Origin of the sequence: Streptomyces sp. NPDC088747 (genome assembly GCF_044751025.1) — a bacterium.
Classification (GTDB): Bacteria; Actinomycetota; Actinomycetes; order Streptomycetales; family Streptomycetaceae; genus Streptomyces.
This window is the reverse complement of the sequence record NZ_JBIVKZ010000004.1, coordinates 1-57671: the sequence shown is the minus strand read 5'-3', so window position 1 is coordinate 57671 and position 57671 is coordinate 1. Positions and strand designations below refer to the sequence as shown.

The following is a 57671-nucleotide window of genomic DNA, read 5'->3' as shown; positions in this document are numbered from 1 at the left end:
GGGCAGCTCACCACCCGCGACCCCGACGGCACGGTCACCACGGGGAACATCGGCAGCGGTCTCGGCGACTCCCTGGGCGACCTCGACCTCGCCGACCCCTCCTTCACACCGACGACGAGCAGCAGCGGCCTGGACCTGGACGGTCTGCTGTCGAACTTTTCCACCGGCGGCGGTCTCGGTGACGGTCTCGCGACGAGCGGCGGGTCCTCCCTCCTCGATGGCGACTCCGGCTACGCCGACTACGACGACGCCAGTTCGGCGGAACTGCTGTCCGGCGGTGCGGTGCGCGCGCCTGGGAGCGGCGATCTGTCGGCCGCCGCGTCCGGAACCTCCGGGGACTCGGGTTCGGCTGCCGGCGGGACCGGCAGCCCGCTGTTCCCGGGCATGGGCGGCATGGGCGGAATGGGAGGCATGGGTTCGGGCGGCGGCGGTGGCGGCAACGGCAACAACGGCGAACGCGTCCGCAACGTGCTGACCGACGCGGGACCCGCGGCGTCCGGCCGGGGACGGTCACGGCCCCGCAGGGCCGCGGACGAGGACGAGGACGCGGTGGTGACCACCCGGGGCAGGACCGCGACGACCGGCGCCGCGGCCGGACTCGTCCCGGCGGGCGGAGGCGCCGGCCAGAACGGCCGGTCCACCGAGAGCGGCGACCGGGCCCGCGTCAGCTGGACGGAGGAGGACGAGGACGTGTGGGGAACCGACGAGGGCGGCGCGCCCGCCGTGATCGGCCGATGAGCGCGTCGCGGGAGGCGCACTCGCGGGGGCCGGGATCTCGGGGATCCCGGAAAACAGGATCACTGGAGACGGGATCGCAGGGGACGGGATCGCAGGGGGCGGGATCTCGGAGAACAGGTTCGCGGGAAACGGGAAGGGCGGCACGGGCATGAGCGACATGAAGGAGACCATCGAGCAGCGGCTCGCCCGTGCCATGGCGGACCTGGAGACCACCACGGCGGCGGTCGCGGAGGCGGAGGCGGAACTGAGCCACGCCAGCTGCACGATCCGGTCCCAGGACCGGTCGGTCGAGGTGACCGTCAGCGCGCGGGGCGATCTGACCGACGTGCGTTTCCTGGAGGGCAAGTACCGCACCATGCCCGCCGGACAGCTCGCCGCCAGTGTGCTGGAGGCCTCGCAGGAGGCGCGGGCGGTCATGGCCCGCCGCGTCATGGAGACCTTCGAACCCTTCACCCGGCCCCACGACTCCGTGCCCGAACTGCCGGGCATGAACGTCGACTGGAACAAGATCTTCGGCCCGGGGGTCCTCGACGGCCCCTCGGGCGGGGACAGCCGCGCCTCGTCGCGCCCTCTGCTCGACGAGATCCACGAGGACCAGGAGGACTGATCAGCCATGAGCGAAGGAAACGCGTACTACGCCGAGCCCGACCGGCTGGTGGCCGGTGTGCGCCAGATCGACCAGATCAGCACGCTCGCCCACGAGATGCTCCGCGACTTCACCATGGGCCTGAACAGCACCGTCGGCTGGCCCGGCCACGACGACAGCTTCGCCAAGGAGGTGATCCCGCAGGAGAAGCGCGAACGCACGACGGCCGTGGACACCGGTACCTCGCTGGTCGAGGCGGTCACCGGGGTCGCCGACGGCACCCTGGCCAACCTGGACAACATCCGCACGACCCAGAGCGGGGTGCTCGACTCGATCAACTCGGCCCGCCGCGGAAAGCACTGACACTCCGATGAGCATCATCGTCTCGCCCCAACTCAACAACCTGCTCTTCGTGCTCATCGGCGAGAAGATGCTGCAAGCGGACGAGGACCTGGCGTACCGGAGCCACCAGCCCTACCGGCGGCTCGGCAAGAACGTCCGGGAACTGTCCGACCTGATCGAACAGTCGGTCTTCGGCGTGGGCCAGGCGCTGCCCCCGCAGGTGGGCAGGCAGTACGTCCGGGCCATGCGCCTGTTCGTGGACAACGGCGGGACGAACTACCTGCGTGAGTTCGCAAAGCAGTTGGACGACGTGAGCGACGGCCGGGTCAAGATCTCCATGGACATCATGGAGGCCAAGTGGTCGATCATCGCCGAACTGGTGCGTCTGCTCATCGAGTTGGCCATCATCGCGGCGCTGTCGTTCTTCACCGGCGGCGCCTCGACCAGCCAGACCGCGACCGCCAAGGCCCGCAGCCGGGTGACGATCCTCGCCACCCTGGATCAACTGCTCAAGCGGACACACCTGTTGCCGAGCCTGTCGGAGGCGTTCGACGAGGCGTTCCAGACCTTCGTGGTCCGGCTGGCCATGATGACCCTGGCCCCGCCCGGACGCAGGCCCGACAGCTTCGACTGGAGGCAGATCGTCGAGGACGGTTTCTTCGGCGCCGTGACCGGCATGCTCCACGGCGCCTTCGACTCCCTGACGAAGAACCTCGGCAAGGGCTTCCGCAACAGCCTGGACGGGCCCAACGGGAGCCAGTTCGGGAAGAACAACACCAAGAACATCACGGACGACATCACCTCCAAGATCGACAATCCGCCGCCGACACGGTCGGTCGGCGACCGGTTCGTCCGGGGTACCGGCAGCGGCGCCAACGAGTTCCTGGTGGCGGGCGGTTCGGAGGCCGTGGCCGAGATCGTCGTCAACGGCGTCCTGCACGGCAAGTGGGAGGGCAGCGCGGAGACGTTCATCGGCGCGGGCGTCAGCTCCGTGGTCGGGGCCGCACTGTTCGCGGCGGCCGCGAAGTTCGGGGGCGCGTTCGGGTCCGGGTTCGACTTCAGCAGTGTCAACGTCCTGCCCGTCACGGGCGACGACGACGCCGCGACCGGCAAGCAGAACTCCGGGCGGGGAGAGAGCGACGAGGACGACGCCCGGGAGTCAGTGCCGACGACGTCCTCCGTCGGGCCTTCCCGGAAGGGATCGACGGACCTCTCGGACCCGGCCACCGGTCGTCGCGACCTGGGCACCGACGTCGACGCAGACGCCGACGCCGACCAGGGCGTGCGCACGGATGGGCTCGGCGACCTGGGCGTACTCGGCGGCATCGGTGGGAGCGGCGCCGGGGCCGGTACGGTCCCCACCTCGTCCTCCAACACCGCGCCCCCGGCGTCCGGCAGCGGTACACCGCAGACCGGCGGTGGCGGCCGGCCCGCACCGGCGACCGGCGCCCCTCAGCGGGGCGACGACTCCGACGCCGTACTGGAGGATCCGGCGGCTTCCGGTACGGACGAGGGCGCGGACGAGACCGTGCCGTCGGAAGAACCGACCGGCCAGGAACTCGGCTCCGAATCCGGTTCTGGCTCCGGCTCCGGTTCTGGCTCCGACTCCGGCCAACAGGGCGCGGACACGCGGGAGTCCGTCTCCCCGGGGCCGGACGGGGAGACCTCCGCGGGGAGCGACGGAGCGATACCGACCGTCAGTACGGCCGGTGCCCCGACCCACCTCGCCCCGGCTGCCGGTGCACCCAGCGGCACCGGCTCGGCGCAGGGACAGGGGCCGCAACAGACGAACCCGGCGGGCGGCACGAGTTCGCCGCAGCGCGCGAGCAAGGGCACGCCGGACACGGCCGACACCGGGTCGGGGGCCGGGTCCACACCCGAGTCGTCCGACGACTCGACCGCCAAGGCGGCGGACCGGCCCGCGACGACGTCCACGGCCACGACCTCGTCCCTGCCGAAGAACGGCGGAGCCGACGCGGACGGCGGTACGGACGGCGATACGGACAGCCGCGCGGACGGCGGTACGAATCCCCACACCGGCCTTGGCGCGGAACCCGGCCGGGACACCGAGGCCGGGCCCGTCACCGCTCCGCCGACCACCGGTACGGCGGGCTCGGACGCGACGCGTTCGACCGCGCCCCCGTCGGCGTCGGCGTCGGCGTCGGAACCCTCCCGGACCACGCCGAACCCGGCTTCACCCGGCGTTGGCAGACGCCGCTCCGCTACGGACGGCGACCCCGGCGACGACTCCGTCCCCACGCCCGTGCGCACCCGGTCCGAAACGGCCGCGTCCTCCGAGGAACCGCCTGCCGCCGACACGGTCGACACCTCCTCCACCAAGGGGAGTTCACCGACCAGGGCCATGGACGCCACGGACCCGGACGCCACGGACCCGGACGCCGTGGACCCGGACGCCGTGGCATCCCCGACGCCGGTCGCGACCTCGTCCGCACCCTCGACGTCCGCGCCGGACAAGCCGACGGCAACGCGTTCCGTACTCGCCGAACCCGCTCCGGCGCCCCCCGTACCGGCCAAGTCCTCCGCGCAGAAGCCCGGTTGGGACGACGCCCGGTCCGCCGTACCGGCCGTCACCCGCAGCCACACCTGGACGGACCCGGTCTCCACGCCCACGACGGCCGATGGCCTGCCCACCCGTTACACCGTGGACTCCTCCTTCGACGTCCGCCGCTTCACCCATGACGGTGAGGCGGTCGTGGACCTCACCGTCGAGGTCGCCCTCACCGGCGACGGTGCGATGACCGACGCCGAACGCCTGGCTCTGTGGGACCGGATGGCGGACGGGGTGCGGCAGACGTTCAACGATCCGGGTCACCGCCTTGCCACCGGAGAGCGTCTGCACGTCACCGTCGTGCCAGCGGTCTCGGGCCACCAGCCGCATCTGACCGTGGAGTTGGCCGGATCCGGCTCCGGAGCGCGCACCTCGCACCACACGTGGCGCTCCGACGCCACCGCCCAGGACCTCGCCCACGAGATCGGCCACCAGCTCGGTCTGCGCGACGAGAGCCGGGACGCCACCGCGCCGCAGCGCCCTCGGATCGACGGCAGCCTGATGGGCACCTACCAGCGCCCCATCGCCGAGGACGTCTCGCAGGACATCTCCGAGGAGCAGCGGGGCAGTTACTCGCAGGGCGGTCTGCGGCCCCGCCATCTCTCCCTGCTCGGCGCCCTCGTCGGCGGCCCCGAGGACCCCGTCGGGTCGATGCCCCGGGGCACCCGGTCCGAGGGCGCCGACCCGCTCGCGCCGGTCGCCCCGTCGCCGTACGTCCAGAGCTACGGCAGCCGACGTGACGGCAACGTGGGGCTGGTGCAGGTGGAACCGCTGCCGCCGAGGATCGTGGAGGGACTGCACCAGCATGTCCTGAACCTGCTGGGCATTCCGGCGGAGGCACAGGCGACGCACCCCGTGCGCGAGCAGTTGCGCCGTGAACTCGGCGGTGAGCAACTGGTGCTCAACCTGCCGTATCTGCTCAGCAGCATGGGGCACCGTGTCACCGTGGACGTCGGCGGCCGGCGGCGGACCGTCGACGTACGGCTGTCCCTGCACGATCCGGTTCCCTCGCCCCGCCAGGGGACGCGTGACCCCTCGGACCCTGACGTCCGCGTCGAACGGCGCGGGGTCGGCACCCAGGAGTCGGGCGACACGGAGTCCTCGGGAAACGTCCGGACGCTGTCGGTGCCCTGGTCGGCGTCGCTGCCGATCCCCGCAGCGGGACCGGTGCGCGCGGTGGACTTCGGCCCTTCGCTGGCCCTGACGCACAATCAGCTGTCGCTGTCGACATCGGTCACCCAGACCGTGCAGACGACGACGGCCCAGCGCAGCAACGAGCCGTCACACGCCTTCAGTTACGGATCGAGCTGGCAGGCGCGGGTCGACACCCCCCGTATGGCGCCGACGGACAACTGGGGTACCACGTCCGAACTCGGGCCGGTCACCGTCTGGTTCCCGGAGCACCTGGCCGCGGAGCGGCCGGCCGACGAGGCGCTGGCGGAACCCGCCGGGCTGGACGAACTGCCCCTGTGGGGCGTGGACACCGTCAAGGAGCCGCACCAGCTCCTCGAAATGGTGCACGGCGCCTTCCACGACGATCTCGCCAACCTCTCCGACTCGTCCGCGGAGGCGCTGGAGGCGTTCCTCTCCGAGCCGGTGCTGCGCGGCACGCTGCCCATGCAGCGGTCCGGCGGCATCTTCTCGCCGGTGCTGCTGGACTCGCGCGGGCGCGCCATCGGCATGCTGAAGGTGACCACGGAGGTCACCCCGGGCACCCCCACGCACCAGAGCCAGGACACCAAGATCAACCTGGAGAGTCACCTCGTCAACACCGTCAAGGTGGACGGGCAGGCGAAGGTCACCAACAGCGTGGGCATCGACCTCGGCGTGGGACCGGCCTTCACCGGCAGCCACGCCGCGAAACATCCCGACGCCTCCGGCAAGGTCGCCGGCTCCTTCATGGGCAAGGGCGGAGTGCGCTGGCAGACCAGTGACACCCTCAACAACGGGGGCAGCGCGTCCGTTCTGCACGCCCTGCGCAGCAACCGCAGCCACTTGCTCACGCCCGCGGAAGTGCGGCACACCGTCACTCTCGTGCGCCCCGGCGGCGGGGAGAGCACGCGGGACTTCGGGCCCTGGGACAAGGGCATGCAGCTGCGCCTGCTGGCCAAGCCCGATGCCGCTGGGAAGGTTCCGGAGGGTGACGAACTCCGTTCGCTGCCGCCCGAGTTGGAGCATCTCCAGAGCATCGGGATCACCGCGGCCCCGCTGGCGATGGACGGTCCGCAGCAGCTCTACGCCCACGCCGAGGGCTGGTTGCGCGCCAACGGGTTCCTGCCCGCGTCCACGACCACCACGAGCCGCAACACGGTGCTGCCCGACGAGGCTCTGGTACAGGCCCAGTTGAACAACCTGCGCCGGTTCGAGCAGGCCCGCTCGGACGTCGGGCTGCGGGGCGCCGCGGACGCGATGGTCGACGGCGGTCACGCCCTGTGGATGGACAAGCCCACCCCGACCGGGACCCGTCGTATCCGGCTGAACCTGGGCGCCACCCGTGACACGACGCCGCAGCCGGTTCCCGCGGCCCCCGGCCCGGCACCGGCCGCGGGCCCGCCGCCCGCACAGCACGTGCGCACGCTGCCCGCCGTCCAGCACATCGGCCTGACCTCCTTCGGCATGAGCGGCACGGAGCAGCAGTCCTCCGGCTACGGCTGGACGGCCGGTTTCGGCGGCGGCGTCAGCGGCCCCGTAAACCCCTCCACCGGCGGCTCGGGCACCCTCGGCGGGGCGGCCGACTACACGTACGGCAGTCAGATCTCCCACACCGGCACCATCGGCGCGGGGCTCAACCACGACCAGCTCTTCATCGGTTCGAACCAGGGCAGCGAGGTCTTCGACATCCCGGCGCGGTTCACTCTCGACCTGTACGACGGGCCGGGCGCCGAGCCCGCCGTCCGCTTCGCCGAGCACACCGCCGCCACGTCGTACGTCGCACCGGGTGAGACCCCGGCCCCGCCCGGTCCCCCGCCGAGCGCCGTCACCGGCAGCGTCAGGATCGCCGTACCGCATCACCGGACGCTCGCGGCCGCCCCGGCACCCGCTCCGCGCCCGCAGGACGCACAGATCCGCGAGGTGACCGAGGACGACCGGACGGCGCTGGCCACGACCGGGCCCGACGGCCGCCCGCTGAAGGGGGTCGTCAAGCTGCCCGACGACGCGGTCCTGGACGTGTTCCGCGGCTCGGGCGACCTCCAGGAGGCGATACGGCAGATAGCGGCGGGCACCTATCCCGGACATCCTCAGCCCGGCTGGGCGGCCGGCCTGGGCACCGCGGTCAGCGGGATGAGCCCGGACGTGCTGAAGTCCGCGGCGTCACTGGTGGCGGCTTCCGCGGCGGGCCAGAGTGCCGGCGACCCGACCACGCTCGCCGCCGAGGTACGGCAGGCGGCGCTCTCCCCGGCGAACCTCACGGCGCGCGGGCACCAGATCTTCAAGGGCAGCTATGTGGTCGAGGGAGTCACCCTGCCCGGTCTCGGCGCCGACCAGGAGTACTCCCTGGAGATCAGCGGCGTACTGCGCAACCCCCGTCTGATGCACAGCGCCCAGCAGTATCTGGAGACCGGTGTCTCCTCCTCCGACACCGCCTCCCAGCAGAAGTCCGTCGCCGGTTCCCATCAGGGCGGGGTGGCCGTGACGGGTACCAGGACTCCCGCGGTGGCCAAGAGCGCGGATCCCGCCACCGCGCCGCCGAAACGACCGGACACCTTCGGGCCGTCCGCGAAGTACACCTACACCGCGAAGTCGGAGGACTCGGCGACCCTCTCCACCACGACCGGGGTCAACCGAACCGGCACCGAGGCGCGGGACGAACACCGCGTCGGCGCCGACGCGTTGATCCTGATCACCGTGCGCGGTGGCACGCGCAACGTGGTCGGCAACACCCTCGGCCTGGGCAGCGGAGAACCGGTGACCATCGCCGTGGAGCTGCCGCAGGCCGTGCAGTTCCTGATGACGGACGGGCAACTGGCCCGGCACCAGGAGTGGTTCACCGACGTCGAGGGCCTTCCCCACCCGCAGCAGGCGCCGGACGACCTCCCGCTGCCCGGCCGCTTCGCCCGTACGGGAGAGCCGGGACTGGCCGGCGTGCTGTCCGTCACCCAGCTCGGCGCCCCGCGGAATGCCCCGGACACCGAGCCCGCGACCACGACGCTCCCCTCCGACACCACCACCGGTCCTGGCGACCCCGCACCCGCGGAGTCCGCCGAGGACCTGGCGCCGCCGCAGCCGGTGGAGCGCAGGAACCGGCTGTACGACGAGCTGATCGCGCTGGTCGAGGCGGAGGCCCCCGGTGTCACCCAGCCGGGGCACGCCTCCTACCTTCCCGGCGTGGCGTCCAGGATCGCCGACTACACCTCGCCCACCGGTCTGCGCGCCCTGCCCGGCCGCGGTCCGCGGGGGGTGCAGCGCTTCCACTTCCGGTATCTCGCGAAGGGCGGCGCCCGGCTGGTCGAGGTCACCCTGTCAGCGAACCCGCGCGCGGACGCCGAGGAACGGCGGACCATCCGGGGGCGGAACGCCGGGGCGGGCAGCGGACTGGAGCAGTATCACGCGCACCAGCCGGCGGGAGTCGCCACCGCGACGACGGAGACCGCCCAGCACGGTCTCACCTTCAACCCCACCACGCGGTACCCGCAGCCGGGGAACGACACCCGCACCGACCGCAGCGGCCCGGTGCTGACCGCCGCCACCAACCGCGGCCACGGCACGAAGTCCGCCACCACCGCCGAGGACCGGTTCTGGCTGCGCACCGACAGCGTCGCCGACTTCGATCTGGAGTACGACTATCGGGCCGCCGTCCGTTCCGAGCTGGTCGCGGACTGGCCGCCGAACGTGCTGGGCGGCATGGTGCAGGGCTGGTTCCTGCCGTCGGCCGGCGAGACGGACGCGGAATCCGGGGTCACTGGCTGGATCAGCCGTACGCTCGGCGGCCGGCCCGGCCGCTCGGCCGTCGTACCGGCCCGGGTGACGCTCAGGTTCACCGGCAGCGAGGCCGCCGAGGGCCAGGAGGTGGACCCGCCGCTGCCGCCCGAGGTCTCGGAGACCCCGCCCGTCCTGAAGGGCAACCGGTACGTCCCGACCGGGCCGGCCCCCGTCTTCGACTTCAACGCCTGGCCGGAGCTGACCACCGCGCTGAACACCGTCGCGCCCGGTCAGAACCGCGGCTGGCGGTCTCTGCAGACGTCCACGTCCGCCGAGAGCACCGCTGTCCGGATCGGCGAGCTGATCCAGGCGGGCGAGATCAGCCTGGACCACTCGCGAACCGCGGCCGGGCTGACGGACAGCATGCCGGGCGCCTATCCGTTCGAGTCGGCGCCCGGCACCCCGCCCTCCCTGTCCGTCACGCTGCACAACCCGCGCCGGGTCACCGAGGCGTCCGACGTGACCCTTGACCGGCTCTCCGTCAGCAACAACGTGGGCGGCTCCTCGTCCAACGGCGGGACGACGGGCGGGATCAGCTTCCAGGGCATCTACAGCCACGATGCCGAGACCCAGGCGGCCGGCGGTGCCACGATCCCGGTCCTGGCACGGCAGCCCCAGACGATGGGCAGCACGGCAGGCGCGTCCGGCGGGCGCCGCGAATGGCTGAAGACGGGGGTGACGACGGCCCCCAAGGACGGTTCGCACGGCACGCGTACCTACGAGGCTCTGGTCGACACCCACCTGACCGTCCGGGGGCCGGAGGGAACCCGGCACGTCACCGGCACCGCCACCGTGCGCGTCGCGGAACGGGACGTCCTCGGACACGGCATCACCCCGCCCCGTACCCATCCGCAGGTGTACGACCTGGCGTCCATGGTGCGCGCCGGCGCCGACCGTTCGGTGTCGACCGCCGGGGCCGCCGCGGACCTGAGGGACTGGCGTACGCACCCGCTGGACGCGCTGCCCGATCTGCTGGCGGCCCAGATCGACCCCGCCGACCCTGAGGCCCAGTTGTGGCTGGCGGTCGGCACCGATCCGGCGACCGGGGACGGCACTCCCGCCCGCCCCGATCCGCAGGAGCTGGGCCGGGCGCTGTTCGCCGCGTCGCAGACCGCGGCGACGGCGGGGAAGCCGGTGGAGCTCGCCGTACGGTACGAGGACGGCACGGTCCACTTCTGGAACTTCGACCCCGCCGGACAGCCGTCCGGGCTCGACCCGGACGCGAATGCCGCGTGGCAGCGGTTCCACACGGAGGCGTCGGACCTCGCCAGGGCGGCGCAGGAGGAACAGGACAACCGCCAAAGGGAGTTCGAGCTCCGGGAGGCGTTGGACCAGCAGGCCGTCGTCCTCGCCGCCGCCCTGCGCGAGGTCGATCTCGCCCTCGCGGAGTCGCGGCCGCCCGTGTCCGGTCAGGACGACACCGGGGCCGCCGGACCGTCCACAGCACCCCGGATGCGGCTGGACCGCACCCCCCGCTTCATCGTCCCCTCCCAATTCGACGTACGCCGCTTCCAGCACGAAGGCGACACCGTCACCGACCTCACCGTCACCATCGGCTTTCGCGGCGGCGACAGCTCCGCCGCCCTGGCCAAACTCGCCCAGGGAGTCGAGGAGTACTACAACGCGCCGGGCCACCGACTGCCCAACGGCGACCTCCTCCACATCACCGTGCAGCTCGCCGCACCGGTCGACACTCCCCATCTGACCGTCGAACTCGCCGACTCCACCCGGCCCATGGACCAGCGAACCTGGCACCACGACGCCAACCCCATCGACTACGCGCACGAGTTCGGCCACCAGTTGGGCCTCCGGGACGAATACCAGGACGACACCGTCCCCCACCGCCCCGACATCGAGGGCAGCCTCCTCGGCAACTACCACAAGCCATCACCGGACGCACTCCCCCAAGGGCACCTGCGCGAACGCCACTTGCAACTGCTGGCAGCGGTCATCGGCGACACCCCCGCCGCGCAGACCGGGAGCACGAACTGGCAACAGGCACGCGAGGCCAGCGCTCCGACGACCCGCTCCCACACATGGGTCGACCCCGTCTCCGAACCCCTCGGCCCAGAGAGCGACGACACCGCCCAGCGGGAGAACGACGCAGTGGCGGCCCGCATGTGGCAGATGCCGGCCGGTCGCCGGCAGAACGACTCCGACTCCGACGAGGGGGACTCGGACGACTCCGACTGGAGCGCACCGTCTCCGACACCGGCAGGTCCGTCCACGGCACCGCGCTTCACCTGGACCCAGCCTTCCGCGGCCGCTCCGCCGCCCGTGCGGACGCCACCCTCGCCCGAGCCCGCGCAGGTAGGCGAGGCGGAGCAGAGCGAACCGTTCGACGCCTCGTCCCTGGTGGCCTACGTCCTGCCGGACAGCCTTCCAGAGGGACCGTTCGACGCGAGGACACTGTGGTCGAAGGCGCCCGCACTGGAGTCCTTCGCGGTGGCCACCTCGTCCGCACGGGGACTGACGGTGCCCCTGAAGTACCCGGACGACCGCGCGACCGACGAGTGGGACAGTCCGTGGGACGGCAACGACGCCTTCAACGCCGTGATGGCACCAGCCGGCGAGTACCTCGCCCTCGTCGTCGAGCGCGCCGAGCGCACAGCGGCGGACCCCGACGCGACCAGGGAGGAAAAGGCCGCCGCGGAGCACTTGTTGAGGACCAACAGGCTGCTGGAGGACGACGGCTGGCGCCCCGAGTACCGCAGTGAGTTCCTGCGGACGCAGCTGATGCTCGGAGAGAGCGGGCTGCTCGACGACCTGCCCCGCGAGTTGGTCATCAACCCCGACTGGTCACGGCAGCACGGCATGCCGGACCCCGAGGACTCCCCCTGGGCCCTCGTCGACCCCGCCGACCCGACCGGACCGGTGGGCGGTTCGCTGCGCGGTACCGACGGGGTGTCCGCCAGGTTCCACACCTGGCTGAACGGGATCGGCGGGGACAGCGGCTGGCTGGCGGGCTGGGCCGACGAACAGGCCGGCGGGTCGATCAACACCGAGTCCCAGCGGTTCAAGGTGATGATCAGCCACTTCCGTCCGCCGAAGTCCGACGACGGGTACCACACCGCCAGCCTGAACAGCGCTCTCCAGCACGACACTTGGCGACCGGACGGCAGCGAGATCCCGGTCACGCGATTCGACCCGCGGTACCTGGACCACACGACGTACATCCGCAGCATGGTCGCCCAGCACGTCTTCACCTACGAGGTGCTGACCCGGGTGAAGATGCCGAACGTCGACGCCGAACAGGGGATCGTCCAGCTGATCCGCCTGGAGAAGCGCAGCCTGCTGGAGGAGCAGAACGGCGGAGCCATGGCCTTGGGCGACGAGGTCCGGATGAGACGGGGTCCCGCGGAGTCGTACAGCCTTCTGACGCCGTACAAGGACCCCTCGGACGAGAGCAGCCACACGCTCGGCCCCTTCTGGGTGACGTCCCAAAAGGTGCCGCTGCACCGTGTGTTCGGCACCTATCTCCAGAGCCGGGCCGACACTCAGCCGGACCGCTCGCTCCTCCTGGGCGAGGGCGAGAACGAGTTCCTGGCTCTGGGCGAAGGCGCGCCCATCATCTACCACGGCACCGACACCCCGCCGCAACTGCCGCCGACCACCACTCCCGGAACCGTCACCGCCCAGGCACCACGGCCCGGACAGCGATCAGGTCCGGCGACGGCCGGGCAGTCACACCCACAGGAACCCGCGACCTCTAAAGCGGAGGCGGACGCGGACGCGAAGGCCGAGCCGCACGCGGACGCGAAGGCTGAGGCGGACGTGGAGGTGGAAGCGAAGGCTGAGGCGGAAGCGGTGAGCGAGGAGCAGGCCGCTGCCCGCGCCCGTCTGCGTGCTGCGGAGGCGGTCCTCGAAACGGCCGGCCTGCGTGCCGACGAACTCCAGCAGAGGATGGCTGCCAGCACAGATGTACGCGAAAAGGCCGCGCTCCAGGCGGAGTTGGACAGGCATGCCATCGTCCTCTCCGACGCCCTGCACGAGGTCGACCTCGCCCTCGCCGAAACACGGCCCGTATCGGGTCAGGACGACACCGGCGCCGTGCCGTCCCCGGCACCCCGGATGCACCTGGACCGAACCCCTCGCTTCGAGGTCCCCTCCCGCTTCGACGTACGCCGCTTCCAGCACGAAGGCGACACCGTCACCGACCTCACCGTCACCATCGGCTTTCGTGGCGGCGACAGTTCCGCGGCCCAGGTCAAACTCGCCCAGGGAGTGGAGGAGTACTACAACGCGCCGGGCCACCGACTGCCCAACGGCGACCTCCTCCACATCACCGTCGAACCCGCCCCACACGGAGCCAAACCCCACCTGCCGGTCGACCTCAGCGACCATTCCCGGCCGATGGACCAGCGAACCTGGCACCACGACGCCAACCCCATCGACTACGCCCACGAACTCGGCCACCAACTAGGCCTCCGCGACGAATACCAGGACGACACCGTCCCCCACCGCCCCGACATCAAGGGCAGCCTCCTCGGCAACTACCACGAACCCTCACCCGACCAACTCCCCCAAGGCCACCTCCGCGAACGCCACTTGCAACTGCTCGCCACTCTCATCGGCGACACCCCCGCCACCGATGGCAACACCAACTGGGAGGAGGCGCGCGGCATGACCACTCCCACCCCTCGCGGTCACACCTGGGTCGACCCCGTCTCCAAGCCACCCGTCCCGCAGTACACCGCCGCGGTGGCACCCCGCGTTCACCTCAGTGACGCCGATGTCCCGGCGGGACCCTTCACCGCCGGGACTCTGTGGACGAACGCCCCCGAACTGCCCCCCTTCGGACTGATCAGTTCGGGCGGCGGACGCGCCTTCCCTCTCGCCTATCAGGAGTCCAGCCCGGAGGACTCGTGGACCGACCCCGAGCAGGGGCACCGCGAGTACAACGAAATGTCGGAACGCACCGAGGAGTACCTGGACAAGATCGCGCAGCGCGCCGAGGAGACGCGGGTGTCGTCCACGGCGTCCGACGCGGAGAAGGCTGCCGCCGACCGCTGGCTGGAGACGAACTCCACCCTGAAGAACGACGGTTGGCGCCCCGAGTACCGCAGTGAGTTCCTGCGGACGCAGATGCTGCTCGGGGAGAGCGGGCTGCTCGACCAGCTTCCGCCCGAACTTGTCGTCAACCCGAACTGGGCGAGAGCCCTCGGTGTGCCGGACCCCGAGGACACGCCATGGGCCCTGGTCGACCCCGCCGCCCCGACCGGCCCGGTGGGCGGTTCACTGCGTGGCACCAACGGGGTGTCCGCCCTGTTCTACCAGTGGCTCGACGGCGAGAACGGCAGCAGTACAGACCTGGGCAACTGGGCGTACGCCCAGGCCAGCGGCTCGACCACCCAACCGTCCAAGCGTTTCAAAACGCTGGTCAGCCACTTCCGACCGCCGACGAGCGAGAACGGGTACTACCTCCTCGACGCTCCCGACCCCAACCACTGGTGGCCCGCCGGCGCCAGCGACCCTTACCCGGTGACCGTGTTCGCGCAATGGAACGTGCGGAACGCCGCCGCTCAGCACGCCTTCACCTACGAGGTGCTGAAGCGGGTGAAGATGCCGAACGTCGACGCGCAACGGGGGGTCGTCCAGCTGATCCGCCTGGAGAAGCGGAGCGTGCTGGAGGAGCAGAACGGCGGCACGCTCACCATGGGGCAGTCAGTGGAGATGTCGCGGGGCCCAGCGGAGTCGTACAGCCTCCTGACGCCCTACAAGGATCCCACGGACGACAAGAACCACACGCTCGGCCCCTTCTGGGTGACGTCCCAAGAGGTGCCCCTGCACCGGGTGTTCGGCACCTTCCTCCAGAGCCGACCCGACACCCAGCCGGACCACTCGCTCTTCCTCGGCGAAGGCGAGAACGAGTTCCTGGCCCTGGGCGAAGGCGCGCCCATCACCTACCACGGCACCAACACCCCGCCCCACCTGCCGGTCACCACTCCGGGAACCGTCGCCGCCCAAGCACCCCGGCCCGGACAGCGAACCGTTCCGGCGACGACCGAGCAGTCGCATCCGCGGGAGACCGGCGACACGACGGGCGCCGAGGTGTTGAGCGAGCAGGAGGTCGCGGCCAGTGCGCGTCTGCGTACGGCGGAAGTGGCGCTGGAGGCCGCCGGCCTTCGTGCCGACGAACTCCAGCAGAGGATGGCTGCCAGCACAGATGTACGCGAAAAGGCCGCGCTCCAGGCGGAGTTGGACAGGCATGCCATCGTCCTCTCCGAGACTCTGAACGAGGTCGACCTAGCCCTCGCCGAAACACGGCCCGTATCGGGTCAGGACGACACCGGCGCCGTGCCGTCCCCGGCACCCCGGATGCGCCTGGACCGAACCCCTCGCTTCGTCGTCCCCTCCCGCTTCGACGTACGCCGCTTCCAGCACGAAGGCGACACCGTCACCGACCTCACCGTCACCATCGCCTATCGCGGCGGCGACAGCACCACCGTCCACGACAGACTCGCCCAGGGAGTCGAGGAGTACTACAACAACCCGGGCCACCGGCTGCCCAACGGCGACCTCCTCCACATCACCGTGCAGCTCGCCGCACCGGGCGACGCTCCCCATCTGACCGTCGAACTCAGCGACCGTTCCCGGCCGATGGACCAGCGAACCTGGCACCACGACGCCAACCCCATCGACTACGCCCACGAACTCGGCCACCAACTCGGCCTCCGCGACGAATACCAGGACGACACCGTCCCCCACCGCCCCGACATCGAAGGCAGCCTCCTCGGCAACTACCACGAACCCTCACCCGACCAACTCCCCCAAGGACACCTCCGCGAACGCCACTTGCAACTCCTGGCAGCGGTCATCGGCGACACCCCAACCACCGACGGGAACACCAACTGGGAGGAGGCGCGCGGCACGACCACCCCCACCCCTCGCAGCCACACCTGGGTCGACCCCGTCTCCCGGCCTTCGGCACCACAGCACACCGACACGGTGGCCGCCCGCGTTCACTCGAGCGACGCCGATGTCCCGGCGGGCCCCTTCACCGCCGGGACTCTCTGGGCGAACGCCCCCGAACTACCCGCCTTCGGACTGATCAGTTCGGCCGGCGGACGCGCCTTCCCGCTCGCCTATCAGGAGTCCAGCCCGGAGGACACGTGGACCGACCCCGAGCAGGGGCACCGCGAGTACAACGACATGTCGGAGCGGGCAGAGCAGTACCTGAACAAGATCACGCAGCGCGCCGAGGAGACGCGGGTGTCGACCACGGCATCCGCCGCGGAGAAGACTGCCGCCACCCGGTTGCTGGATACGAACTCCGCGTTGGCGGGCACCGGGTGGCAGCCCGAGTACCGCAGTGAGTTCCTGCGGTTGCAGATGATGCTCGGGGAGAGCGGGCTGTTCGATGCCCTGCCCCGCGAACTCGTGGTCAACCCGAACTGGGAGCGGGACCGCGGTGTGCCGAACCCCGAGGACACGCCATGGGCGCTGGTCGACCCCGCCGACCCGACCGGCGAGGTGGGCGGTTCGCTGCGCGGCGCCGACGGGGTGTCCGCCCGGTTCCACCAGTGGCTCGACAGCGTGGACGGCAGCAGTGTGGATCTGGGTAACTGGGCGTACGACCAGGCCGGCGGCTCCGTCAACGAGGCGTCCAAGCGTTTCAAGACGCTGGTCAGCCACTTCCGACCGCCGACGGCCGAGAACGGCTACTTCCTGCTCAACGGGCCCCAGGCCAAACACTCTTGGTCCCCTGGCGACGGGAACAGTTACCCGGTTGTTCTGTTCGCGCCCTGGAACGTGCGGAACGCCGCCGCCCAGCATGTCTTCACCTACGAGGTGCTGAAGCGGGTGAAGATGCCGAACGTCGACGCACAGCGGGGGGTCGTACAGCTGATCCGCCTGGAGAGGCGGGATCTGCTGGAGGACCAGAACGGCGGCACGCTCACCATGGGTCAGTCAGTGGAGATGTCGCGGGGTCCCGCGGAGTCGTACAGCCTCCTGACGCCCTACAAGGACCCAACGGACGACACGAACCACACGCTCGGCCCCTTCTGGGTGACGTCCCAAGAAGTGCCCCTGCACCACGTGTTCGGCACCTTCCTCCAGAGCCGACCCGACTCGGTTCCCGAGCGGTCACTCTTCCTCGGCGAGGGCGAGAACGAGTTCCTCGCCCTGGGCGAAGGCGCGCCCATCACCTACCACGGCACCAACACCCCGCCCCAACTGCCGCCGGCCAGCACTCCCGGAACCGTCGCCCCCCAGGCACCCCGGCCCGGACAGCGAACCGTCCCGGCGACAACCGGACAGTCGCACCCTCAGGAGACCGCCGCGACAACGGCCCCCGAGGCGCGGAGCGAGGCGGAGATCGCAGCCGAGACTCGTCTACGCGCGGCGGAAGCGGCCCTGGAGGCTGCCGGCCTACGTGCCGACGAACTCCAGCAGCGGATCGACGCCACCCCCGACACACAGGAAAAGGCAGCACTGTGGCGGGAGTTGGAGGGGCACACCGCAGTCCTCTCCGACGCCCTCCATGAGGTCGATCTCGCTCTCGCGGAGTCGCGGCCGCCCGTGTCCGGTCAGGACGGCACCGGGGCCGCTGGGCCGTCCACAGCACCCCGGATGCGGCTGGACCGAACCCCTCGCTTCGTCGTCCCCTCCCGCTTTGACGTACGCCGCTTCCAGCACGAGGGCGGCACCGTCACCGACCTCACCGTCACCATCGGCTTTCGCGGCGGCGACAGCTCCGCCGCCCTGGTCAAACTCGCCCAAGGAGTCGAGGAGTACTACAACGCGCCGGGCCACCGACTGCCCAACGGCGACCTCCTCCACATCACGGTCGAACCCGCACCACCCGGCAGCACACCCCACCTGACCGTCGACCTCACCGACTCCACCCTGCCCATGGACCAGCGCACCTGGCACCACGACGCCAACCCCATCGACTACGCCCACGAACTCGGCCACCAACTAGGCCTCCGCGACGAATACCAGGACGACACCGTCCCTCACCGCCCCGACATCGAAGGCAGCCTCCTCGGCAACTACCACGAACCCTCACCCGACCAACTCCCCCAAGGGCACCTCCGCGAACGCCATTTGCAACTGCTGGCAGCGGTCATCGGCGACACCCCCGCCACCGACGGGAACACCAACTGGGAGGAGGCGCGCGGCACGACCACCCCCACCCCTCGCAGTCACACCTGGGTCGACCCTGTCTCCGAACCCCTCGGTCCGGGAGACACCGTCCTACGGGAGAACGACACGGTGGCGGCCCGCATGTGGCAGATGCCGCCCGGTCTCCAGCAGAACGACTCCGACGACGAGTCCACCGGCGCTGACTCGGACGCGTCCACCTGGAGCGCGCCGTCCCCCACCCCGGCCGCGACCACGTCGATCCACGCGGCGGCGTTCCCGCCGCCCGCCGTCGCACCGCCACCGACCTACGCGGTACCGGCACCTACCCAGCCCGACGCTCAGCAGAGCCCGCCTCCGGCGACACCGGCCACGCTCTCGCCCGATGCCCTGCCGGACGGTCCCTTCAGCGCCGCGACGCTCTGGTCGAACGCCCCGGAGCTGCCGGACTTCGGCGTGATCACCTTGGGGGACGGCAGGACGTTCCCGATGGTCTATCCGGAGGGCCGGGCGATCCCGGACTGGGCAGACCCCTACGAGGGTGTGAACGCCTACGACAACGACCTGGTGACGACGGCCGAGTACCTGGCGCTCATAGTCGAGCGCGCCGAGAGCACCGTCGCCGACGCCAGCGCCTCAGGGACCGAGAAGGAGGCCGCGGAGCGTCTGCTGAAGACGAACTCCCTGCTTGCGGCCGACGGGTGGCTCCCGGAGTACCGCACCGAGTTCCTCCGGATGCAGATGCTCCTCGGGGAGAGCCACCTGCTGGACGGGCTGCCCGCCCGGCTGGAGCCGGACAGCGGTCTCGGCGGCTCGTGGGCTCTGACCGATCCGACCGACACCGCCGCGCCGACGGACCGTCCGGTAGGCGGATCCCTGCGCGGTGAGAACGGCGTTTCCTCCCGGTTCCACTCCTGGCTGAACGAGAACGGCGGGGACAGCGACTGGCTGGCCGGGTGGTCGTTCGGTCAGTCCGGCGGTTCCATCAACCCGAGTTCGCAGTACTTCAAGGTGATGGTCAGCCACTTCCGTCCTCCACGGGCGGACGATGGATACCACATGTCCCGCCTCGACGCCCACAGCACCCTCGTCCGCGCGGACCTGTGGCAGGACGAGAAGAGCAACGAGTTCCCGGTAACGGCGTTCTCCCCCGCGTACGTCCGCAGCATGGCGGCTCAACACGCTTTCACCTACGAGATGTTGCAGCGGGTGAAGATCCCGAATGTCGACGCGGAGCGGGGGGTCGTCCAGCTGATCCGGCTGGAGGAGCGGAGCCTGCTCGCGCAGTACAACGAGGCCATGCCTCCGGTGGGCGGCCCGGTGCACATGAAGCGGGGCCCGGCGGAGTCGTACAGCCTGTTGGAGCCGTACAAGGACCCCACGGACGAGAGCAGCCACACGCTCGGCCCCTTCTGGGTGACGTCCCAAGAAGTGCCGCTGCACCACGTGTTCGGCACCTACCTGCAGAGCCGGGCCGTACCCCGCGGAGAGCCCTGGTCGGAGCACACGCTCTTCCTGCGCGAGGACGAGAACGAGTTCCTCGCCCTGGGCGAGGGCGCCCCCATCATCTACCACGGCACGAACACGCCGCCCGTCCTGCCCGTCACTCCCTCCACATCCTCATCCACCCCCGCCTCCCAGGGCGTCTCGCCCCGGGCGCCCCTGCCCGGCCAGGGGTCCGGGAGGCAGCGGCGGGCGTCCGCTCCTGCCCACGGCACCCCGGGCCCGTCGGTCGGTCCGGCCGGCCTCGACGAGAGGATCCGCGCCGCGGAACGGCGCAGTCGCGCGGCCGACGCGGAGGCCGCCCACATCGCGCGCAACCACCCCGCCCAACGGCAGGACCTACGCCCGGACGAGGTCCGCGCCCGTGAGGCCCGGCGGACGCTCGAACAGCTACGGAGAGCAAGGAACTCGCTCGGCACGGAGCCGACGGGGGACGAGACCCAGCGGAACGAGAGCCAGCGGAACGAGAGCCACGAGAGCGGAACCCAGGAGAACGGGACCGAGGAGTACGAGGACCAGGGGAACGAGACACAGGAGAACGATCTCGCCAAGGCCGCCCGGACTCGCAGGTACGCGGCCGAGAAGGCCCTGGAGGAGGCGGGCCGACGCGCGGACGAACTGCGGGAGTTGCTCGACTCCGCGCGCGAACGGCAGCGCGCCGCGGCACGCGCGCAGCGGGCCGCCGCCGAACGCCTCGCCGGGCTCGCGGCCGACGTGAACGACCTGCGGGGCGCCGCGTCGGTCGAGATACCGACGGGATCATTCGCGCGTACGCCGGACCAGTGGCCGGCTCCTGGCGCCCGGCCCAACCCGCCAAGAGGCCTTGTCGCCGGTCCTGTTGGGGCCGGGGGCAGCACTGTGCCGCTGTCCCCCGGGAACGGAGGCGACACCCCGCTGTCCCCCGCGGTCGGGCACGGCACCGTTCCGCTGTCCCCCGAAGAGTCGCTCTCCACGGCGTTGTTGCTGGGGGTGAGCCCGAATTCAACCCTCGCCCAGGACGGCGGGGGCCGTGACGCCCTCAACCTCTGGCTGTCCGACCGCGTCTCGGCCCTCGAAGCGGACGGTACGCCCGTCCCCGGCCTGCCCACCGGTGCGGACACGGCCGACCTGGACGAGTTGCGCGTACTGGGCGTCAGCCTCGGACCGGGCGAGTTGGCGGAGGCAAGCCTTCTGGGCGGCCGAATCGCCGTGTCCGCCGCACAGTTGGACGTCGGGCAGCGGATCCAACTGCTGGTCAACCGGTCGGTGCCCGGCTCCTATCCTGAGACACTGGCCGCCCTGGCAGCGGCGGCCTCCGGCCGGAACGTCGTGATCGTCGACCAGGACGGCATCGAGCACAGTCACGGAACGGGAACGGGAACCGGAACAGGAACAGGAACCGGTGAGCCGATCCGCGTCATCTTCGACGGCGTGCGCTATTCGACGCCCCCTCAACTTGTGCGGGAGACCTGAGACATGGCCCGCACGACTCCCTCGCACACCACGGGAACCTCTGGAACCCGCCCCCACAGCCGCTTCGCCAGGAGGACGTCTTGAGCACCGCACCGCACAACGCCGGGTCCGCACAGGGTTCCGAGGGCGAGGGAGTCACGGCGGCTGCCTCCGCGCCGGACGAGGCCGCTGAGCCGACCGCGTCGGCGGCCGGGGCGTCGGCCAGGTCATCGGCCGCCGCGGCTTCCGTTCCCGGCGCTGACCCGGACGGTGAACCGTCGGCCAGACCTGTCGGCGGAACAGTCCCGAAAGCCGAGTCGGAAGCGGAGCTGGAACCGGAGTCGGAGGGATCGGAGGAGGCGGCAGGAGCAGCGGCGGCCGTGCCGGGATCGGAACCGGCCCCTGAGGCTGGGGCCGCCGGTGCCGCTCCCGAGTCCGAGGCCGCCGCCGAGCCGGACACCGAGTCGGCGACGACGGCGGCGTCCTCGGACCCGGCCGCCTCGCAGGCCGAGGGCGCGGACGGCGCCGCCGCCGCGGGCGCCACCCCTCAGGGCGAGGCCGAGGCGGCCACCGTCACCGCCGGGGACGGTTCCGACGCGGACACCGCACGCGCGGGGCAGCCCGGCCGGCCGCCGCGCACCATCCTGGCGGCCGCCGCGATAGCGGGCGCGCTGCTGGTGTCGGTCCCGTTCCTGATCAACATGCGCAACGACAACAGCGGCGGCATCCGGGTCGGCGGTTCCGGTGACGCCGCGGACACTGTCCTGACGGACCCCTTCGAGGACACCCCGGGCGCCTTCGAGTCGGCCGCCCCCGTGGCGGGCACGCGCAAGACCGGCTCCCCCGAGGCGAACGCGCCGCGTGGCAGGCAGGAGGACTCGACGAAGTCCGACAAGTCCGGAGGGTCGTCCGGCTCCGGCGGGGGCGGCTCGACGAAGCAGAACTCCAAGCCGGGCAAGTCCTCCTCGAACAGCGGCAGCGGCAGCGGTACGACGGGCGGCACCTCGTCGAACTCGTCCTCCACGTCCTCGTCCGATTCGTCCTCGTCGTCATCCTCGACCTCGTCCTCCGGCGGTGGCACGTCGAATTCCGGCACCTCCACCACCAAGCCGACCACGCCTGTGGTGGCCGGTGTCCTGGTCTACAGCCATGACAGTGGCCGGTGCGTCGACATCGTGGGCGACAAGGGCAAGGACGGGTCCCCGTTGGAGATCTACGACTGCAAGGGGAAGAACTGGCAGAAGTGGGACTTCCGGTCCGACGGGACCGTCCGTTCCATGGGCCTGTGCATGGACATCGCGTGGGCCTCGTCCGACAACGGGGCTCAGATCCAGCTGTCCAAGTGCAACGGCGGCTGGGCCCAGAAGTTCAAGGTCAACTCCTCGCACGACCTGGTCAACACGAAGATCGGCAAGTGCGTGGACGTCAAGGACAATGGGACCGCCAACGGCACCCGGTTGCAACTGTGGACCTGCAACGGCCACCAGAACCAGAAGTGGAGCAAGCGCTGACCGGACGGTGACGATCACACGGGACGACCACCCGGCCACCGTCGTCCCGCTGTGCGTCAGCCGGCCCCGCAGTCGGGGAGCAAGGCAGTCAAAAGTCGCCCTCAATCGTCGATGTGGGCGATCACCGTGTCGAGGGCGGCCTCCAGGGCGTCGGTGGTCTTCTGCGCCTGCGCGAGGAGGAGTCCGCCCTGTACGGCGGCCAGGAGCGCGAGGGCGAGCCGGTCGGCGTCGACCTGAGGGCGCGGGGCGCCCTGGGCGAACAGACTGAGCAGGCCTTCGCGGATCGCCGTGCCCCACGCGGTGAAGCTCGCGGCCAGGGCATCCCGTGCCTGCGGGTTGTGGTCGGACAACTCGCTGGACAGGCTGCCGAGCGGGCAGCCGCCGTCGCCACCGCGCTGCCGGGCCGCGTCGACGACGACATCGCGCCATGCACGCAGAGCGTCGAGACTGTCGAGGCGGGCCAGCATCGGGGCCTGGTTCGCGAGGATCGCCTCGGTCTGGAAGGTGATGACCGCCCGGGTGAGCTCGTCCTTGTCGGCGAAGTAGTGGTAGATCTGCGACGAGCTGACACCGGCGGCGTCGCGCAGCGCCGGGGTGCTCGTGCCGGCCGCTCCGTGCCGGTACATGAGATCCGCCGCCGTCGCGACGATCCGGTCGCGGGTCGCCCGGCCCTTGCTGGTGCTCGGCGTGTTCCGCCGCGCCGTTTCCGTCGCCACCACTCCTCCTGAAACTGGATTTGACGATCCAATCTTAGCCGCTTTAGTTTGGATAGCCCAATCCAATTTCAGAGGAATCAGAGGAAGAGGGCAAGAGCGTGGAAGAGGACAAGAGGATGGCAACGCCTTCCGATCCAGGCACGGTGTTGATCACCGGCGGTACGTCGGGCATCGGCCGAGCGGTCGCACGACTGCTCAGCCGTCAGGGCGCGCGCGTGATCATCAGTGGCCGTGACGAGTCGCGCGGCCAGGACGTCGCGACCGAGACCGGGGGACGTTTCCTCCGCGCGGACCTGGCCGACGCCGAAGACGTGCGGCACCTGGTCGCCGAAGCGGGCGACGTGGACGTGCTGATCAACAACGCCGGCTACTGGGAGCTGGGTCCGAGCGCGCGGACCACCGAACCGGGCTTCGACGCGATGGTCGCGGTCAACTTCCGCGGACCGTTCTTCCTCACCGCCGCGCTCGCTCCGAAGATGGCCGAACGCGGGCACGGGGCGATCGTCAACGTCTCGACGATGGTCGCCGCCCGCGGTGCCGCGGGCATGGCCGCATACGGCGCGAGCAAGGCGGCGCTGGAGGCGCTGACCCGGTCGTGGGCGGCCGAATACGGTCCCGCCGGGGTGCGCGTCAACGCTGTCGCGCTCGGGCCGAGCCGCACCGAGGTCACCAGGTCCATGGGCGACATGCTCGACTCTCTCGCGGCGGCAAGCCCTCTGGGCCGGGCGAACGAGCCGGAGGAGGTCGCCCAGGTCATCGCCTTCCTCGCCAGTGAGCGGGCCCGGCCTGTCACCGGCACCGTCCTGCCCGTCGACGCCGGACGCGTCTCCGCCCTCTGACCCCCGGTCTCCGCACCCTCTGGCCTCTTCCAAGGGAGAACATCATGATTCTGGTAACCGGCGCGTCCGGGAAGGTCGGCTCCGAAGCCGCCCGGCTGCTCGGCGCCCAGCACCGGTCCACGAGAGCGCTGGTACGCGACGCGTCCCGCGCGCCCCGAGCCGACGTCGAGGTCGTCACCGGCGACTTCGACCACCCGGACACGCTCGACGCGGCCATGCGTGGCATCGAGACCGTCATTCTGGTCAGTCCGGCCGTACCCGCACAGGAGATCGCGGTCGTCGACAGCGCCGTACGCCAGGGCGTACGGCACATCATCAAAGTCACGAGTAAGGCCTCGGCCGACTCCCCGGTCGAGCGCCGCCGCGGTCAGGCGCGGATCGAGGAGCATCTGCGAACCACCGGACTCCCCTGCACGCTGCTGCGGGCGAACGCCTACATGCAGAACCTCCTCGCCCTGGCTCCGACGGTCAGACAGTCGGGCGGGTTCCTGATGTCCGCCGGTGACGGACAGGTCGGCATGATCGATGCCCGTGACGTCGCAGCCACCGCGGCGAGGGTGGCCGCCTCACCCGAGGCACACGCCGGCCGGACGTACTGGCTGACCGGGCCGGACCTGATCACTTACGACGTCATCGCCGAGGAGTTGTCCGACGCCCTCGGACGCACGGTCGAACACCGCCGGACCACTCCCGCCGAGCACCGGGTGGCGATGATCCGGGCGGGCGTACCCGAGGCGGTCGCGACCTCCAACTCCCAGGCCTTCGGGCTGATCGCCGACGGCGACGCCGCATGGCTGTCCGACGAGGTCGCCTCGATCACCGGCACAGCACCCCGCCCGCTGCGCACCTTCATCACCGACCACATCGCGGCATTCACCTGAACACCAACACCCGCGTGCCGTCACCGACTTCGCGGTGGGCGGCTGCGGCGCGCTACCGCGGATAGTGAGTGGCCTCCGCACCCAGGACGTTCAGCAGAGCGAGGGCCTCGGCGTCGGGGGATCCCGGTGGTGCGGTGAAGAGGACGAGGTACTGGTCGCGGTCGGTGAGGGTGAGGGTGTCGCAGTCGACGGTGACCTCGCCGACGGTCGGGTGGCGGAAGGTCTTCGTGAGCATCGGCGGGGCCTGTACGTCGTGTCGATCCCATAGCCGCGTGAAGTCGGCGCTCGCATCGCGGAGTTCGTCGACGAGGCCGGTCACCACGGGATCGGTGGGGTAGCGGGCGAGGGTGGTGTGGAGCTGCGTCACGACGCTCAGCCGGAACTCGGCGGCGTCGGAGACCCCGTAGAGCGTGGTGTCTCCGGGCTGCGACCCGGAAAAGACCCTGCGTGCGAGATTGCGGTCCTCGGGTGCCAGCGGGGCGAAGTCCTCCATGAGCGCGGCGGCGAGGTCGTTCCAGGCGAGGACCTCGAACGCGGCGGACATCACGAAGCCTGCCGTCTGCGGCAGCCGCTCCAGGAGCGCGTGGATGCTCGGGCGGACGTCGCGCCGGTGCAGTCCGGTGCGGTTCGGCGCGGTGCCCGCGAGGACGTGCAGGTGGCCGGACTCCGCGTCGGTGAGCCGCAGCGCTCCGACGATCGCGGCCAGGACGTCGCCCGAGGGGCGTGGCGCCCGACCCTGCTCAAGACGGATGTAGTACTCCGTGGAGATGTGCGCGAGGACCGCCACTTCCTCGCGGCGAAGGCCTGGTGTGCGGCGTCGCGGGCCTGAGGCGAGACCGACGTCCTGCGGGCGGAGCCGCTCGCGACGGCTGCGGAGGAACGCGCCGAGTTCCTGTTTGTCCATACGCCCAGTGTGCGCGCGGCGCGGCGGCGGATCCTGGTACAGCCTGTGCCTGTATCCGCCCGGCAGCCGGCCGGACGCTGTTGCCATGACGAACGACACGAACACCACGACCGCCACGAACAACACGAACGACACGAACGCCACCCACAGCGCACCCATCGGCCTGCTCACCGGCAAGGTCCTGTTCATCACCGGCGCCAGCCGCGGCATCGGGGCGGCCGCGGCTCGGCTCTTCGCCTCCGAGGGCGCCGCCGTCGTGCTCGCCGCCCGCGGCACCGAAGCCTTGGACCGCGTCGTGAAGGAGATCCGTGCCGATGGCGGCGTCGCCGAGGCCGTCACCCTGGACCTCGCCGACCCCGCGAGCATCCGCGCGGCGGTGGACCGTGTCGAGGAACTGCACGGACGGCTCGACGGCGCCTTCAACAACGGTGCGATCGTCCAGCAGCGGCCCGGCCCGCTCGACACCACGAGCGACGCGGACATCGACGGGCAGTTCGCGGTGAACTTCCGCTCGCACTGGACCGCCATGACCGCAGAGGCCGCGCTCATGCGGCAGAACGGCGGCGGGGCGATCGTCAACACCTCCAGCATCGGCAGCCGCCGCGCGGTACCGCCCCTGCCCGCGTACGGCGCCATGAAGCGCGCGCTCAACAGTCTCACCGAGACCGCCGCGGTGACCTGGGCCCCGGAGGGCATCCGGGTGAACGGCATCGCTCCCGGCGGCACGGCCACGGAGATGATGGAGGAGTGGGAGGCGGCGACTCCCGGCATCATCGAGGCCAATACCGCGGGGACACCGCTCGGCCGCATGGCCGAGCCCCGCGAAGTCGCCGAGGCGGCCGCGTGGCTGCTCAGCGACCGGGCCTCGTACGTGACCGGCGCGATCGTCCCGGTCGACGGCGGCGCCGGCGCCTGAAAAGAAGCGCCCCGCACCCCGAGCCGCTCCTCTCGTGATCCTCGCGCCGAGGCTCCGAGCTCCTCGAACGCACGACGCGGTCAAGGGGCTCTGACACGTCATCGACACGTCATCCATAGGTCTCGTAGGTAATTTCGCCCGGCGAGAGCATACGGCCGCCTCCTGCCGTGAGGCCGGGAGACAGCAGCAGAGGGAGCACTCCGTGACTGAGCCGCACAACGAGCCCGCGGATCGTGAGGGTACGGATGCGCGCGGACACCGTCGTCACGAGCCCGGTTCACCCGGTTTCGCGTCGCGTCGTCGCTTCATGCGGAACGCGTTCGCGGCGGCGGGAGTCGCCGCGTTCGGCACGATGGCCGCGGTGTCCCGGGCGGGCGCGTCGTCGGATGCGTCGTTGACCGCCTCGACGGCCTCTCCGTCGGCCACGGCATCGGCTGTCCCCTCGGGTGCCCCGAGCGGTGGGACCGGAGGCCCGGGTGGCGGCGGGGGCATGGGGGTCAAGGACGCGTTCACGGGCGTGACCACGGACGGCACCGTGATCGAGGACCTGTACAGCATCCACCGGACCGGCGTGTCCACGAGGGAGAGCGTGGCCGCGGCCAAGGCATGGCTCGCGTCCCTCACGGCCTCTCAGCGCGAGGCCGTCGCCTTCCCCGTCCAGGTGTCCGACTACGCCCAGGACCAGTGGCGGCTGTGGACCAACGTGGACGGTGACCGCGACGCGGGTCTGAGCCTGCAGGACATGACGAAGGCCCAGCGTCTCAAGGCGCTGGCCATCCTGAAGGCGGGCATGAGCGCCCGCGGGCTGAAGAACGCCGACAAGGTCCGTCATCTCAACCTCTACGGCGGACAGTTGGTCGATCTCACCGACCAGTTCAACGACGAGCTGTACTGGCTGACCATCATGGGCACCCCGTCGGCCACGGAGCCGTGGGGCTGGCAGTTCGAGGGCCACCACCTGGTCGTCGACTACTTCGTCCTCGGCGACCAGGTCGTCATGACGCCGACCTTCATGGGCACCGAGCCGCGCGTCGCCAACTACGGCATCGACAGCGAGTACGAGGGCACGAAGAGCTTCGAGGACGAACTCGCCGCCGGTTACGGCCTCCTGCGCTCGCTGAGCGCGGACCAGCAGGCGGTCGCGGTCACCACGAGCGCCACCAGCGACCGGCACCTGACGGCCGGCGCGTACTCGGACAACGCGGTCATGCCGTACGAGGGCATCGCGGCCACCGAACTGACCTCCGCGCAACTGGCGAAGCTGTGGAGGATTGTCGAGCTGTTCGTCGGGAACGTCGACGAGGGCCACGCCAGGATCAAGATGGCCGAGATCAAGAAGCACAAGAACGACACCCACTTCTCGTGGCACGGCGCCACCACCGACGACACCCCGATGTACTACCGCGTCCACAGCCCCGTCGTACTCATCGAACTCGACTCCCAGGACCTCGGGCCCATCGGGAAGGCGGCGGGCTGGCCGACCGGAATGACTCAGCGTCACATCCACGCGATCATCCGCACCCCCAACGGCAACGACTACGGCAAGGATCTCCTCGCCCTGCACCTGGCCCTCGACCACTGACGAGACCGGCCGAGTGATCCGGCGGCACCCGCAACAAGGCAGGGCCTCCTGGTCGTGGGCATGACCGCTGCGATCGTCGGCATGCTCCTCGCTGCGCTCACCGCGGGCACCGGCTCCCGCGTCCTCCTGATGACCACCGCCGTCGTCCTGGGCTCGGCCTACGGCATTCTCCTGGTGAGCGGACTGCGGCTGACGGAATCGCTGGCCCCTCCGCGGCACGCCGCCACCGCGATCGCCGTCTTCTACAGTCTCGCCTACGCCGGATTCGCCTTCCCGGTGCTCGTGCAGACCCTGAGCACCCTGTGGAACCCGGTACCCGTCCTCCTCGCCGGTTCCGGACTCGCACTGGCCACCATGGCCACGACCTTCATGGCCTGGCCCCGGGATCCGCGGCGACGGTGAAGGTGGCGGTGGCGCGCGTGTGGCAAAGGCTCCGGCGGGCTCACAGTGGCGGGTTGCCGTGCTTGCGCAGCGGCAGGTCCGAGGTTTTGGTGCGCAGCATCGCCAGGGACCTGATCAGGATTTGACGGGTCTCCACGGGGTCGATGACGTCGTCGACCAGGCCGCGTTCGGCGCCGTAGTAGGGGTGCATGAGTTCCTGCTTGTAGTCCTTGATGAGACGCGCACGGGTGTCGTCGGGGTCGCCGGACTCGGCGATCTCCCGGCGGAAAATGATGTTGGCGGCGCCTTCCGCGCCCATGACCGCGATCTCGTTCCCAGGCCAGGCGTACGCGAGGTCGGCGCCCACCGAGCGGGAGTCCATGACGATGTACGCACCGCCATAGGCCTTGCGCAGGACCACCGAGACCCGTGGCACGGTGGCGTTGCAGTACGCGTACAGAAGCTTGGCCCCGTGGCGGATGATGCCGTGGTGCTCCTGGTCCACGCCGGGCAGAAAGCCGGGTACATCGACCAGGGTGACGATCGGAATGCTGAAGCAGTCGCACATCTGAACGAACCGAGCGGCCTTCTCGGCGGCGTGGATGTCGAGCGCACCGGCCAGCGACTGAGGCTGGTTGGCGACGACGCCGGTGACGTGTCCGTCCAGGCGGGCCAGTACACACACGATGTTGGGCGCCCAGGCCGCGTGGACCTCCAGGAGTTCGCCGTCGTCGGCCAGCTCCGCGATCACGTCGCGCATGTCGTAGGCCTGGTTGGGGCCGGCGGGCACCAGGTCCTGCAAGGCCGCCGTACGCCGGTCCGCCGGGTCGGTGGCCGGGTAGTGCGGGGGCAGTTCACGGTTGTTCGCGGGCAGCAGGGAGAGCAGAAAGCGCACGTCCTCCAGGCAGCTCTCCTCGTCGTCGTGCACGAAGTGCGCCACCCCGGAGGTGGCGGCGTGCACGTCGGCACCGCCGAGGGCGTCGTGCGTGACCTCCTCGCCGGTGACGGCCTGGACCACGTCCGGGCCGGTGACGAACATCTGGGAGGTGGGCCGGACCATGAACACGAAGTCGGTCAACGCCGGGGAATAGGCCGCGCCGCCGGCGGACGGGCCCAGCATCACCGAGATCTGGGGGATCACACCCGAGTTGCGTACGTTGCGCCGGAAGATGCCACCGTAACCGGCAAGCGCCGTCACCCCTTCCTGGATGCGGGCGCCGGCGCCGTCGTTGAGGGAGACCAGCGGGGCCCCCGAGGAGGCGGCCAGGTCCATCAGCTTGTGTATCTTCTCGGCGTGCGCCTCGCCCAGAGCGCCGCCGAAGATGCGGAAGTCGTGCGCGTACACGAATACCTTGCGCCCGTGGACGGTGCCCCAGCCGGTGACCACGCCATCGGTGTAAGGGCGCTTGGCCTCCAGCCCGAACCCGACGGCGCGATGTCGGCGCAACGGCTCGATCTCGTGGAACGTCCCCTCGTCCAGGAGCAGTTCGATCCGCTCCCGCGCGGTCAGCTTGCCCTTGGCGTGCTGCTTCTCCGTGCCCGCCGGATCGGGGCCTTGGCGGGCTTCCTCCTTGCGGCGCAGGAGCTCCGCCGACCCGGAGTCAGCGGCGTTTTCCTCGGTCACATACATGCTTCTCTCCCGTTCGGTGGCGGCGGCGACTGTCCGGTACGAGGTCGGGCGGGGCGGGGAGAGACCCGAGGGCAAGCCTCCGTACGCCCTCGGCGGCGGCCTCCTGACGGCGCGTCAGCACCTTTCCCGACCGCAGCGCAAGCTCGCCGGCGTCGCAGAGCAGGGCGTTCGCGAGCCGGCGCATCGATTCGCCCGCCGCCCCCAGGTCGAGCAGGGCCAGTCGGCCGGGATGCCGCGGCAGCAACGCGCGTACCGCCTCCCAGACGGCGGCCGGCGCGGGGTCCGGCGCCTCGTCGCAGGCGACGGCCGTAACCGCTCCGCGGGTCACCACGGTCAGGCGGCCGCCCCGGAAGCGATCGTCGTCCAGCCAGCGCCGCGCGAGCCTTGTCGTCCTTGCGGGGCCGGCCAGGTCCGGTGCCACGGGCAGTACGACGGCCGACGGCATCCGGGCCCCGCTCCTGAGCGCGCCGCCCAGCGTGTCCAGATTGGAGTGGAGTTCGACGCCCGACGCGGCCCCGGTCAGTGCCATGCCCATATGGAAGAGATCGGGACCCGCGATGGCCCAGCCGGCGCCCGAGGTCCCGTCCTGGCGCTCGAAGGCGTCCTCGGCGAGCGCGGTCCATCCGGGTGCCGGACGCGCGAGAGTCCCGGTCAGTCCGTGGAACGAGACGGCGACCGCCCGGTCCGGTGGTTCCTGCGGCCCGGACGACGCCGCGCCGAATGGCTTCAACATGGTGGTGAGCTCCCCCTGTTCACCCGGCGGGGTGCCGCCGTGGCGTCGGTGGTGGCTTGAGGTGTGGTCCGTGCCGGGAACACGTGCCTACTTCGAAGAGGGCACCGAGGAAACCGACATGAGGGAGAGCGCCCCGTATGGGGCGCGGGGAACCGCGCGACCGGCCACGTACGGCCCGCGGTTCCCCGACAACCTCAGGTTCTTTCATGTCTCGATCGCCCGGCAGTCGCCGCGCAGCGCCGGGGGTCCATCTCGCCTTCGTTCGAGCCAATCACCTAGGCGGGCTCGATGCTGAGTTCCAGGCGGCTGATCCCGCGGACGTTCCCGAAGTGGTGGACGGGTTCGCTGCCCGGCGTGATCTCGTAGCGGGCGACCTTGCTGTGCCACACCTCCAGCGCAGTCTGGATGGTACGGCGGGCCAAGTGCGCGCCGATGCACCGGTGCGGGCCGGTACCGAACGCGATGTGCCGGTTGTTGGTCCGCGTGAGGTCGAACTCCTCCGGGCGGTCGAACGCCTCCGGATCGAGCCCCGACAGGCCCCAGGGGATCTGCACCATGTCGCCCTTGCGCAGTGTCCGGCCGTGCAACTCGGTGTCCTCCGCGACCACCGTGGCCGTGGTGGCCACGCCGAACAGCCGCAGGCCCTCCTCGGTCGCGGCCGCGGCGGCCTTCGGCGACGCGGCCACCTGCCGCTGGAGTTCGGGGTTGCGGGCCAAGTGGTGGAAGGTCAGGGCCAGGGCGGCGGTCGTGGTGTCGAATGCCGCGAACAGGTTGGTGAAGGCCGCGTTGATCATCTCGTCCCGGGTGATCTCACGCCCGTCGAGGGACGCCTCGAGCAGTCGGCTGAAGACATCCCGCCGGCCCTCGGTCCCCTCGGCTATGCGCAGGTCGAGCATCTCGCCGAGGAATTCCCACAGGGGGCGGGAGCCGGCGACGATCTCGGCCTGGTTCCCGGCCTTCGACCAGTTGGCGCGCAGCCACCTCACGTACTCCAGCACGCGGTCCAGGTGGCTACGTTCGATTCCGAAGGTGATGAGGAACGACTCGGCCGGCAGCCGCACGGCCACCTCGGAGATGAACTCGCAGCGGCCGCGCGGGAGCACCGGATCGATGGCATCGGCGGTGGCCTTGGTGATCTCGGCGGCGAAGTGCCGCATCGCCGCCGGGCTGAACAGCTCAGACAGGGCCCTGCGCCACGCCCGGTGCTCATCTCCGTTGAGCTGGATCGGAATAGCCTTGTCAGGCAGCGGATCGTGCGGCGGAATGGAGAAATAGGTGTTGGAGAAGATCTCGGGCTGCTTGGCCACCGACACCATGTCGGCGTAGCGGGTGAGGATCCAGTAGCCGCCCAGTTCCTCCGAGCGCGCCAGCGGGGTGTGGTCGCGCATCTCCTGCCAATAGGGCGTGGGGTCGCTCTGCAGCCAGGGCTGGTAAAGGCTCCACTCGCGGATGCGCTCATCCAGTGTTTCGGGTGCTTTCCCCTCCTGGCCCGCGTTCTCCGTCGAGGTGTCTGATTCTCCGGTCACTGCGGTGGCCTCCGTTTATCGGCGATGGCACGCAAATGGGTCGTGTCCTCTTCGGTGAAATGGTTCCAAAATTCCTGCCCCTACTGTCAACCCCTCTTAGTTCTCGGGGCGCATGCGTGCCGAACCCGCCCAACGGCGAGGCCCCGGCCGCGGTGTGGCGGCCGGGGCGGGGCCGGGGCTGCCCGCTTTCCCCCCGTCAGAGGCGGGCTCCGAGCCGGACCGGCAGCTCATCGATGGTTCGCATGACCATGCCCGGGGGGCGGGCCGGGTCATCGTCGGCCAATTCGATGTCGAAGCCGATAAGGGCCTGCAACGCGGCCTGCGTGGTGAGCCTGGCGACCGGCGCCGCCACGCAGAAGTGGATGCCGTGGCCGAACCCGAGGTGGTTGATCGAGTCGCGCGACAGGTCGAGGCGGTCGGGGTCCTCGTACGCCACCGGGTCCCGGTTGGCCGCGCCGAACAGCACGATCACCGGCTGGCCGGCGCCCATCGGAACGCCGGCCACCTCGGTGGGCTCCAACGCGGTGCGGAAGGTGCTCTGCAGCGGGGTGTCGTAGCGTGTCAACTCCTCGACCGCGGGGGCGATCCGGTCAGGGTGCTCGCGCAGCCACGCGAGTTGCTCGGGGTGGCGCAGGAGCGTGAAGGCGCAGTTGGCGAGCATGCCGGTGGTGGCGCCGGTCCCCGCGGACAGCAGCATCATTATCGAGATCGCCACCTCGCCCTCGTCGAGCGAGTCGCCGTCCTGCTCGGCCATGATCAGCTGGCTGACCAGGTCATCGCCCGGGTTGGCCCGGCGTTCGACCGCCAGTTCCATGCCGACGTTCATGAAGTCCGCACGCGCCTCGTCGCGGGCCTTGATCTGCTCGGGGGTGAGCAGGAAGGAGGGGTCGATGCCGGTGGCGCTGGCCCGGAAGAAGGTCAGGAACCGCGCGTGGTACTTGTCCGGCACGTTCAGCAGATCGCTGAGCATCATGGGCGCCAGTGGACTGATCACCGTCTTGTGGAGATCGACGACACCATCGGCGTCACGAGCCGCCAGCGCATCGTCGATCAGCTTGACCATGTACTCGGCGATTTTGGGCCGTAGCCGTTCCACCGTCCGGGGCGTGAACGCCCTCGAGACCAGCCGCCGCAGCCGCGTGTGATCGGGCGGGTCCATGAACTGCAGAACCGGCCTGAGCGGCCCATCAGGATCATTCGGTGCCTTGACCATCTGGTCATGCATCATGGGGTTGTCACCCCATCCGAACTTGGGACTGGTCAGCACCTGGGAAGCGGCCTTGTGGCTGAGGACGCTGATCAGGCCCAGGGGCGACGAATACGTCTCGCCGTGTTCCTCGCGGATCTTCTGATACGTCGGATACGGGTTGTGGTGGACGACCGGGTCCAGCGGGTCGAAGGGCAGCAATTGCGGTATCTGACTGGGGTCGAATACGGGCAGTTCGCTCATGCACAAATCCTTGTCTCACGAATTTCCCGACAATCCCCGCGGAAATTCTGGGCGAACCTCGCGAACCTCATTAACGCTAGGTCGGAGCATCCCCCTAAAGTCAACCCCAGAAAATTGAGCACCCCTTAAAGGGGGTCATGCCCAGTGGCGCTTCGTCAGTTGTGCCGATCTTGGCCGGCGGGGTCCAGCCGACGCGGCGCCCGCCTCGCGCGGGCGCCGCGTGTACATGTCCGGCAGGTTGCTCAGAGCGTGCGTGAGATATCCGGGATGCGCCGGGAAGTATCCGAAGTCCGAAGAATTACGGCGCCCGCGCGGGGCCGGACCCCAGCGCGCTCCGCCCGGACGCCCGGTAGGTGGCGCGATGCAGGGCCCGAGGCAGCTCGGACCGCGTGACCCGGAGCTTCCGGTACGTCCGGGTCAGATGCTGTTCCACCGTGCTGATCGTGACGTAGAGCTTGCCTGCGATCTCTCGGTTGCTGAGGCCGTGGGCGGCCAGCGAGGCCACCCGCAGTTCGGCCGTGCTGAGCACGACGGGACGGGCCCCCTCGGCGCCGTCCGCCACCTCCGGCTCGCTGTCCGCCACGTAAGCCCCCAGCGGCGCCCGCTCCACGACCCCGCCCTCCGAGGCACCGGAGTGCTCCGACGCCTCGGGCGCGGAGGACTCCGGAAACATCTGCCGCGACCAGCTGAGGTCGTACTGCGGGTGCGCCAGCTGTCCGCGGTCGTCACACTGCCGGAGCACCTCGAACGCCTGCCGCAGCAGCTTGGACCGCTCGGCCGGCCCGCTGGAGGCGGCCAGCACCCGAAGCGTGACGGCCCTGATGCGGGGGGACGCGGAGGTGGCGCAGCGGGCGAGTTGTTCCGTCGCCAGTTCCCAGGACCGCTGCTTGAGGCCGAGCGCCAGGCACGCCTGCGCCGCGTCGGTGCGCCAGGGCAGTATCGAGGGCAGGTCCATTCCCCAGCGTCCGGCCAGTTCGCCGATCGTCAGGAAGCCCTCCAGCGCCGAGTGGAACTGCCCGTCCGCGAGGTGGCAACGACCGCGGGCCTGCAGATAGCGCAGGCCCACAGGGGTTTCGAACATGGCGTCGGGCACCGGTATCTCCAGATGCCGGCGCGCCTCGTCGCACTTGCCGAGCGACGTGGTCGCCTGGATCAGGATGCTCAGCGGGAAGCCGACCGCGACCCCCCAGCTGCGCGGCGGCAGCACGGTCAGGGCGATGTGCGCGTAGTGCTCGGCCATCCGCATGTTGCCGCGGCGCAGGTAGATCTCCGCGCGCAGCGCGGCGAACTGGCCATGCCAGGTGGGCGCGTTCGCCGCCTCCTCCTGTTCGCACAGGGACTCGCACCACTGCTCCGCGGTGCTCAGCCGATCGCTGACGATCAGCACCAGCAGCGCGACGACGAGGCAGGACACCGAGCGCTCGCCCAGGCGGTGCGCCCGCAGCTGCCGTTCCGCCCGGTCGACCAGCGCGGCGGTCGGCCCCTGCATCGTCAGCTGGGTCAGCAGCCTGGCCACCTCCAGCGAGGGGCTGATGCTCACCGTCGCGGCGCTCGGCGCGCCCTCGCCTGAGCCACCCCTGTCGGTACCGTCCGGGCCGCCCGCGATCTGCTGCCCCGCCGTGCCGGGGAAGACGGAGTGCAGCCAGAGCCTGGAGGCTTCCAGGTACGCGGCGGTGCTCGGGGTGCACATGTCCGGCTTGCCCGCGACCTCCGTCAGCAGTTCACAGACCTGCTCGGCCTGCCCGAACCAGAGCATGGCCTGGACGAGCAACGACACCTCGGAGCCCATCAGGTGCCCGTGGCGGGCGGCGTCGGCCAGGTCGGGCAGATGGCGGGTGGTCAGGTCCGGGTCGGACCGCCACCCGACACGTACGATCATCGCCACGGTCGCGGCCTGCTCGTCGGGGACCGGGGTCCCCAGGTACGCCAGCCGCAGGAAGCTCAGCGCGAGATCGACGTCGCCGTCCGCGAGGGCCTCCTCCGCCGCGGAACGCAGCAGGGGCACGCCGCAGGGCGGGGTGCGCTCGGCGGCCAGCAGGTGCTTGGCGACCTCAGTGGTCGAGGCACCGGTTCGGAACAGCGCGTCGGCCGCCCTGGTATGCCGGTTGGTCCGGTCCTCCGCGGTCAGGCCGGCGAGGACCGCGGCCTTGGCCTCCGAGTGGCGGAAGCGCCCGTCGGCCAGCACACCGGTCTCGTCGAGCGCCCAGATGGTCCGCTGCACGGAGTTGCTGTCCATGCCGATCAGGCAGCTGACCAGTGCCGAGGTCGCCGAGTCGCCAAGTACCGCGATTTCCCGGGCGACTTCGAGTGCGGCCTGGCCGCACCGGTAGAGGGAGCTGAGCAGGGCCTCTTTGAACGAGGCGCCGACGACCAGCGCCGACGGCCCGTCCCCTCTGCTTGCGCGGTTGTCCTCGATGAGCCCGTTGACCAGGAGCGGATTGCCGCCGCTGACGACGAACGCGTCGGCGACCAGCCGTCGCGCGGTCATCCGCCCGAGGTTCTCGGCCAGCATCGCCTCCACGCCTCGCGGAGTGAGCAGCGGCAGCGAGATGCGGCACAGAATCGGTTCTGAGGGCATCTCGGCTTCGAAGAGGATGGTGAGCGGCTCGGAGTGGACGGCGTGATTGAGCACGGTCAGCAGGTGTCCCCGCTGCAGCCGGCGGGTGAGGAACGACAGACACCGCAGCGTCGCCAGGTCCGCTTCCTGCGCGTCGTTGACACCGATCACGAGTGGGCGGCGGGTGCGCTGTGCGAGGTCGAGCAGGAGCATGCACATGCGGTGGAAGAGCAGGGGCGGCACCTCAGAACCTGGCTGGGCGCGGGTCTCCTCGGCGGAGGTGCCGCCGGTCGCCAGCGAGACCTCGTCGAGCAGAGCCGCTGTTTGTTGCGCGATTTGGGGTGGTATTTCAGGGTTTCTCAGAAGCTGGGCCAGCACGCCGAACGGAATACTCCGTTCTGAACGCGATGCGTCGGCCGAGAGATACACGGCACCTGAGCGAGTCACCCACTCGGCGAACGTGCGCAGCAGCGTGGCCTTGCCACTGCCCACCGGTCCGCCCACGACGGCGAGCCGGGTTTCCCCTTCGAGCGAATCGCGGTACAGCGAGAAGAGCGAGGCAAGGGCGTCATGCCGCTCATACAGCCCGGATGACGCCAGTAACTCTCCGGCCCTCTCCTGCTTCCACAGCGTAGTCGTTGCCATCATCGCACTATTCTCCCCCTAGAAAGCGCGCATTCCTCCTCCGCTTATCGGAGTGCTGGATGGTGGTCATCGGCACGAATGCGCGGCAAACGAATGCGAACTGATGCCACGAGGGAAGGGTGCGACGCCGTGGCCTCCCTATGGGAGCTGCTTCGCTGCTGCGAGCAAGGTTCCACTTACGTCGATCATGTCCGTTACACTCGATTTTCCCCCGTGTGGCGCTAGTCTAATGGATATCTCTAGTACTCCGACTATGCCACCATAGTCAATCTCGCCATTTCTGTGTTACGGCCGCGAAAAATCCTGCCGAAAAGTGCGGGTCGGCCGAAGGCGCATGCGCTGCACGGCGAATGAGGCATTCCGCACCTACGTGCTGTACTGCGGGGCAGGTACCGAAACGCCTACACCGCGTAACGAAAGGCCGTTGACCAGCCGTATCCCAGGGCGGGAAAAAGTGAGCGGCTATGGCTCGAATTCGACCCTCGCGGATCCTTGGTCGATGATTCCCAGACATGACTATGACTATGGCTATGGCTATGGCTATGGCGCCAGTAGCGTTGGACGACCTGGTCGGCGCCGCTTCGTCAGCCGGCCAGCTCGGCGACCCGCTCGACCAGGCGCAGCCGGCCGGCCCGGTCCATGCCCGTCCTGCCCACCGGGCTCAGGCACAGTGTCTCCACGCCGGCCTCCGCGAACGCCGCGATGCGCTCGGCGATCCGCTCCGGCGGGCCGACCAGGCAGACGGCCTCGGCCAGCTCCGTGGGCACGCATGCGACCGCCTCGGCCCGGTGGCCCTCCAGGTACAGGTCCTGGATCAGCTTGGCCTCGGCCTCGTAGCCGTAGCGCCGGGCCAGGTCGTTGTAGTAGTTGCGGCCACGCGCGCCCATGCCGCCGATGTAGAACGCCAGCCGGGCGCGGGCGGCCTCCAGCGCGTCGGGCACGTCGTCGGTGAAGGCGACCGGTACGTCGACGCAGACGCGCAGCCGCCCGAGGTCCGGGTCACGCTTGGCGAGCCCGGCGGCGAGCGCCGCCCCGAAGACCTCCTTCGCCTTCTCCGGGTGGAAGAAGATCGGCTCCCACACCTCGGCGACCTCGGCGGCGAGCGCGACGTTCTTCGGCCCGGTGGCGGCGATCATGATGGGTACGCGCTCGCGCGGCGGCCGGTTGAGCAGTTTCAGCGGCTTGCCGAACCCGGTGCCGCGCTCCTCGGGCAGGGGTATCCGGTAGTGCCTGCCGTCGTGGACGAGAAGCTCACGGCGCCAGACCCGGCGGCAGATCTCGACGACCTCGCGCATGCGGCCCAACGGGGCGTCGTAGGGCACCCCGTGGAATCCTTCGATGACCTGTGGGCCGGACACGCCCAGCCCCAGGGTGAACCGGCCGCCGGATACGGCGTCGAGTCCGGCCGCGGTCATGGCAGTGAGGGTAGGGGTGCGGGAGTAGATCTGCATGATGCCCGAGGCCAGCTCCAGACGTTCGGTCCGGGCCGCGATGTAGCCGAGACGGCTGACGGCGTCGAAGCCGTAGAGCTCGGGTACGAAGACGATCGCCAGGCCCGCGCGTTCGAGGTCGGGCAGTTCCTCGACGGACTCGGCGAAGCCGTCGGTGTGTTCGAGCCGCATTCCGATGCGCACTGCGGGTCCTCCCTGTGTCAGCGGGGTGCCATGCGGATGGCGCCGTCCAGGCGGATGACCTCGCCGTTCAGCATCTGGTTCGTCACGATGTGTGCGGCGAGCGCCGCGTACTCGTCCGGGTCGCCGAGCCTGGCGGGGTGCTGGGTCTGGGCCCTGAGCGACTCCACGGCAGCGGGAGGCAGCCCGGCGACCATCGCCGTGTCGAAGATGCCCGGCGCGATGCAGACGACTCGGATCTTCCGGGCGGCCAGGTCGCGGGCGACGGGCAGGGTCATGCTGGCGACACCCCCCTTGGAGGCGGCGTAGGCGGCCTGCCCGACCTGGCCGTCGAAGGCCGCGACCGACGCGGTGGTGATGATGACACCACGCTCGCCGCCGGCCTCCTCGGTCTCGGCCATACGGGCCGCCGCGAGCCGGATGACGTTGAAGGTGCCGACCAGGTTGACACGGACGACACGGTCGAACTCGTCGAGCGGGAAAGGGCCCTGGCGGCCGGTGGTCCTGATGCTGTTGACGACACCCGCGCAGTTGACGACGATCCGCAGCGGGCCCAGCTCTGCCGATGCGTCCAGGGCTGCTTCGACCTCCTCCTCGCGGGTGACGTCGGTGGGCGCGAAGCGCGCCCGTTCACCCAGCTCACCGACGACGGCCAAGCCCTTCGACTCAGGCAGGTCGGCGATGACCACGCGGCAGCCCGCCGCGACGAATCGACGGGCCGTCGCCAGGCCGAGGCCCGAGGCGCCGCCGGTGATCAGTACAACGCTGTTCGCTGTCTCCACATGTCCGCCTGGTCGGTCTCGTAGGTGTGAACGAAGAGGAGAGGTCTGAACCGCCGGACGCGGAGGGGCGGATCGGCGGTGGAAGAGTCGGGGACGGCGAAGATGTCAGCCAATCCCGGTTGTGGTCGCGCGGACCGACCGGCCAGGGGAGCGGCGGCGCCGAACTGGTGGCCGGCGACTCCACCGGCGTCAGGCGGCCGTCGCACGTCTCGCGCGATTCCGCGGCGGGGGCGGGACCGGCCGCGACACACACGGAGTTGTCGTCGTCCTCCGCGAACTCCCCCCGAGCGCGGCACTCTTCGGTCGCCGCACCGAGACCCTCCGTCCGCCCCAGCCTCGCGGCGGACGAACTCACGTGGACGTCATTCCGCCGCATGTCTCCGGTCCGTTCTCCGTGCCGGGTGGGGGATGTCCCCGTCCGCATCCGGTCGGTCCGATGCTAGGGACAGCCCCACCCCTACGAACAACCCCTCAATCGGCGGCAGATGGGCGCCCGTGCCGGGCGGGCCTCCAAGAGGTGTGTCCGGTGGGTATTCGCAGGCCTGCGAATACCCACCGGACAGGACCGGGACTTCGCCTCGACGACCGGGGGAGCCCGTCAAGGCGAAGTGCCGGGGTTGTGGGAACGTACTCCGGGTGCTCAGGACTCCGGCGGGAAGTGGGAGAGCAGGTCGAAGTAGATGTGTTCCGGCGCGGTGGTGAAGAACGGCGTCAGCAGCTCGTTCCACGGCGCGAAGAACTCCGAGCCCCGGAAGCCGTCGGTGGCGGCGGCGTGCGAGGCCCAGGCGACGATCAGCAGGTAGCTGGTGGTGCTGCCGGTCTGGCGCAGCAGGTCCACGAAGAGGCAGCCTTCGGCCTTGACGATGACCTCCTGAGCGACCGCGAAGGCCTCCTCGAACTTCTCGCTCTGGCCGTCTGCCACGGTGAGCAGCGCGTGTTCGACATTCACTGGGGTCCCCTAGTTCTTGGTTCAGTGTTGACCGGGCTGATATCGAGGCGGTATAGCGCCTAGATGCTCTCGCTGCTCGGGACGGGCTTGGCCTTGGCCATCGCGTCCGGAGCCTCGCCGTCGTCCGCGGCGGGGCCTGCGGGCTGATCCCCGCCGCCGCTGGGGCCCTTGCGGAGCTTGACCGCGCTGAGGACGACCATCGCGGCGACCAGGACGCCGATGGTGACGCCGACCGCACCCATGCCGCTGACGAAGGCCGACCTTGCGCTCTCCAGGAGGGCGGCGCCCGCGTCGCCGGGCAGCTGGGGTGCGACGGTGACAGCGCCGGCGAGCGAGTCGTTGGCGGTCGCGGCCGCGTCCCCCAGTACGTCGGAGGGAACCGCGCCCTCGACCTCGTTGCTGTACACCACCGAGCCGACGCTGCCGAGGCAGGCGACGCCGAGGGCCACGCCCAGCTGGGTACTGGTCTCGGAGGTCGATGCGGCGGACCCGGCCTTCTCCGCCGGCGCGGAGCCGACGACGATGTCCGTGGTCAGCGCCGACATCGGGCCGATGCCGAAGTAGACGAGAGAGAAGCAGGTGATGACGTAGCCGACGCCCGAGGAGTCGTCCACCTGGGAGAGCATCACGCCGCCGATGACGGTGAACAGCAGGCCGCCACAGATGACGTTGCCCGCGCCCAGCTTCTGCGCCAGGCCCACTGAGGCCATGCCGCTGACGATCACGGACACGGCGGCGGGAAGCAGCCAGAGGCCGGCCCGCATCGGGGACATCCCCTCCACGAGCTGGAGGAACTGGCTGATGGAGAGGGTGATGCCGCCCATCACGGCGGAGCCGATGAGCATGACGGTCAGGGCGGAGGAGAAGGTGCTGTTCCTGAAGAACGACAGGTCCAGCAGCGGGGAGGTGAGGCGGTTCTGCCGCATCACGAACAGGACGCCGAAGACGGCGCCGACCACAAGGGCGCCCAGCGGGAGGAACCCCGGACCGTCAGCGGCCAGTTCCTTGATGCCGTAGAAGATCGGCATCATGGTCAGCAGGGACAGCAGGACGCTGCCGAGGTCCACCCGGCCCGCCTCGTCGGAGCGGAACTCAGGCAGCAGCAACGGCCCGGTGAGGAGCAGTACGAGCATCACCGGCACGCCGAGCAGGAAGACGGAGCCCCACCAGAAGCTGTCCAGCAGCGCGCCACCGGCCAGCGGGCCGATGGCGATGCCCAGCATGAAGGTGCTCATCCAGGCCGCGATGGCCACCGCCCGCTGCGCGGGGTCCTGGAACATGTTGCGGATCAGGCCGAGTGTGGACGGCATCAGGGTGGCGCCGGCGATGCCGAGCAGCGCGCGGGTGGCGATCAGCATCTCCGCGCTGGAGGAGTAGGCGGCCAGCACCGAGGCCACGGCGAAGAGAGAGGCGCCGATCAGCAGCAGCAGACGGCGGCCGATGCGGTCACCGAGCGTTCCCATCGTCACCAGGAAGCCCGCGATCATCAGGGCGTAGATGTCGACGATCCAGAGCTGCTGGGTGCCGCTGGGGTCCAGGTCGGCGCTGATGTGCGGGAGCGCCAGGAAGAGCACACTCGTGTCCAAGGATGTCAGCAGGGTCGGCAGGGCCAGTACGGCCAGTCCCAACCATTCCCGGCCTCCAGCCCTCAACGGGGACCCGGTCGCGGTAGTTTCCATGAGAAAATCCTTCTGTTCCTGTGATCATGCCCGCGTACAGCGGGAGGCGGACATCTGGACAGACAAGGGGTGTGCCTCCCGGGGCGAGGCAGGCATGTGTGAGGGGCGGCGCCATCGTCATGATGGGAGGTGGATGTCTCCGGCGCGCGCGAAAACGCCCTGGTTACGGGAGTTGTTCGACGGCAGATCACTTCTCTTGCTCATCGGGTACATGTTCTGCGACTTCGAGGAATGACGGAAGAAGGAACTTTCGTGTCACAGAGTTACTCTGATGTATCAACGCAGGTCAGCCACACCGAGTCCTGCTCATTCCGCGACATCTTCGTCAGCGTCACCGGCAAGTGGAGTGTGCAGATCATCCTGCTCGCGGTCACTCGCGGCCCGATCCGCTTCACCGAATTGGAGCGCAGCATTCCCGGCATCAGCCGCCGCATGCTGACGGTAACGCTCCGCCAGCTGGAGCGAAACGGCCTCATCATCCGCACTGTCCATCCCACCGTGCCGCCGAAGGTGGAGTACACCGCCAGCGACATGGCCCGGGAGCTCGAGAGCGCCTTCGAGCAGCTCGGGACATGGGTCGAGCGCCACCACGAGTTCATCTCCGCCGCGCAGGAGGCGTACGACAGTGAGCGCGTCGGAGTAGCCGCGACCTGATTCGCTCGGGTAGTTGCCTGTCCACCGGCCGGGATGATCCGCAAGTCCGTTCCGGAGACGGCGATATCAGCGGCGTCTGTCCCGGGCGGGCAGCGGGTCCTGGCCGCGCTGCGCACCGCCCGGGCCGAAGTACGTAACCGCGTCTGGAAGTTGGCCCGTGACGCCGCGCCGGACGCGGGCGGCGGGCAGGTGGTCGCGGACATCCACCGCGTCCTCGCATGATCGTCCGTGGTGAACACCCGTACCCCGGCGCCCAGTTGCGCCTCGTGGACGCCGCCGGACCGCGGCTGGCCCGCTTCGCGACCCACACCGCCGGTCGGATCGCCGGTCTTGAACTCCCCCGCCGTCAGCGGGCCCGCGCCGATGACCGCTTCCGCGCCGCCCGTCTCATCCCCACAGCCCGTGGTCAGCACCAGAATTTCGCGACGCCCAGGCAGTCACGAAGATCGCGGTTGAGTAGGGGGTACTCCTGCGGAAATTCCTGGGGTTGGCATTAGGGGTTTCTCCGACTTAGCGTGCCGCGGAAAGGCCGAGTTGGAAGGGAGACCGGTGAAAGCAGCCCCGACTTTTCTCACGATTCTCGAATCCGGGCGGCTCCGATGGGATGTGATGCGGCCATTTCCCGAACAGTCGGAGTCGGACCGGAAAACCGGTGAGGAGCTCGCGGCAGAGCTCGCGGCGTTCGTCGGTGACCGGGCGGATCCGGAGGAGATCGACCGGACGGCGGAGTTGCCCGACGGTCTCCTCGCCGACCTGCGCGACCACGGCTACTTCCGGCTGGTCACCGACGCAGGGCTGGGCGGCCGCGGTCTGTCGGCGTTCAACACCTTCCGCGCGGTGGAACGCGTCGCGGCGGACTCCGTCGCCGTCGGTCAGGTGCTGGCCATCCAGAACGCCGTCGGCGCCCCCGCGCTGCTGGCCGCACTCCCCGAGGGCCCGCTGCGCGAGATGGTGGCGAGCCGCGTCGCCGCCGGGACCGTCTCGGCCTTCGCCGGCACCGAGCCGCAGGGCGCCAACAACACCTGGCCGGGCCTGACCGCCACGCCCACCGAGGACGGCTCGGCGTACCTCCTCAACGGCGAGAAGGTGTTCATCGGGAACGGCGACGTGGCCGATCTGGTCGCGATCCTGGCGACGGTGGTGGAGGGAGGCAGCCGCCGCATGGCGGTCTGCTTCCTCGACGCGGCCACCCCCGGCTTCTCCGTCACCGCGCGGCTGCGGTTCATGGGCAGCAGGGGCCTGCCGAACGCCGGGCTGCGCTGTGCGCAAGTGCGCGTGCCCCGGGAACACGTGCTGCTCGGCATGCCCGACGTGCCCGGCTTTCCGCCGCCGGTCGGCGCGATCGCGCTGCGCAGCGCCCTGTTCTTCAACGCCGCCCCCGCCATGGCTGTCGCCCGCCGCTGTCTGGCGGCATCGGCGGAGTTCGTGGCGCGCCGCGGCATCGACGGCCGCGCGCTGGGTGACCACGACCTGATCCAGCGGTTGGTGTCCCGAACGGCGGCGGACGTGTACGCGATGGACACCGTGCTGCGCTGGTGCCTGCTGGACGCCGGACTTGCGGACCGGTGGTTCGAGCGGGTCGTGACCAAGAACCTCGCCACCGTGACCGCGTGGCGGATCGCCGACCGTACCGTGTCCCTGCTGGGCGGCGAGGGATTCGAGACAGCGGCCAGCAAGCGCGAGCGGGGCGCGGCGGCGCTGCCCGTGGAGCGTCTGCTGCGGGATGCCCGGGGGCCGCGGATCGCGGGCAACATCGACTTCCTGCTCGACATGCAGGCGGCCCAGCGGCTGTTGGCGCATCTGGCCGCCCGCCCCGGGAGCACCGCCGACGAGCCCGCCGACACCTCTGCCGCCACCGGCGCCGACCTCTCCCCCGCCAACCGACGCCACCTGGGCGCGGCGGCCCAGGGCATACGCCGCCTGCACCGCGCCCTCACCACCCTCGCCGCACACCACTCCCATGCCGAGGAGTTGTTCGCCCGGCAGGAGACGCTGCGGGTGCTGGGCCGGCTCTCCGCCGAACTGTTCGCCATGTGCGCCGTGCTGGCACGGACGGAGGGCTTCACCGACAGGGAGGCCGACTCCCGTCAGGAGCTGGCGGACGTCTTCTGCACCGCGGCCCGCCACCGCCTCGCCGGGCTGTGGCGCCGCCTGGCCGCCACGGACACCCAGGAACCCGACCACGCCAAGCTCAGCCGCACCCTGCTCGGCGGCTCCGGCCTGGCCTCGCTCGCCCGTCCCTGAAACCCACGGCCCAGCCACAACTCCAAGGGAGACCCCCTCCGATGTCCGACAGTGCCATCGATCAGCTGCCGCCCGTTCTGAAAGGGTTCGACCTGACCGACCATGCCAGGTTCGCCACGATCGACGAGGGCTTCCCGTACGAGCTCTTCTCCCGGCTGCGCCGTGAGGCTCCCGTGCTCTTCCATCCCCCCGGCCAGACCGCTGACCAGGAGGGCTTCTGGGTGGTCAGCCGCCACGCCGACATCGCCGCCGTGGCCAGTGACCCGGACACCTTCTCCGCCCGGGGCGGCGGCGGCCGTTCCGGCGGCGGCTCCGCGATCGACGACATCCCCGACGGCGACCGGGCCGGCGCGATGCTCGCGATGCAGGACAACCCGCGCCACCACCTGCTGAAGCATCTGCTGGCCCCGGCCGTGGCCAACAGGGTCGCCGACGTGCTGGAGGCGGACCTGCGGGCCAACGCGACCCGGCTGGTGGACCAGGCCCTTGCAGGCGGCGGCGCCTGCGACTTCGCCAACGACATCACCGAGCCCTACGCCTACCGCAGCATGGCCGTGCTGCTCGGCGTCCCCGACGAGGACCAGGCGAAACTCGCCGACTGGGCCCACCGTTCCGTCGGCTTCATCGACCGCCGCACGGGCCTGTCGACCGAGACCTCCAGGGAGACGATCCTCGCCACCCAGGAGTACGTGCGCGAGCTGATCGAGCGAAAGCGGGTCGCTGCCGAGGAGGACCTCGCCTCGGTGCTGGCGGCCGGCGAGCTGCCCGAGGAGGTGCTGGCCGAGGGTGAGCCTCCGCTGAGCGACCACGAGCGGTTCGCCAACATCCTGCTGCTGCTCCTCACCGGCGCCGAGCAGCCGCGGAACACCATCGCCCGGGGCGTGCTGGCGCTGGCCCACCAACCCGAGCAGTGGCGGGCGCTGCGCGAGGACCGCGGCCTGATCCCGAGCGCCATCGAGGAGTTGCTGCGATTCGCTCCGCCCAACCAGTACAACCGGCGCACCGCCACCGTCGACACACGCGTCGGCGACACCGAGATCCGCGCGGGCCAGAAGGTCTCGCTGTGGTGGCCCTCGGGCAACCGCGACGAGGAGGTCTTCGACGACCCCTCGCGCTTCGACATCCGCCGGACCAGCAACCCCCACCTGTCGTTCGGCCACGGCAACCACTACTGCCTGGGCAGCGATGTGGCCCGTCTCCAGATCCGGCTGCTGCTGGAGGAGCTGCTGGACTCGGTGGCGGAGATCCGCCTGGCCGGAAAGGTCACCTACCAGCCCTGGAACAAGCACACCATCGTTCTCGACATGCCCGTCGAACTGATACCCGCGGGCGCCTGACCACTTTTCCGGAATTTGACCCGGCAGAACCCCTCATTCACCCCCTAGGGGCGGATGAGGGGTTCTTTTCATGGGGGGAATGAGAGGTTCCTTTCGTAGGGGGCAAATGAGGGGTTCCCTTTCGGAGATTCACATTCTTAGAGTCCTTTCAGCACTCCAAGGAATCCGAGGAAACGCACAGAGACCAGGAATACCAGGACCAGGAAACGAAAAGGAAACAACATGGATTCGCTGGCCGAGGCCGTGGTCGCGGGCGCGTCCCCCGAGCGGCTCGAACAGGAGCAGCTGCCCACCCACTACACCGCCGCCCACACCCGGGTCGAGGACGCGGACATGTTCGGCGACGCCCAGGACCGCGACGTCCGCAAGTCGCTGCACGTCGGCGCCGTGCCCATGCCGGACCTGGCGCCCGACGAGGTGCTGGTGGCGGTCATGGCCGGCTCCATCAACTTCAACACCGTCTGGTCGGCCACCTTCCAGCCGGTCTCGACCTTCGATTTCCTCAAGCGGTACGCACGGCAGGGCGGCCACGCCACGCGCCACGACCTGCCGTACCACGTCCTCGGCTCCGACGCGGCCGGCGTCGTCGTCCGCGTCGGCGAGGGCGTACGCCGCTGGGCCGTCGGCGACCACGTGGTCGCCTCCTGCACCCACGTGGACGACCAGGAACCCGCCACCCACGCCGACGGCATGCTCGGCGCCGAGCAGCGCATCTGGGGCTACGAGACGAACTTCGGCGGGCTGGCCCACTACACGGTGGTCCGCGCCAGCCAGCTGCTGCCCAAGGCGCCCCACCTCACCTGGGAGGAGGCGGCCAGCATGCCGCTGTGCGCCGGCACCTCCTACCGGATGCTGATCGGCGAGCGCGGCGCCCGCATGAAGCAGGGCGACATCGTCCTCATCTGGGGTGCCACCGGCGGCCTCGGGGCGTACGCCGTGCAGTTGGTGCGCAACAGCGGTGGCATCCCCGTCGGAGTCGTCTCCTCCGACGCCAAGGCGGAGCTGCTGCGACGCCTCGGCTGTGAGGTGGTGATCAACCGCGCCGAGATCGGCATGGGAGGCGACGGCGCCCCCGGCCCCGAGCGGACGATCGAGCTCGGCAAGCGCCTCGGCCGCGCCATCCGCCGCGAGCTGGGCGAGGACCCGCACATCGTCTTCGACTTCATCGGCCAGGCCACGTTCGGCATCTCCGTCTTCGTCGTCCGCCGCGGCGGCACCGTCGTCACCTGCGGCTCCAGCACCGGCTACCAGCACTCCTACGACAACCGCTACCTGTGGATGAACCTCAAACGGATCATCGGCAGCCACTCCGCCAACCTCCAGGAGGCGTCGGAGTGCAACCGCCTCGCGAGCATGGGCCGGCTGCAGCCGGTGCTGTCGGCCGTCCACCCACTGGACGACGTCGCCGAGGCCACCCGGCAGGTACAGCTCAACCGGCACACCGGCAAGGTCGGCGTGCTGTGTCTGGCGCCGGAGCCGGGCCTGGGCGTCACCGACGCCGCACGCCGCGCCCGCATCGGCGAGGACCGCATCAACCCGATGCGCCGGCCCACGCCGGCCACCACGTGATCCCGCCCGCCGCCCTACCGCCCTCCTCCTGAAAGGCGTACTCGACGGTGCCCGAACTCTCCGCCGGAATACTCGCCACCGGTTCCTATCTGCCCAAGGAAGAAGTGGGCAACGACGAGCTGGCCGAGCGGGCCGGCACCACACCCGAGTGGATCGAGCGCAAGACGCAGATCCTCACCCGGCGTTACGCCGCCCCCGACGAGGCCGTCTCCGACCTCGCCACCAGGGCCGCCGAGAACGCCCTCGACCAGGCCGGGATCGCCGCCGACGAGATCGACTACATCATCGTCTCCACCTCCACCGGCGACTCCCCCTCACCGCCCACCGCCAACCTTGTCCAGGACCGGCTGGGTGCCCACAACGCCGCCTGCTTCGATCTCAACGTCGTCTGCGCCGGCTTCGTCTACGGCCTGGCCCTGGCCCGCAGCCTCGTCACCCTCTACCCCGGCGCGAAGGTGCTGGTGCTCGCCTCCGAGGTCTACTCCCGCATCCTCGACTTCTCCGACCGCCGCACCTCCGTCCTCTTCGCCGACGGCGCCGCCGCCGCCATCGTCGGCCAGGTCGCCCGCCCCTACGGCTTCATCGACGTCGAACTCGCCAGCCGCGGCGAGGGACACCACCTCATCGGCGTCGAGGCGGGCGGCAGCCGCAAGCCGTCCTCCCACGCGACCGTCGACGCGGGCGAGCACTTCTTCCGTATGGAGGGCCGCGCCGTCAGCGACTTCGTGATGGAGGAGGTACCGCTCAACCTGGAGCGTCTGTCCGACCGCACCGGCGTGTCACTCGACGCCGTCGACCACTTCATCCCGCACCAGGGCAACGGCGTACTGCTGGGGAAGCTCGCGGCGAAGCTGGGCCTGGAGCGCGCCCGTACCCACGTCACCGTCGACCGGTACGGCAACGTCGGCAGCGCCTCCATCCCCGTCACCCTCGACGACGCCAACCGGGCCGGCCACCTCAAGGACGGCGACCTGGTGCTGATCTCCGGCTTCGGCGGCGGCCTTTCCCTCGGCTCCTGCCTGCTGCGCTGGGCGGTGACACCGTGAGTGACGCCCTGTCCGAGGCGGTGCTCGCGGGCGCGCCGGGGGACACCCTCGAACGCCTGCCGCTGCCCGCCCACTACACCGCCGCCCACACCCGCGCCGAGGACGTCGACGCCTTCGCCGGCATGTCGGCGACCGACGACAAGGACGTCCGCAAGACCCTCCACGTCGGGCGCGTGCCCATGCCGAGCCTGGCGCCCGACGAGGTGCTGATCGCGGTGATGGCCAGCTCCATCAACTACAACGCGGTCTGGTCGGCGACCTTCCATCCGCTGCCCACCTTCGACTTCCTCAAGCGCTACGCACGGCAGGGCGGCCACGCCACCCGCCACGACCTGCCCTACCACCAGCTCGGCTCCGACGCGGCCGGCGTCATCGTCCGCGCCGGCGAGGGCGTACGCCGCTGGCGCGCCGGCGACCACGTGGTCGTCTCCGCGGTGCAGGTGGACGACCAGGAGCCCGCCACCCATGCCGACGGCATGCTCGGCGCCGGGCAGTGGGCCTGGGGCTACGAGACCAACTTCGGGGGCCTGGCGCACTACTGCGTGGTGCGCGCCAGTCAGCTGCTGCCCAAGGCCGCCCACCTCACCTGGGAGGAGGCCGCCTGCCTCGCCCAGTGCGCCGGCACCTCCTACCGGATGCTCGTCGGCGAGCGCGGCGCCCGCATGAAGCAGGGCGACATCGTCCTCATCTGGGGTGCCACCGGCGGCCTCGGTGTCTTCGCCACCCAGCTGGTGAAGAACGGCGGCGGCATCCCCGTCGGCGTCGTCTCCTCCGACGCCAAGGCCGGCATCGCCCGCCGCCTCGGCTGCGAGGTGGTGATCAACCGCGCCGAGATCGGCATGGCGGGCAACGAGGCGCCCAGCCCCGAACGCACCATCGAGCTCGGCAAGCGCCTGGGCGGCATCATCCGCCGCGAGCTGGGCGAGGACCCGCACATCGCGTTCGACAACAACGGGCAGGCCACGTTCGGCATCTCCGTCTTCGTCGTCCGCCGCGGCGGCACCGTCGTCACCTGCGGCTCCAGCACCGGCTACCAGCACTCCTACGACAACCGCTACCTGTGGATGAACCTCAAACGGATCATCGGCAGCCACGCGGCGAACCTCCAGGAGCAGTGGGAGTGCAACCGCCTGGCGGACATCGGCGCGATCCTGCCGGTCACCTCCGCCGTCCATCCGCTGGACGAGCTGGCCGAGGCCACGCGGCAGGTGCAGCTCAACAGCCACTGGGGCAAGGTCGGCGTCCTCTGCCTGGCGCCCGAACCCGGCCTGGGTGTCACCGATCCCGCACGCCGCGCCCGCATCGGCGAAGAGAACTTCTCCTTCAACTGACCCGAAAGGTGTGCCAAACGGTGGCCGAACACGCCCCACTCGCTGACAGCCCGGTCGGCATCCTCGCGACCGGCATGTACGTGCCCAAGGACGAGGCCGGCAACGACGAGGTCGCCGCACTCGCCGCCACCACGCCCGAGTGGATCGAGCGCAAGACGCAGATCCTCACCCGGCGTTGGGCCGCGCCCGACGAGGCGGCCTCCGACCTCGCCGCCAGGGCCGCCGAGAACGCCCTCGACCGGGCCGGGATCGGCGTCGACCGCATCGACTACATCATCGTCTCCACCGGCACCGGCGACTCGCCCCAGCCGCCCACCTCCTGCCTGGTGCAGAACGCCATCGACGCGCGCAACGCCGCCTGCTTCGACATCTCCGTCGCCTGCAGCGGCTTCGTCTACGGCCTGGAGCTGGCCCGCGGCCTGTTGCGGTCCCGTCCCGGCAGCCTCGCCCTGGTCATATCCGCCGAGGTCTACTCCCGCTTCGCCGACTTCACCGACCCCCGCACCTCGGTGCTGCTGGGCGACGGCGCGGCCGCCGCCGTGGTCGGCGAGGTGCCCGACGGTCACGGCATGCTCGCGTTCGACCTCTCCAGCCGGGGCGACGCCGCCCACCTGCTGCGGATCGACGCCGGCGGCAGCCGCCTGCCCCCCTCCCACAAGACGGTCGACGAAGGCGCCCACTTCGTACGCATGGACGGCCGGGCCGTGCGGGACTTCGTGCTGGAGAACGTGCCGCCGGTGGTGGCGCGCCTCGCCGGGCGGGCCGACGTCGCTCTCGCGGACGTCGACCACTTCGTGCCGCACCAGCCCAACGGCGTACTGCTGCACCAGCTCTCCCTCGCCACCGGCCTGCCCCGGGCTCGTACGCACCGCACCGTCGAGCGGTACGCCAACGTCGGCAGCGCCTCGGTGCCGCTGACGCTCGCCGACGCCGACCAGGCCGGGCATCTGAAGGACGGCGACCTGGTGATGCTCATGGGCTTCGGCGGCGGCATGGCCGTCGGCGGCTGCCTGCTGCGCTGGACCACCGCCACGACCACCGCCACGACCACCGAAGACAGGAGTGATGCCGCGTGAACGCGAACGCGCCTCTGGCCATGGAAGCCATCGACATCGAGCGCGTCGGCGTCATCGGCTGCGGTCTGATGGGCTCGGGCATCGCCGAGGTGTGCGCCCTGGCCGACCGCCACGTCACCGTCGTAGTCTCCCGCCCCGCCTCCGCCGACGCCGGACGCGGCCGCGTCCGCCGCTCCCTCGAACGCGCCCTCGGCAAGGGCCGGATCACCGAGGAGCAGCACGACGCCGCCCTGGACCGCATCTCCTTCACCACCGAGCTGACCGACCTGGCCGACCACCTGCTCGTCATCGAGAGCATCCGCGAGCACGAACCCGCCAAGCGAGACCTCTTCGCCGCGCTGGACGCCATCGTCACCAACCCGGACGCCATCCTGGCGACCAACACCTCCTCCCTCCCCATCACCCGCCTGGGCCACGCCACCAGCAGGCCCAGCCACGTCATCGGCACGCACTTCTTCAGCCCGGTGCCCGCCATGCCGCTGGTCGAACTGATCAGCTCGCTGGCCACCGACGAGAAGGTCTACGAGCGGATGCGGGCGTTCGTCGAAGTCGTCCTCGGCAAGCAGGTGATCCGCTCCTCCGACCGGAGCGGCTTCGTCATCAACGCGCTGATCATCCCCTACCTGCTCTCCGCGATCCGCATGGTGGAATCCGGCTTCGCCACGCCGGAGACCATCGACAAGGGCATGGTGCTGGGCTGTTCCCATCCCCACGGCCCACTGCGTCTGGCGGACCTGGTGGGCCTCGACACGGTCGCCGATGTCGCGGCCGCGCTCTACGCGGAGTTCAAGGAGCCCCTGTACGCCCCTCCCCCTCTGCTGCTGCGCATGGTCGAGAGCGGGTTGCACGGCAAGAAGACCGGCCGCGGCTTCCACGAATACGTGTGACGAGAGGAAGAGGACTTCTGGTGCACGCGAACCCCGCGATGCCGGAGAACGCCATCAACCCCAACGCCGTCGCGATCGTCGGGATGTCCTGCCGGTTCCCGGGGGCGGCGAGTCCGGCGGAGTTCTGGCGGCTGCTGAGCGGCGGCGGCGAAGCGGTGACGGGACCGCCCGCCGGGCGCCCCGAACTCGCCGTTGCCGGCGAGGAGATCAGAGGCGGCTTCCTGCCCGGCGTCGACGCCTTCGACCCGGGGTTCTTCGGCATCTCCCCCCGCGAGGCGAAGTCGATGGACCCGCAGCAACGGCTCACCCTGGAGCTGGCCTGGGAGGCCCTGGAGGACGCCGGGACCGTCCCGGAGCGGCTGCGTTCCACCGCGACCGGGGTCTTCGTCGGGGCCGTCTGGGACGACTACGCCAAGCTGGCCCACGCGTACGGCGCCCCCGCGCTCACCCACACCACCATGACCGGGGTCAGCCGTGGCATCATCGCCAACCGCGTCTCCTACACCCTGGGCCTGACCGGCCCCAGCATGGTGGTCGACACCGCGCAGTCCTCCTCCCTGGTCGCCGTGCACCTGGCCTGCCAGAGCGTGCTGAGCGGCGAGTCCGAACTGGCTCTGGCGGGCGGCGTCAGCCTCACCCTCACGCCCGAGGGCTTCGCCGTCGCCGAGCGGTTCGGGGCGCTGTCGCCCGGGGGCCGCACGTACACCTTCGACGCCCGCGCGGACGGGTTCGTACGCGGCGAGGGCGGCGGCATGGTGGTGCTGAAGCCCCTCGCCCGCGCCCTGGCCGACGGCGACCGCGTGGACGGCGTCATCCTCGGAGGCGCCGTCAACAACGACGGCGGCGGCGACAACCTGACCGCCCCGCGCGGCGCCGCCCAGCGGGATGTACTGCGCCGCGCCTACGAGCTGGCCGGGGCCGACCCGGGCGCCGTCGACTTCGTCGAGCTGCACGGCACCGGCACACCCGTCGGCGACCCCGTCGAGGCCGGAGCCCTCGGCGCGGTCCTCGGCGCCGCGCGGCCCGTCGGCGCCGAGCCGCTGCTCGTCGGCTCCGTCAAGACCAACATCGGCCACCTGGAGGGCGCGGCGGGCATCGCCGGGCTGATCAAGGCAGCTCTGTGCCTGCGGGAGCGTGCGCTCGCGCCCAGCCTCAACTACCGCTCCCCGCACCCCGCCATCCCGCTGGAGGAGCTGCGGCTGCGCGTCAACGACGCGCTCACCCCGCTGGAGGGCGAACCGCTCTGCGGCGTCAGCTCGTTCGGCATGGGCGGCACCAACTGCCACCTCGTGCTCACCGCCGCACCCGAGCCGGCGCACGAGCCCGCGCCGCTCACCCCGCCCGTGCCCGTCCTGCTGTCCGCCCAGAGCGAGGCCGCGCTGCGCGACCAGGCCGAGCGGCTCCTGACCCACTTGCAGGGCAACCCCGGCCTGCCGCTGCCGGAGGTGGCGCGCGCCCTGGCCACCACCCGCACCCACTTCCGGCACCGGGCCGCGTTCCTCGCCGAGGGCGAGGACCAGGTCGCCGCCTTCGGCACGCTGGCCGCCCTGGCCGGGGGCCGCCCCGCCCCCCGCGTCACGTTCGGCACGGCCACCCCGCCTGACGAGGCGGGCAGGCTGGCGTTCCTCTTCCCGGGCCAGGGCAGCCAGCGCGCCGGCATGGGCCAGGAGCTGTACGGGGCGTTCCCGGTGTTCGCCGCCGCCCTCGACGCCGTCTGCGAGCGGTTCGACCCCGAACTCGGGTGCTCGCTGCGCGAGGTGATGTTCGCGAAGGAGGACTCTCCGCTCGCCGGGCTGATCGACCGGACCCGCTACACGCAGGCCGCGCTCTTCGCCTTCGAGGTCGCGCTGTTCCGGCTCCTCGAAGAGTGGGGCCTGGCACCGGATCTGCTGATCGGCCACTCCATCGGCGAGATCGCCGCCGCCCACGTCGCCGGGGTTCTCTCGCTGAACGACGCCTGCACCCTGGTCGCGGCACGCGGTCGCCTGATGCAGGAACTGCCCGACGGCGGCACCATGGTGGCCGTCCAGGCGTCCGAGGCCGAGCTGCTCTCCACACTGTCCGGCCTGGGCGACGCCACCCTCGCGGCGGTCAACGGGCCCAGCTCCTGCGTCGTGTCCGGCGACGAGGCGGCGGTGCTGACGGTGGAGGAGGAATGGCGGGGCCGGGGCCGCAAGACGCGTCGACTGACGGTCAGCCACGCGTTCCACTCCCCGCACATGGACGGCATGCTGACGGAGTTCCGCCGCGTGGCGGAGGGCCTGGCCCACCTCCCGCCGCGCATCCCTCTGGTGTCGAACCTGACCGGCGGCCTGCTGGGCGCGGACGAGGTCGACGCCGACTACTGGGTGCGGCACGTACGGGAGGGCGTTCGTTTCCTGGACGGCGTACGCAGCCTGGAGGAACAGGGCGCGAGCCGCTATCTGGAGATCGGTCCGGACGCGGCTCTGACCCCCATGGCCCGCGACAGCCTGACAGGGCGGAGCGAAACCAAGCCGGTGCTGGCAGCCACCCAGCGCCGCACCCGCCCCGAGGTCCCGTCTCTCTTCGGCGCCCTGACCCGTCTGCACACGGACGGCGTCACCCTCGACTGGTCCGGCCCCCTGGGTCGCGCCACCGGCCGCACCTCGCTGCCGACGTACGCCTTCCAGCGAAAGCGCTACTGGCTGCAGGGGCAAGACCCTTCGCCCCAGGTCACGTCCGGGTCGGGTGTCGTGCCCGGTCCGGAAGCGCAGCCGCAGCCCCTGCCGGAGGCGGCGGAGCAGCCGGGTTCCAGGGCCGCGCGCACGCCGGAGGCTCAGGCCGCACTCGCGTCACCTGACGGGACGGTGCTGACGCCGTCGCCCGAGGCGGCACGCGAGCCGCGGGCCGAGGTCGTTCCGGAGGAGCGGGACTTGGTCCTCGCCGAGCTCGTGCTCGGCGAGGTGGCTGCCGTGCTGGAGGCCGACTCGGTTCAGGAGATCGACTCCCGGCGTTCGTTCAAGGACCTCGGGTTCGACTCGTTGACCGGGGTCGAGCTGGGCGAGCGGCTGAGCGAGGCGTTGGGCAGGCCGCTGCCGACGACCCTTGTGTTCGACCACCCCACCCCCGAGGCGGTAATCGACTTCCTGGGCGGCGGGCGCGCCGCCCCGACCCCGGCAGACGCTCCCGCCCGGCCGGCGGCCGACGCGGACGAGCCGATCGCCATCGTCGCCATGGGGTGCCGCTACCCGGGCGGGGTGCGCTCCCCCGAGGACCTGTGGCGGGTCGTCGCCGAGGGCCGCGACGTCATCGGCCCGTTCCCGACCGACCGTGGCTGGGATTTGGCCGGACTGTACGACCCGGAGGGCCGGCAGCCCGGCAAGCACTACGTCCGCGAGGGCGGCTTCCTCCACGACGCCGCGGCGTTCGACGCCGACTTCTTCGGGATCTCTCCCCGCGAGGCCCTCGCGATGGACCCGCAGCAACGGCTTCTGCTGGAGACCACCTGGGAGGCGATCGAGAGCGCCGGCATCGACCCGGCATCGCTGCGTTCCACCCCCACCGGCGTCTATGTCGGCGCCACCTTCCAGGACTACGGCCCGCGCCTGCACGAGGGAACGCGGGCCACCGAGGGCTACCTGATGACGGGCTCCACTCCCAGTGTCGCCTCGGGCCGCATCGCGTACACCCTGGGCCTCGAAGGCCCGGCGCTGACGGTGGACACCGCCTGTTCGGCCTCGCTGGTGGCGCTGCACCTGGCCTGCCAGGCGCTGCGGCAGGGCGAGTGCACCCTGGCCGTCGCCGGCGGCGTGACCGCCATGTCGACCCCCGGGATCTTCGTCGAACTCACCCGTCAGCGCGCCCTGTCGGCCGACGGCCGCTGCCGCTCCTTCGCCGCGGACGCCAACGGCACCGGCTGGTCGGAGGGCGTGGGGATGCTGGTCCTGGAGCGTTTGTCCGATGCCCGTCGCAACGGTCACCGTGTGCTGGCTGTGGTGCGCGGCTCGGCGGTCAATCAGGACGGCGCGAGCAACGGCCTCACCGCCCCGAACGGACCGGCGCAGCAGCGCGTCATCCGCGCCGCGCTGGCCAACGCCCGTTTGGCGCCGGGAGAGGTGGACGCCGTGGACGCCCACGGCACCGGAACACGCCTCGGCGATCCGATCGAGGCCAACGCCCTACTCGCCACCTACGGCCAGGACCGGCCCGCCGAACGGCCACTGTGGCTCGGCTCCATAAAGTCCAACATCGGCCACACCCAGGCCGCCGCCGGAGTCGCCGGCGTCATCAAGATGGTCATGGCGTTGCGGCACGACACCCTGCCCAAGACGCTGCACGCGGACGAGCCGACGCCGCAGGTCGACTGGTCGTCCGGGGCCGTCTCACTCCTGACGGAGGCGCGGCCGTGGGAGCGGAACGGCCACCCGCGCCGCGCCGGTGTCTCCTCGTTCGGCATCAGCGGGACCAACGCCCACGCCGTCATCGAGGAGTTCATCGAGGAGTTCACGGAAGCCGAGCCGGTCGCGGCGGAGCCGCCGGTCGAGGAGGCGGGCGCACACCTGTTCCTGCTGTCCGCGCGTACGCCGGAGGCGCTGCGCGCGCGAGCCGCCGGGCTCGCGGCTCACCTGCTGGAACGCCCCGATCTGAAGCTTGTCGAGGTGGCGCGGGCGTTGGCGGTGACCAGGACGGCGTTCGACGAACGCGCCGCCATCGTCGCCCACCACCACGACGAACTCCTCACCGCCCTCACCGCACTGACTCAGGGACGCGAACACCCCGCTGTCATCACCGGAACCCTCGACCCCGACCGCGGCAAAACCGTCTTCATCCTCCCCGGCCAAGGCTCCCAATGGCCCGGCATGGCCCAACAACTCGCCGCAACCCTCCCCACCTTCCGCACCCACCTCAACGAAACCGCCACCGCCATCGAAAAACACGTCGACTGGAAAATAACCGACGTCCTCAACAACCCCACCGCCCTTGAAAACATCGCCATCCTCCAACCCACCCTCTTCACCATCCACACCGCACTCGCCAAAACCTGGATCACCCACGGCCTCACCCCCGACGCCCTCATC

The 57671-nt window shown here is 70.6% G+C and carries 32 protein-coding genes (1 of these 32 running past the window's edge); 20 read left to right on the top strand and 12 right to left on the bottom strand.

Annotation, left to right across the window (positions count from 1 at the left end):
• The 5 genes from ACIP79_RS11605 to ACIP79_RS11585 form a co-directional block, all read left to right on the top strand.
• A protein-coding gene (locus ACIP79_RS11605) for an AAWKG family protein (RefSeq protein ID WP_401222187.1) crosses the window boundary here: on the top strand, positions 1-738 show its final stretch. It extends 1902 nt beyond the left edge of the window; the window shows 738 of its 2640 coding nt (coding positions 1903-2640); its start codon lies off the left edge, out of view; its stop codon occupies positions 736-738.
• A 148-nt stretch (positions 739-886) separates the two neighbouring features.
• On the top strand, positions 887-1345 hold the full coding sequence (locus ACIP79_RS11600) for a YbaB/EbfC family nucleoid-associated protein (RefSeq protein ID WP_383687605.1): 459 nt from the start codon (positions 887-889) through the stop codon (positions 1343-1345).
• Between the two features lie 6 nt (positions 1346-1351).
• Complete coding sequence (locus tag ACIP79_RS11595; RefSeq protein ID WP_383687603.1) at positions 1352-1687, top strand: hypothetical protein; 336 nt, start codon at positions 1352-1354, stop codon at positions 1685-1687.
• Positions 1688-1694: 7 nt separating this feature from the next.
• Positions 1695-21197: a hypothetical protein gene (locus ACIP79_RS11590; protein WP_401222185.1), complete on the top strand. Its 19503-nt coding sequence runs from the start codon at positions 1695-1697 to the stop codon at positions 21195-21197.
• A gap of 80 nt (positions 21198-21277) precedes the next feature.
• Positions 21278-22687, top strand: coding sequence for a ricin-type beta-trefoil lectin domain protein (locus ACIP79_RS11585; protein WP_401222184.1), 1410 nt, complete (start codon positions 21278-21280; stop codon positions 22685-22687).
• Between the two features lie 101 nt (positions 22688-22788).
• Here the strand turns inward: ACIP79_RS11585 and ACIP79_RS11580 are convergent, their stop codons facing one another.
• Positions 22789-23403 (bottom strand): TetR/AcrR family transcriptional regulator, encoded by a 615-nt coding sequence (locus ACIP79_RS11580; protein WP_401222182.1) that lies wholly within the window; start codon positions 23401-23403, stop codon positions 22789-22791.
• Between the two features lie 116 nt (positions 23404-23519).
• On the opposite strand from ACIP79_RS11580, the gene ACIP79_RS11575 reads away from it, so the two are divergent.
• Positions 23520-24242, top strand: a complete 723-nt coding sequence (locus ACIP79_RS11575) for an SDR family NAD(P)-dependent oxidoreductase (protein WP_401222180.1) — start codon at positions 23520-23522, stop codon at positions 24240-24242.
• A gap of 44 nt (positions 24243-24286) precedes the next feature.
• Positions 24287-25123 carry an NmrA family NAD(P)-binding protein gene (locus tag ACIP79_RS11570; protein ID WP_401222179.1) on the top strand — a complete coding sequence of 279 codons (837 nt, stop codon included), beginning with the start codon at positions 24287-24289 and terminating at the stop codon, positions 25121-25123.
• Positions 25124-25175: 52 nt separating this feature from the next.
• Here the strand turns inward: ACIP79_RS11570 and ACIP79_RS11565 are convergent, their stop codons facing one another.
• On the bottom strand, positions 25176-26027 hold the full coding sequence (locus ACIP79_RS11565; RefSeq protein ID WP_401222177.1) for a helix-turn-helix transcriptional regulator: 852 nt from the start codon (positions 26025-26027) through the stop codon (positions 25176-25178).
• 85 nt (positions 26028-26112) lie between these two features.
• Here ACIP79_RS11565 and ACIP79_RS11560 point away from each other — a divergent pair, with 85 nt between their 5' ends.
• Positions 26113-26943, top strand: coding sequence for an SDR family NAD(P)-dependent oxidoreductase (locus ACIP79_RS11560; RefSeq protein WP_401222175.1), 831 nt, complete (start codon positions 26113-26115; stop codon positions 26941-26943).
• A gap of 264 nt (positions 26944-27207) precedes the next feature.
• Here ACIP79_RS11560 and ACIP79_RS11555 read toward each other — a convergent pair whose 3' ends face one another.
• Positions 27208-27369, bottom strand: coding sequence for a hypothetical protein (locus ACIP79_RS11555; RefSeq protein ID WP_401222173.1), 162 nt, complete (start codon positions 27367-27369; stop codon positions 27208-27210).
• Positions 27370-27433: 64 nt separating this feature from the next.
• Between ACIP79_RS11555 and ACIP79_RS11550 the strand changes: the two genes are divergently transcribed.
• Complete coding sequence (locus ACIP79_RS11550; protein WP_401222171.1) at positions 27434-28525, top strand: DUF3500 domain-containing protein; 1092 nt, start codon at positions 27434-27436, stop codon at positions 28523-28525.
• A 60-nt stretch (positions 28526-28585) separates the two neighbouring features.
• Positions 28586-28927 carry a hypothetical protein gene (locus ACIP79_RS11545; RefSeq protein WP_401222169.1) on the top strand — a complete coding sequence of 114 codons (342 nt, stop codon included), beginning with the start codon at positions 28586-28588 and terminating at the stop codon, positions 28925-28927.
• A 40-nt stretch (positions 28928-28967) separates the two neighbouring features.
• Here the strand turns inward: ACIP79_RS11545 and ACIP79_RS11540 are convergent, their stop codons facing one another.
• The 9 genes from ACIP79_RS11540 to ACIP79_RS11500 form a co-directional block, all read right to left on the bottom strand.
• Positions 28968-30536, bottom strand: coding sequence for an acyl-CoA carboxylase subunit beta (locus ACIP79_RS11540; protein WP_401222167.1), 1569 nt, complete (start codon positions 30534-30536; stop codon positions 28968-28970).
• A complete protein-coding gene (locus tag ACIP79_RS11535) occupies positions 30508-31269 on the bottom strand; it encodes a hypothetical protein (RefSeq protein WP_401222165.1) in 762 nt (253 codons plus the stop codon). Before ACIP79_RS11535 ends, ACIP79_RS11540 begins: the two co-directional genes overlap by 29 nt.
• A 275-nt stretch (positions 31270-31544) precedes the next feature.
• On the bottom strand, positions 31545-32795 hold the full coding sequence (locus tag ACIP79_RS11530; RefSeq protein WP_401222163.1) for a cytochrome P450: 1251 nt from the start codon (positions 32793-32795) through the stop codon (positions 31545-31547).
• Between the two features lie 196 nt (positions 32796-32991).
• Positions 32992-34245 (bottom strand): cytochrome P450, encoded by a 1254-nt coding sequence (locus ACIP79_RS11525; RefSeq protein WP_401222161.1) that lies wholly within the window; start codon positions 34243-34245, stop codon positions 32992-32994.
• A 298-nt stretch (positions 34246-34543) separates the two neighbouring features.
• Positions 34544-37450, bottom strand: coding sequence for an AAA family ATPase (locus ACIP79_RS11520; RefSeq protein WP_401222159.1), 2907 nt, complete (start codon positions 37448-37450; stop codon positions 34544-34546).
• A gap of 581 nt (positions 37451-38031) precedes the next feature.
• On the bottom strand, positions 38032-39081 hold the full coding sequence (locus ACIP79_RS11515; RefSeq protein ID WP_401222157.1) for an LLM class F420-dependent oxidoreductase: 1050 nt from the start codon (positions 39079-39081) through the stop codon (positions 38032-38034).
• A 17-nt stretch (positions 39082-39098) separates the two neighbouring features.
• Positions 39099-39860: an SDR family NAD(P)-dependent oxidoreductase gene (locus ACIP79_RS11510; RefSeq protein ID WP_401222155.1), complete on the bottom strand. Its 762-nt coding sequence runs from the start codon at positions 39858-39860 to the stop codon at positions 39099-39101.
• A gap of 640 nt (positions 39861-40500) precedes the next feature.
• On the bottom strand, positions 40501-40809 hold the full coding sequence (locus tag ACIP79_RS11505) for an antibiotic biosynthesis monooxygenase family protein (protein ID WP_387179853.1): 309 nt from the start codon (positions 40807-40809) through the stop codon (positions 40501-40503).
• A gap of 59 nt (positions 40810-40868) precedes the next feature.
• Entirely contained in the window at positions 40869-42488 is a 1620-nt protein-coding gene (locus tag ACIP79_RS11500) for an MFS transporter (protein ID WP_401222153.1), read from the bottom strand.
• 252 nt (positions 42489-42740) lie between these two features.
• On the opposite strand from ACIP79_RS11500, the gene ACIP79_RS11495 reads away from it, so the two are divergent.
• The 10 genes from ACIP79_RS11495 to ACIP79_RS11450 all read left to right on the top strand — a co-directional run.
• A complete protein-coding gene (locus ACIP79_RS11495) occupies positions 42741-43142 on the top strand; it encodes a winged helix-turn-helix transcriptional regulator (protein WP_401222151.1) in 402 nt (133 codons plus the stop codon).
• A gap of 33 nt (positions 43143-43175) precedes the next feature.
• Complete coding sequence (locus ACIP79_RS11490) at positions 43176-43364, top strand: hypothetical protein (RefSeq protein WP_401222149.1); 189 nt, start codon at positions 43176-43178, stop codon at positions 43362-43364.
• Positions 43365-43751: 387 nt separating this feature from the next.
• The gene (locus ACIP79_RS11485) at positions 43752-45386 is read left to right on the top strand and encodes an acyl-CoA dehydrogenase family protein (RefSeq protein WP_401222147.1); all 1635 of its coding nucleotides are present in this window, start codon (positions 43752-43754) and stop codon (positions 45384-45386) included.
• A 41-nt stretch (positions 45387-45427) separates the two neighbouring features.
• Positions 45428-46723: a cytochrome P450 gene (locus ACIP79_RS11480; protein WP_401222145.1), complete on the top strand. Its 1296-nt coding sequence runs from the start codon at positions 45428-45430 to the stop codon at positions 46721-46723.
• Between the two features lie 222 nt (positions 46724-46945).
• On the top strand, positions 46946-48292 hold the full coding sequence (gene ccrA, locus ACIP79_RS11475; protein WP_387179839.1) for a crotonyl-CoA carboxylase/reductase: 1347 nt from the start codon (positions 46946-46948) through the stop codon (positions 48290-48292).
• A gap of 47 nt (positions 48293-48339) precedes the next feature.
• Positions 48340-49338, top strand: a complete 999-nt coding sequence (locus tag ACIP79_RS11470; protein WP_401222143.1) for a 3-oxoacyl-ACP synthase III family protein — start codon at positions 48340-48342, stop codon at positions 49336-49338.
• A complete protein-coding gene (gene ccrA / locus ACIP79_RS11465; protein ID WP_401222142.1) occupies positions 49335-50669 on the top strand; it encodes a crotonyl-CoA carboxylase/reductase in 1335 nt (444 codons plus the stop codon). The genes ACIP79_RS11470 and ccrA (ACIP79_RS11465) overlap by 4 nt, the downstream gene beginning before the upstream one ends.
• A gap of 20 nt (positions 50670-50689) precedes the next feature.
• Complete coding sequence (locus ACIP79_RS11460) at positions 50690-51745, top strand: 3-oxoacyl-ACP synthase III family protein (protein WP_401222140.1); 1056 nt, start codon at positions 50690-50692, stop codon at positions 51743-51745.
• A gap of 20 nt (positions 51746-51765) precedes the next feature.
• On the top strand, positions 51766-52632 hold the full coding sequence (locus ACIP79_RS11455; RefSeq protein ID WP_401222711.1) for a 3-hydroxybutyryl-CoA dehydrogenase: 867 nt from the start codon (positions 51766-51768) through the stop codon (positions 52630-52632).
• 38 nt (positions 52633-52670) lie between these two features.
• Positions 52671-57671, top strand: a 5001-nt coding sequence (locus ACIP79_RS11450) for a beta-ketoacyl synthase N-terminal-like domain-containing protein (protein ID WP_401222709.1), incomplete at its 3' end; no start/stop codon positions are given.

Bases quoted from the DNA above. Each gene is read 5' to 3' on its own strand.
- ccrA (WP_387179839.1), top strand. From the start codon at position 46,946: ATGGATTCGCTGGCCGAGGCCGTGGTCGCGGGCGCGTCCCCCGAGCGG.
- ACIP79_RS11570 (WP_401222179.1), top strand. From the start codon at position 24,287: ATGATTCTGGTAACCGGCGCGTCCGGGAAGGTCGGCTCCGAAGCCGCC.
- ACIP79_RS11535 (WP_401222165.1), bottom strand. From the start codon at position 31,269: ATGTTGAAGCCATTCGGCGCGGCGTCGTCCGGGCCGCAGGAACCACCG.
- ACIP79_RS11520 (WP_401222159.1), bottom strand. From the start codon at position 37,450: ATGATGGCAACGACTACGCTGTGGAAGCAGGAGAGGGCCGGAGAGTTA.
- ACIP79_RS11455 (WP_401222711.1), top strand. From the start codon at position 51,766: ATGGAAGCCATCGACATCGAGCGCGTCGGCGTCATCGGCTGCGGTCTG.
- ACIP79_RS11540 (WP_401222167.1), bottom strand. From the start codon at position 30,536: ATGTATGTGACCGAGGAAAACGCCGCTGACTCCGGGTCGGCGGAGCTC.
- ACIP79_RS11600 (WP_383687605.1), top strand. From the start codon at position 887: ATGAGCGACATGAAGGAGACCATCGAGCAGCGGCTCGCCCGTGCCATG.
- ACIP79_RS11500 (WP_401222153.1), bottom strand. From the start codon at position 42,488: ATGGAAACTACCGCGACCGGGTCCCCGTTGAGGGCTGGAGGCCGGGAA.
- ACIP79_RS11565 (WP_401222177.1), bottom strand. From the start codon at position 26,027: ATGGACAAACAGGAACTCGGCGCGTTCCTCCGCAGCCGTCGCGAGCGG.
- ACIP79_RS11485 (WP_401222147.1), top strand. From the start codon at position 43,752: ATGCGGCCATTTCCCGAACAGTCGGAGTCGGACCGGAAAACCGGTGAG.
- ACIP79_RS11590 (WP_401222185.1), top strand. From the start codon at position 1,695: ATGAGCATCATCGTCTCGCCCCAACTCAACAACCTGCTCTTCGTGCTC.
- ACIP79_RS11595 (WP_383687603.1), top strand. From the start codon at position 1,352: ATGAGCGAAGGAAACGCGTACTACGCCGAGCCCGACCGGCTGGTGGCC.
- ACIP79_RS11550 (WP_401222171.1), top strand. From the start codon at position 27,434: ATGGGGGTCAAGGACGCGTTCACGGGCGTGACCACGGACGGCACCGTG.
- ACIP79_RS11545 (WP_401222169.1), top strand. From the start codon at position 28,586: ATGACCGCTGCGATCGTCGGCATGCTCCTCGCTGCGCTCACCGCGGGC.
- ACIP79_RS11560 (WP_401222175.1), top strand. From the start codon at position 26,113: ATGACGAACGACACGAACACCACGACCGCCACGAACAACACGAACGAC.
- ACIP79_RS11480 (WP_401222145.1), top strand. From the start codon at position 45,428: ATGTCCGACAGTGCCATCGATCAGCTGCCGCCCGTTCTGAAAGGGTTC.
- ACIP79_RS11525 (WP_401222161.1), bottom strand. From the start codon at position 34,245: ATGAGCGAACTGCCCGTATTCGACCCCAGTCAGATACCGCAATTGCTG.
- ACIP79_RS11490 (WP_401222149.1), top strand. From the start codon at position 43,176: ATGATCCGCAAGTCCGTTCCGGAGACGGCGATATCAGCGGCGTCTGTC.
- ACIP79_RS11575 (WP_401222180.1), top strand. From the start codon at position 23,520: ATGGCAACGCCTTCCGATCCAGGCACGGTGTTGATCACCGGCGGTACG.